The organism is Marinospirillum celere, from assembly GCF_900112235.1.
Lineage (GTDB): Bacteria > Pseudomonadota > Gammaproteobacteria > Pseudomonadales > Halomonadaceae > Marinospirillum > Marinospirillum celere.
Window position 1 is genome coordinate 230,345 of sequence record NZ_FOLH01000004.1, and the last position, 57,053, is coordinate 287,397.

At 50.3% G+C, this 57,053-nt stretch carries 55 protein-coding genes and 1 other RNA gene (1 of these 56 cut by a window edge); 8 read left to right on the forward strand and 48 right to left on the reverse strand.

Annotated elements, in window-relative coordinates; genetic code table 11:
• Both smpB and ssrA read left to right on the forward strand, forming a co-directional pair.
• Nucleotides 1-362 carry the 3' portion of an SsrA-binding protein SmpB gene (gene smpB, locus BM185_RS10700; RefSeq protein ID WP_091963340.1) on the forward strand. Its footprint begins 121 nt before the window's first position, so only the last 362 of its 483 coding nucleotides appear in the window; the start codon falls outside the window, past its left edge; it ends in the stop codon at nt 360-362.
• Nucleotides 363-427: 65 nt separating this feature from the next.
• Nucleotides 428-789: a transfer-messenger RNA gene (gene ssrA / locus BM185_RS10705) on the forward strand.
• Between the two features lie 63 nt (nt 790-852).
• On the opposite strand, the gene BM185_RS10710 is transcribed toward ssrA, so the two are convergent.
• Nucleotides 853-1,320: a response regulator gene (locus BM185_RS10710; protein WP_091963343.1), complete on the reverse strand. Its 468-nt coding sequence runs from the start codon at nt 1,318-1,320 to the stop codon at nt 853-855.
• A gap of 142 nt (nt 1,321-1,462) precedes the next feature.
• Here BM185_RS10710 and BM185_RS10715 point away from each other — a divergent pair, with 142 nt between their 5' ends.
• On the forward strand, nt 1,463-2,275 hold the full coding sequence (locus BM185_RS10715; RefSeq protein ID WP_091963346.1) for a sugar nucleotide-binding protein: 813 nt from the start codon (nt 1,463-1,465) through the stop codon (nt 2,273-2,275).
• The gene (locus BM185_RS10720; RefSeq protein ID WP_091963888.1) at nt 2,268-3,044 is read left to right on the forward strand and encodes a lysophospholipid acyltransferase family protein; all 777 of its coding nucleotides are present in this window, start codon (nt 2,268-2,270) and stop codon (nt 3,042-3,044) included. Before BM185_RS10715 ends, BM185_RS10720 begins: the two co-directional genes overlap by 8 nt.
• Before the next feature lie 3 nt (nt 3,045-3,047).
• Here BM185_RS10720 and fabB read toward each other — a convergent pair whose 3' ends face one another.
• Entirely contained in the window at nt 3,048-4,268 is a 1,221-nt protein-coding gene (fabB, locus tag BM185_RS10725; RefSeq protein WP_091963348.1) for a beta-ketoacyl-ACP synthase I, read from the reverse strand.
• Between the two features lie 14 nt (nt 4,269-4,282).
• Entirely contained in the window at nt 4,283-4,882 is a 600-nt protein-coding gene (gene fabA, locus BM185_RS10730) for a 3-hydroxyacyl-[acyl-carrier-protein] dehydratase FabA (protein WP_091963351.1), read from the reverse strand.
• A 231-nt stretch (nt 4,883-5,113) separates the two neighbouring features.
• Between fabA and BM185_RS10735 the strand changes: the two genes are divergently transcribed.
• Both BM185_RS10735 and BM185_RS10740 read left to right on the forward strand, forming a co-directional pair.
• Nucleotides 5,114-6,679, forward strand: a complete 1,566-nt coding sequence (locus BM185_RS10735; protein ID WP_091963354.1) for a methyl-accepting chemotaxis protein — start codon at nt 5,114-5,116, stop codon at nt 6,677-6,679.
• Between the two features lie 6 nt (nt 6,680-6,685).
• Nucleotides 6,686-8,470 carry a putative bifunctional diguanylate cyclase/phosphodiesterase gene (locus BM185_RS10740; RefSeq protein ID WP_091963357.1) on the forward strand — a complete coding sequence of 595 codons (1,785 nt, stop codon included), beginning with the start codon at nt 6,686-6,688 and terminating at the stop codon, nt 8,468-8,470.
• Here BM185_RS10740 and BM185_RS10745 read toward each other — a convergent pair.
• The 24 genes from BM185_RS10745 to BM185_RS10860 form a co-directional block, all read right to left on the reverse strand.
• Nucleotides 8,453-8,989, reverse strand: a complete 537-nt coding sequence (locus tag BM185_RS10745; RefSeq protein ID WP_091963360.1) for a DUF2878 domain-containing protein — start codon at nt 8,987-8,989, stop codon at nt 8,453-8,455. The genes BM185_RS10740 and BM185_RS10745 overlap by 18 nt on opposite strands.
• Entirely contained in the window at nt 8,986-10,263 is a 1,278-nt protein-coding gene (locus BM185_RS10750; protein WP_091963363.1) for an SAM-dependent methyltransferase, read from the reverse strand. Before BM185_RS10750 ends, BM185_RS10745 begins: the two co-directional genes overlap by 4 nt.
• A complete protein-coding gene (locus tag BM185_RS10755) occupies nt 10,260-11,021 on the reverse strand; it encodes a DUF1365 domain-containing protein (protein ID WP_091963365.1) in 762 nt (253 codons plus the stop codon). Before BM185_RS10755 ends, BM185_RS10750 begins: the two co-directional genes overlap by 4 nt.
• Nucleotides 11,021-12,304, reverse strand: a complete 1,284-nt coding sequence (locus tag BM185_RS10760) for an NAD(P)/FAD-dependent oxidoreductase (RefSeq protein ID WP_091963368.1) — start codon at nt 12,302-12,304, stop codon at nt 11,021-11,023. Before BM185_RS10760 ends, BM185_RS10755 begins: the two co-directional genes overlap by 1 nt.
• On the reverse strand, nt 12,305-13,063 hold the full coding sequence (locus BM185_RS10765; protein ID WP_091963371.1) for an SDR family NAD(P)-dependent oxidoreductase: 759 nt from the start codon (nt 13,061-13,063) through the stop codon (nt 12,305-12,307). It abuts the gene before it with no gap.
• 27 nt (nt 13,064-13,090) lie between these two features.
• Nucleotides 13,091-13,522 (reverse strand): nuclear transport factor 2 family protein, encoded by a 432-nt coding sequence (locus BM185_RS10770; RefSeq protein ID WP_091963374.1) that lies wholly within the window; start codon nt 13,520-13,522, stop codon nt 13,091-13,093.
• Between the two features lie 87 nt (nt 13,523-13,609).
• Nucleotides 13,610-15,130: a SpoVR family protein gene (locus BM185_RS10775; protein WP_091963377.1), complete on the reverse strand. Its 1,521-nt coding sequence runs from the start codon at nt 15,128-15,130 to the stop codon at nt 13,610-13,612.
• Entirely contained in the window at nt 15,127-16,410 is a 1,284-nt protein-coding gene (locus BM185_RS10780; protein ID WP_091963380.1) for a YeaH/YhbH family protein, read from the reverse strand. Before BM185_RS10780 ends, BM185_RS10775 begins: the two co-directional genes overlap by 4 nt.
• Nucleotides 16,411-16,482: 72 nt before the next feature.
• Nucleotides 16,483-18,405 carry a PrkA family serine protein kinase gene (locus tag BM185_RS10785; protein ID WP_091963383.1) on the reverse strand — a complete coding sequence of 641 codons (1,923 nt, stop codon included), beginning with the start codon at nt 18,403-18,405 and terminating at the stop codon, nt 16,483-16,485.
• 125 nt (nt 18,406-18,530) lie between these two features.
• Nucleotides 18,531-19,988 carry a methyl-accepting chemotaxis protein gene (locus BM185_RS10790; protein WP_091963386.1) on the reverse strand — a complete coding sequence of 486 codons (1,458 nt, stop codon included), beginning with the start codon at nt 19,986-19,988 and terminating at the stop codon, nt 18,531-18,533.
• Nucleotides 19,989-19,991: 3 nt separating this feature from the next.
• The gene (locus tag BM185_RS10795; protein ID WP_091963389.1) at nt 19,992-20,516 is read right to left on the reverse strand and encodes a PAS domain-containing protein; all 525 of its coding nucleotides are present in this window, start codon (nt 20,514-20,516) and stop codon (nt 19,992-19,994) included.
• A 198-nt stretch (nt 20,517-20,714) separates the two neighbouring features.
• Nucleotides 20,715-21,791, reverse strand: a complete 1,077-nt coding sequence (locus BM185_RS10800) for a nickel/cobalt transporter (protein ID WP_091963392.1) — start codon at nt 21,789-21,791, stop codon at nt 20,715-20,717.
• The gene (locus BM185_RS10805) at nt 21,782-22,417 is read right to left on the reverse strand and encodes a DUF1007 family protein (protein ID WP_091963395.1); all 636 of its coding nucleotides are present in this window, start codon (nt 22,415-22,417) and stop codon (nt 21,782-21,784) included. Before BM185_RS10805 ends, BM185_RS10800 begins: the two co-directional genes overlap by 10 nt.
• Before the next feature lie 65 nt (nt 22,418-22,482).
• Nucleotides 22,483-23,541, reverse strand: a complete 1,059-nt coding sequence (locus BM185_RS10810) for a metal ABC transporter solute-binding protein, Zn/Mn family (protein WP_091963398.1) — start codon at nt 23,539-23,541, stop codon at nt 22,483-22,485.
• A gap of 24 nt (nt 23,542-23,565) precedes the next feature.
• Entirely contained in the window at nt 23,566-24,444 is an 879-nt protein-coding gene (locus tag BM185_RS10815; RefSeq protein WP_091963401.1) for a metal ABC transporter permease, read from the reverse strand.
• Complete coding sequence (locus BM185_RS10820) at nt 24,444-25,202, reverse strand: metal ABC transporter ATP-binding protein (protein ID WP_091963405.1); 759 nt, start codon at nt 25,200-25,202, stop codon at nt 24,444-24,446. The genes BM185_RS10815 and BM185_RS10820 overlap by 1 nt, the downstream gene beginning before the upstream one ends.
• A gap of 190 nt (nt 25,203-25,392) precedes the next feature.
• Nucleotides 25,393-26,478: an AI-2E family transporter gene (locus BM185_RS10825; RefSeq protein ID WP_091963408.1), complete on the reverse strand. Its 1,086-nt coding sequence runs from the start codon at nt 26,476-26,478 to the stop codon at nt 25,393-25,395.
• Between the two features lie 51 nt (nt 26,479-26,529).
• The gene (locus BM185_RS10830; RefSeq protein ID WP_091963411.1) at nt 26,530-26,829 is read right to left on the reverse strand and encodes a hypothetical protein; all 300 of its coding nucleotides are present in this window, start codon (nt 26,827-26,829) and stop codon (nt 26,530-26,532) included.
• Complete coding sequence (locus tag BM185_RS10835) at nt 26,826-28,643, reverse strand: Na/Pi cotransporter family protein (protein ID WP_091963414.1); 1,818 nt, start codon at nt 28,641-28,643, stop codon at nt 26,826-26,828. The genes BM185_RS10830 and BM185_RS10835 overlap by 4 nt, the downstream gene beginning before the upstream one ends.
• Nucleotides 28,644-28,682: 39 nt before the next feature.
• On the reverse strand, nt 28,683-29,519 hold the full coding sequence (locus BM185_RS10840; protein WP_091963417.1) for a peptidoglycan DD-metalloendopeptidase family protein: 837 nt from the start codon (nt 29,517-29,519) through the stop codon (nt 28,683-28,685).
• Nucleotides 29,520-29,591: 72 nt separating this feature from the next.
• Entirely contained in the window at nt 29,592-30,956 is a 1,365-nt protein-coding gene (gene xseA / locus BM185_RS10845) for an exodeoxyribonuclease VII large subunit (RefSeq protein WP_091963423.1), read from the reverse strand.
• A gap of 6 nt (nt 30,957-30,962) precedes the next feature.
• Nucleotides 30,963-31,529 (reverse strand): YggT family protein, encoded by a 567-nt coding sequence (locus tag BM185_RS10850; RefSeq protein WP_245751750.1) that lies wholly within the window; start codon nt 31,527-31,529, stop codon nt 30,963-30,965.
• A 69-nt stretch (nt 31,530-31,598) separates the two neighbouring features.
• Nucleotides 31,599-32,432 carry a pyrroline-5-carboxylate reductase gene (gene proC / locus BM185_RS10855; RefSeq protein WP_091963428.1) on the reverse strand — a complete coding sequence of 278 codons (834 nt, stop codon included), beginning with the start codon at nt 32,430-32,432 and terminating at the stop codon, nt 31,599-31,601.
• A gap of 26 nt (nt 32,433-32,458) precedes the next feature.
• Nucleotides 32,459-33,154, reverse strand: a complete 696-nt coding sequence (locus BM185_RS10860; RefSeq protein ID WP_091963431.1) for a YggS family pyridoxal phosphate-dependent enzyme — start codon at nt 33,152-33,154, stop codon at nt 32,459-32,461.
• A 64-nt stretch (nt 33,155-33,218) separates the two neighbouring features.
• On the opposite strand from BM185_RS10860, the gene BM185_RS10865 reads away from it, so the two are divergent.
• Together BM185_RS10865 and BM185_RS10870 are read left to right on the forward strand one after the other, a co-directional pair.
• Nucleotides 33,219-34,253 (forward strand): type IV pilus twitching motility protein PilT, encoded by a 1,035-nt coding sequence (locus BM185_RS10865; protein ID WP_091963434.1) that lies wholly within the window; start codon nt 33,219-33,221, stop codon nt 34,251-34,253.
• Between the two features lie 3 nt (nt 34,254-34,256).
• Complete coding sequence (locus tag BM185_RS10870) at nt 34,257-35,384, forward strand: PilT/PilU family type 4a pilus ATPase (protein ID WP_091963437.1); 1,128 nt, start codon at nt 34,257-34,259, stop codon at nt 35,382-35,384.
• A gap of 18 nt (nt 35,385-35,402) precedes the next feature.
• On the opposite strand, the gene BM185_RS10875 is transcribed toward BM185_RS10870, so the two are convergent.
• From BM185_RS10875 to mnmG, 21 genes are all read right to left on the reverse strand, one after another.
• Complete coding sequence (locus BM185_RS10875; RefSeq protein ID WP_091963440.1) at nt 35,403-36,638, reverse strand: heme biosynthesis HemY N-terminal domain-containing protein; 1,236 nt, start codon at nt 36,636-36,638, stop codon at nt 35,403-35,405.
• Entirely contained in the window at nt 36,635-37,828 is a 1,194-nt protein-coding gene (locus BM185_RS10880) for a uroporphyrinogen-III C-methyltransferase (RefSeq protein ID WP_091963443.1), read from the reverse strand. Before BM185_RS10880 ends, BM185_RS10875 begins: the two co-directional genes overlap by 4 nt.
• 9 nt (nt 37,829-37,837) lie before the next feature.
• Complete coding sequence (locus BM185_RS10885; RefSeq protein WP_091963446.1) at nt 37,838-38,605, reverse strand: uroporphyrinogen-III synthase; 768 nt, start codon at nt 38,603-38,605, stop codon at nt 37,838-37,840.
• Nucleotides 38,606-38,617: 12 nt separating this feature from the next.
• Nucleotides 38,618-39,550 (reverse strand): hydroxymethylbilane synthase, encoded by a 933-nt coding sequence (hemC, locus tag BM185_RS10890; RefSeq protein WP_091963448.1) that lies wholly within the window; start codon nt 39,548-39,550, stop codon nt 38,618-38,620.
• 14 nt (nt 39,551-39,564) lie between these two features.
• Nucleotides 39,565-41,409: a glutamine--fructose-6-phosphate transaminase (isomerizing) gene (glmS, locus tag BM185_RS10895; protein ID WP_091963451.1), complete on the reverse strand. Its 1,845-nt coding sequence runs from the start codon at nt 41,407-41,409 to the stop codon at nt 39,565-39,567.
• A gap of 15 nt (nt 41,410-41,424) precedes the next feature.
• Complete coding sequence (glmU, locus tag BM185_RS10900; protein ID WP_091963454.1) at nt 41,425-42,795, reverse strand: bifunctional UDP-N-acetylglucosamine diphosphorylase/glucosamine-1-phosphate N-acetyltransferase GlmU; 1,371 nt, start codon at nt 42,793-42,795, stop codon at nt 41,425-41,427.
• A gap of 96 nt (nt 42,796-42,891) precedes the next feature.
• Complete coding sequence (gene mgtE, locus BM185_RS10905; RefSeq protein ID WP_091963457.1) at nt 42,892-44,244, reverse strand: magnesium transporter; 1,353 nt, start codon at nt 44,242-44,244, stop codon at nt 42,892-42,894.
• A gap of 24 nt (nt 44,245-44,268) precedes the next feature.
• Entirely contained in the window at nt 44,269-45,327 is a 1,059-nt protein-coding gene (locus BM185_RS10910) for an FAD:protein FMN transferase (protein ID WP_245751751.1), read from the reverse strand.
• A gap of 107 nt (nt 45,328-45,434) precedes the next feature.
• Entirely contained in the window at nt 45,435-45,860 is a 426-nt protein-coding gene (locus BM185_RS10915) for a F0F1 ATP synthase subunit epsilon (protein WP_091963460.1), read from the reverse strand.
• A 29-nt stretch (nt 45,861-45,889) separates the two neighbouring features.
• The gene (gene atpD, locus BM185_RS10920) at nt 45,890-47,269 is read right to left on the reverse strand and encodes a F0F1 ATP synthase subunit beta (RefSeq protein ID WP_091963463.1); all 1,380 of its coding nucleotides are present in this window, start codon (nt 47,267-47,269) and stop codon (nt 45,890-45,892) included.
• Between the two features lie 42 nt (nt 47,270-47,311).
• Nucleotides 47,312-48,181, reverse strand: coding sequence for a F0F1 ATP synthase subunit gamma (atpG, locus tag BM185_RS10925; protein ID WP_091963466.1), 870 nt, complete (start codon nt 48,179-48,181; stop codon nt 47,312-47,314).
• A gap of 68 nt (nt 48,182-48,249) precedes the next feature.
• Complete coding sequence (gene atpA / locus BM185_RS10930; RefSeq protein ID WP_091963469.1) at nt 48,250-49,797, reverse strand: F0F1 ATP synthase subunit alpha; 1,548 nt, start codon at nt 49,795-49,797, stop codon at nt 48,250-48,252.
• A 16-nt stretch (nt 49,798-49,813) separates the two neighbouring features.
• On the reverse strand, nt 49,814-50,350 hold the full coding sequence (locus BM185_RS10935; protein WP_091963471.1) for a F0F1 ATP synthase subunit delta: 537 nt from the start codon (nt 50,348-50,350) through the stop codon (nt 49,814-49,816).
• Between the two features lie 12 nt (nt 50,351-50,362).
• Nucleotides 50,363-50,833: a F0F1 ATP synthase subunit B gene (locus tag BM185_RS10940; RefSeq protein WP_091963474.1), complete on the reverse strand. Its 471-nt coding sequence runs from the start codon at nt 50,831-50,833 to the stop codon at nt 50,363-50,365.
• Nucleotides 50,834-50,909: 76 nt separating this feature from the next.
• The gene (atpE, locus tag BM185_RS10945) at nt 50,910-51,137 is read right to left on the reverse strand and encodes a F0F1 ATP synthase subunit C (RefSeq protein ID WP_091963478.1); all 228 of its coding nucleotides are present in this window, start codon (nt 51,135-51,137) and stop codon (nt 50,910-50,912) included.
• Nucleotides 51,138-51,243: 106 nt separating this feature from the next.
• Nucleotides 51,244-52,080: a F0F1 ATP synthase subunit A gene (gene atpB, locus BM185_RS10950; protein WP_091963481.1), complete on the reverse strand. Its 837-nt coding sequence runs from the start codon at nt 52,078-52,080 to the stop codon at nt 51,244-51,246.
• 24 nt (nt 52,081-52,104) lie between these two features.
• Entirely contained in the window at nt 52,105-52,479 is a 375-nt protein-coding gene (locus BM185_RS15020; protein ID WP_091963484.1) for an ATP synthase subunit I, read from the reverse strand.
• A gap of 130 nt (nt 52,480-52,609) precedes the next feature.
• The gene (locus BM185_RS10960; RefSeq protein WP_091963894.1) at nt 52,610-53,518 is read right to left on the reverse strand and encodes a ParB/RepB/Spo0J family partition protein; all 909 of its coding nucleotides are present in this window, start codon (nt 53,516-53,518) and stop codon (nt 52,610-52,612) included.
• 28 nt (nt 53,519-53,546) lie between these two features.
• Nucleotides 53,547-54,311: a ParA family protein gene (locus tag BM185_RS10965; RefSeq protein ID WP_091963487.1), complete on the reverse strand. Its 765-nt coding sequence runs from the start codon at nt 54,309-54,311 to the stop codon at nt 53,547-53,549.
• A gap of 13 nt (nt 54,312-54,324) precedes the next feature.
• Nucleotides 54,325-54,963 (reverse strand): 16S rRNA (guanine(527)-N(7))-methyltransferase RsmG, encoded by a 639-nt coding sequence (rsmG, locus tag BM185_RS10970; protein ID WP_177203536.1) that lies wholly within the window; start codon nt 54,961-54,963, stop codon nt 54,325-54,327.
• Entirely contained in the window at nt 54,960-56,846 is a 1,887-nt protein-coding gene (gene mnmG, locus BM185_RS10975) for a tRNA uridine-5-carboxymethylaminomethyl(34) synthesis enzyme MnmG (protein ID WP_091963490.1), read from the reverse strand. Before mnmG ends, rsmG begins: the two co-directional genes overlap by 4 nt.
• Nucleotides 56,847-57,053 lie beyond the last annotated feature (207 nt).

The following is a 57,053-nucleotide window of genomic DNA, read 5'->3' on the forward strand; positions in this document are numbered from 1 at the left end:
TCAAAAGCTTGCGCGCGGGCAAATGCCAGCTGACGGATACCTATATTCTTATTAAAGATGAAGAAGCCTGGCTGCTGGGTTCACATATTACACCGCTGAATACCGCTTCCACGCATGTCATTGCAGACCCAACACGAACCCGTAAGCTGTTGCTTCACAAAAAAGAAATTGCTCGCCTACTGGGTAAGATCAATCAAAAAGGCTTTACCTGTGTGCCTCTTTCCCTTTACTGGAAGGGCAACAAGGTCAAGTGCAAATTGGCACTGGTTAAGGGTAAGCAACTGCATGACAAGCGTGCAGCCGACAAGGATAAGGATTGGCAACGCCAGAAAAGCCGTATTCTGCGCGAACAGAATAAATAACGGAACTTTCAGGCACACCTGTGGTTTAATGAATTGGCTGTGTTAAACTACAGCCGTAGCTTTACGGGGACGTCCTGGCTTCGACGCCGGTAGCGAAACCTGAGGTGCATGCCGAGAGTGAAGTGGCTCTCGTAAATCAATCGCTTCAACGTTATAGTCGCAAACGACGACTCTTACGCTCTAGCCGCTTGAGGCTACTCATGAAACCATGTTGCCTATCGCAGGCGGATTGAGATTATTGAGCGCAGCCAGATAGGATCGCAGCAAAGATAGCCCACGTTGGCGCTGCTAAAACTAAACTGTGGGATCGCTGTCAACTATCCTGTTCGTTGGAGAGTTGCCGGTTAAAACAAATAGCGAAACTAAGCATGTAGATCTGATGGCAGAGTGCCGGCGGACGCGGGTTCAACTCCCGCCGTCTCCACCAAATTAAACAAAAAAGCCCTGATTTTTCAGGGCTTTTTTGTTTCTGCTGTACTTAGAACAACCGCTAAGCCTTTCCTGGCACCTTGAGTATATTGCTCCAATAGTCACCCAGGCTTTTGATAACCTGAATAAATTGGTCAATATCGATGGGTTTGGTAATAAAGCCGGAAGCGCCCATCTCATAGCAGTAGTCAATATCCTGCTCAGCATTTGAGGTGGTGAGAATTACAACCGGCAAGCGCTTGAGTTGTGGGTCGGTTTTGGCAGCGGCCAGAAATTCTTTGCCGCCCATCCGGGGCATGTTCAAATCCAGCAGTATCAGGCTGGGGGTAAAAGCATTTTCAAAAGGGGGCTTTTTGTTCAGAAAGTCCAAGGCTTGCTGACCATCAACAACCTGGTTAATCTCGATATCAAGACGGCTTTCGCGAAATGCGAGGCGAACCAGATGGGCGTCCGCTGGCTCGTCTTCAACCAGAAGTACTTTTAAGCTGGCTTCAGGTAATTTTAGTGCTTGGGCAAGGCTTCCACTCATTGCGTCAATTCATCCCTAAAAATTGGTTGATCTGCTAAACCATGCTAGTCCTCAACGCGACAAAAGCAAGTTTTACTTGTCCAGATCTGGACTTATCCTGTGATACACTAGCTTTTTATTAGTTCCGGGTAGATGGATAAAAATGCGTCTTCTTTTTCTTTCAGACTACCAGGCCTTCTTCCAGGCTCTGGAGGAAGAGGCAAAACGTTATGCCAGCCTGGAAATAGTCTGCTGTGATTCTCAAACACAACCTCTTGCTCTCCCTGACTTTGATTTCTTATTGGTAGCACCTTTAGGACAAAGTTGTGAAGTAGGCTTGGCAGCCGATCTTGAGCAACTGGAGTTCTGGCAAAACAAGCTACCCCAGCTTGTTGAGCTGTGTACTTCTCGTCAGGCCAGGCTGGTTCTTTGGTCATCTGATTTGGTTTTCAATCCTGGCCAGCAGGCGGTTAGCGAACTGGATATTCCAGAAAATACCAGCCCTTTAAGCCAGCTGTTAACTAGTCTTGAGAAGCAAGCCGTTAGCTGTGGGCAAAGCATTATTTTGCGCACACCACCCTCGTTAAGCAGCGACCCTAAAGGCGGGCTTGCGCAACTGGTTAGTAAGTGCAAAGCGCACAAGGCCCCTGACAATATCGACTACCGTGGCCTTCAGCCCTTGGATGATGTTGCGCGGGTTTTGCTGGGCATTCTCTTGCAGATAGATGCAGGAGCCCAGGCTTCGGGTATTTATCATTACGCAGGCAGTGAACCTGTTAGCCAAACTGAACTCTTGCATACCCTGGCCCGCTACCTGAAGACACCCGCTTACCCTGCCGATCCTTCGGGTACCAACAGACAAGGAATGAACAGTCGCCATCTCTTGGAAAACTTCGGTGTTCATCCCCGCGCTTGGCGTTCCTGTCTGCCAACCTTGCTGGAACAACTTAATGAAATCAGCAGCACCCATGAATAAAACAACCTCTCAAAATACACAAGAACGCAAAGCAAGGCCCATCGGCAGCCTTATATTTTATATTGGCTATTTTTTTGCTCTAGGCTTTATCGGGGCGCCTCTCGCTCTCATTGCCTGGCCACTACCCATGCGCTGGCGCTTTCAATTACTCAACCTGCACAGCCGCTTTATCATTTTCTGGCTGGGCATTACCTGTGGTATCCGCTATCGCTTTGAGGGTCTGGATAATCTTCCTGACCAACCCTTTGTGTTGGTTGCCAACCACCAAAGCGAATGGGAAACCCTGTTTTTACAAACGCTTAAGCCACCGACCTGTACGGTTTTAAAAAAAGAACTGCTAAAGCTGCCCATATTTGGTTGGGGCCTACGTTTACTGAAACCCATTCCTTTGGATCGCACCCAGCCAGCAAAAATGATTCGCATCGTACTTAAGGTAGGTGCCGAGCGGATTCAAGAGGGTATCTCAGTACTGATTTTTCCAGAAGGTACCCGAGTTGCACCCGGCAGCTATAAAGCCTTCAGTAAAAGTGCAGCCATGATTGCCTGCCGCTCAGGCACGCCCTTGATTCCTGTTGCCCATAATGCAGGCGAGCACTGGCACTCTAAAAGTTGGATTAAATATTCAGGTGAACTCAGTGTGCGGGTGGGCAAACCCCTAACCACTGAAGGCCGTAGAGCCGATGAAGTCACCCAAGAGGCTCAAGCCTGGATAGAAACGCAACTGGCCGAGATATCAGCAATACCTCGGCCAGCTAGAGAAGAGGGCTAACAGCTAGCCCTGGTAACGCTGGAAAACCAAGCAGGCGTTGGTGCCACCAAAGCCGAAACTGTTGGACAGGATTCGGTTTAACTGCACACCTTCACGCACCTGGCCCGTGACGATATCAAAACCTTCAGCGGCTTCATCCAGGTCTTCAACATTGGCAGAAGCAGCAATAAAGTCATTTTCCATCATTAGCAAGGAATAGATGGCTTCTTGCACACCCGTTGCACCCAGAGAGTGACCGGTCAGCGATTTGGTTGAACTCATCGCTGGCGTTTTATCACCAAAGACTTCACGAATCGCCTTCAGCTCAGCAACATCACCCACAGGCGTCGAGGTGCCATGGGTATTGATGTAGTCAATGCTACCATCGAGACCCTGCATCGCCTGCTGCATACAACGTGCCGCGCCTTCGCCTGAAGGTGCCACCATGTCATAGCCGTCAGAAGTGGCACCATAGCCAACTAGCTCACCATAAATTTTAGCGCCACGAGCCTTGGCATGTTCCAGCTCTTCCAGAACCAACATACCGCCGCCGCCAGCAATGACGAAACCATCCCGGCTCTTGTCATAAGGGCGTGATGCCTTATCTGCCGTGTCGTTATAGCTGGTTGTCAAAGCACCCATAGCATCGAACAGACAGGACAGGGTCCAGTGCTCTTCTTCACCGCCACCAGCAAAAACCACATCCTGCTTGCCTAATTGAATCATTTCCATGGCATTGCCAATACAGTGTGCGGAGGTAGCACAGGCGGAAGAAATGGAGTAGTTAACACCCTTGATTTTGAAAGGTGTCGCTAAGCAGGCTGAAACCGTGCTGCCCATGGTACGGGTCACTCGATAGGGGCCTACACGACGCAAACCCTTTTCGCGCAGGACATCAGCCGCTTCCACCTGGTTAGCAGAAGAGGCTCCACCGGAGCCAGCAATCAAACCGGTGCGAACATTGGACACCTGATCTTCGGAAAGACCTGAATCAGCGATGGCCTGCTGCATGGATAGATACGCAAAGGCCGCCGCATCACCCATAAAACGCTTGAGTTTACGGTCAACCAGTTCATCCAGGTTCAGGTCGATGCTGCCAGCAACCTGGCTACGAAAACCCTTGTCGGCATAGTCCTGCTTGAATTTGATTCCGGAACGACCCGTTTTCAGAGCATCCAGAACACTTTGCTGATCGGCACCCAGGCAGGAAATGATGCCCATGCCAGTTACTACAACTCGTCTCATTACTTGACCCTCATTCAGAATCCACTGGTGCTGGTAAACAGCCCGACACGCAGATCCTTGGCCTCGTAGATTTTGCGTCCATCCACTTCCACAATACCGTCAGCAATGCCCAGTACCAGTTTACGGTTCATCGTACGTTTAATATCAATCTTGTAGGTGACCACCTTGGCATCCGGCAGTACCTGTCCGGTGAATTTAACTTCACCACTGCCCAGTGCGCGGCCACGCCCTGGGTTACCTTGCCAACCCAGATAGAAACCTACCAGCTGCCACATGGCATCCAGGCCCAGGCAACCGGGCATTACGGGATCACCAGGGAAGTGGCATGCAAAAAACCAGAGGTCAGGATGAATATCCAATTCGGCAACTATTTGCCCTTTACCGTAGGCCCCACCTTCAGAGGAAATATGGGTAATACGGTCGAGCATCAACATGTTGGGAACAGGGAGCTGTGCATTGCCTGGTCCGAAAAGCTTGCCATGGCCGCAATCGAGGAGTTCTTCGTAGGTATAGGAGTTTTTAGGAGTCACTGAGTCTTTCCACTGTTGAGAAATAAAGTCATGTTTATAGTTATCATCCCTGCTTAGTTTACTGCCTGAATCCCAAATTTGCATCTATCCCTTACCTATGGCGGCTTGCGATAGATCAAAAAGACATAAAAAGTCTTCTGTAAATCAGCAAACTCAGCTCAAAAAGGCTTTCCTGATAAGATCCAACATCTTCTGTTGCAAGACTTAACCGACAGAAAAGCCAAGACACTGATATAATCATGTCTTATTAATTCCACTTGCTCACATCCCTGCTGCCAGGAAACGACAGCAGCTTGTCTACAGTAGCCAGCAATTATGAAAACAAATTTACCTGTAACGGACAAAGAAGTTTCCCTGTCAGCAGGAGACCGACTGGTATCAACAACGGACCTCAAGGGCATAACCCAATATGCCAATGAAGATTTCCAGCGCATCAGTGGTTTTAGCGCTGAAGAGTTGGTCGGCAAAAACCACAATAAGGTTCGCCACCCGGAAATGCCGCCCCTGGCCTTTGCCGACCTCTGGGCACGCCTGAAAAAAGGTGAGTCCTGGATGGGGGTGGTTAAAAATCGCTGTAAAAATGGCGACTTTTACTGGGTCGATGCCTATGTTTCCCCGATTTTTGACGGTGAAAAGCATGTTGGCTATCAATCCGTGCGCGTTAAAGCGGGTAACAAGCTGGTTGAACGGGCTCAAGAAACCTATGCAGCCATCAATTCCGGCAAGCAAAAAGCACCCAAACCCCGGTGGTCGGTCTATGGTGTCCTGCTCGGACTGATGCTGGCTCAAATTCTTTCCACCTTACTGATTCTTTACCTGGTTGATAGCCGCACCTTCGCTGGCTTTCTGGTTGGTTCTGCTGGCTTGGCCTTACTGGGTGCTGCTGCCTGGTTCTTGAACCCACTCAAGAATGTTTATGGTAAGGCACTGAATATTATTGATAACTCGGTCGCCCAGCAGGTCTACAGCGGCAATATGAGCGAATTTGGTGCCCTGGATTTGGCCCTGCGTATGCAGGAAGCCCAATTGAGGACCGTCATAGGCCGGGTTGAAGATGCGACCCTGACCCTTAATGAAGTCGCTTCCTCAACCGATGCAGCCATGCATGATGCCGAACAAGGAGTTCGCGAACAGGAAAATCATATTGACCACTTGGCCGGAATGGCAGAGCAGCTAGCCGGCAGCATTCATGAACTGGAAACCAACATGCAGGGCATTAAGACGGCCAGTGATGAAATGCACCAACAAACTCAGCGCGGGCAGACCAGTGTTGAAGAAAGTGTCGGCAGTGTACGCCGCATGGCCAACCGTTTTGAACTGGCAGTAGACAGTATTGAAACCCTGCGCGATGACGCTGAAGCTATCAGCAAAAGTATTGGCGCCATTACCGATATTGCTGACCAAACCAACCTTTTGGCCCTAAATGCTGCCATAGAAGCCGCAAGAGCCGGTGAATCCGGCCGGGGTTTTGCGGTAGTTGCCGATGCCGTGCGCCAACTTGCATCCAGTACTCAGGAAGTTACTGAAACCATTACCGGACGAATAGAAGCCATTCGCAAAAATATCAGTATCGCTGTTGAACAGGTTCTGGCCAGCCGTGAGGACAGCCAGATGACAGTTGATCAGATAGAAACTGCCGGCAGCGTACTAAGCAGCCTGACTCAGGCGGCCGACGAGGTGCTTGCTGCCAGTCAAAGAGTTGCCGCAGCTCTTGAGCAGCAGGTTACCGCCAGCGATAGTGTGGTTTCCAGCCTGGCGCAGGTCAGAGACCTGGCCCACAAAACCCGCGATAAAGCTGAAGACACTTCCAAAAGTGCGGACAACCTGACCCTGCAGGTCCATCAAATGCACTCACTCGCCAGAGCGTTCGGACGCAGGTAGATCATTATGGATTTAAGTTTCCTGCTAGCCATTAGCCTGGCCACTTTAATGGCCCTCTTGATCGGCCTCATGGCCGGCTATGCCTACAGGAAACATAAAGAAAAAAACCGTAAGGTCATCTTCCGGCTGTTAAAGCAGGTATTTGATCATACCCATGATGCGGTAACCATTACCGATCCTGCTGGTAGCATTATTGCCGTCAATCGAACCTTTACCCAGGTTACTGGCTATAGTGAAGCTGAAGTTCTTGGTGAAAACCCCAGAATTCTTAGTTCGGGCTATCACGATAGTGACTTCTATGAGGATTACTGGCAAACCCTACTCAAAGAGGGCATCTGGCAAGGTGAAATCTGGAATCGCCGCAAGGATGGTGAAATCTATCTGGAATGGCTGACAGCTACGGCGGTTAAGGATGCCGATGGCGAAATCACCCACTTTGTCGCGGTTTTCACTGATATTACTGAGCATCGACGCCAAGAAGCCCGCCTGGAACATGCCACTGAGCATGACCGTTTAACCGGCTTACCCACCACGGCCAACACCCTGCGGGAGCTTTCTCATCAGCTTCCCAATCTACAAAAACGCTGGTGCTTGGCACTGGTGGATATCGATAACTTCCGCCTGGTCAATGCCAGCTACGGCTTTGCTGTAGGTGATCAATTACTAACCAGTCTGGCTCGCCGCCTTAAGGAGTGCAGTAAAGGACTGGTTGCACGCCATGCTTCCGATGTCTTTATCTGCGCCCTGCCCCTGACTTCAGGAGATGATGAGGGCGATCGCCTTGCTTTGATCAACAATATAAGAGAGGGCATCAGCAAACCCTTTGCAATCAAAGGCAAGTTGATGGAATTCAGCTTTTCGATCGGCACCAGCAACTGGCAGGATGCGACCAAAACAGTCAATGAGTTATTGCAGGAAGCAGAGCTGGCATTGCATGCAGCAAAAGCCAAGGGTGCAGGCCAAAACCGCCACTTCACCCAGGAACTACGTGAGGACAAAAACCCCTTAATCATGCTTCAGGGGCTTAGGGATGCTTTGGCAAACAATGAACTCAGTCTAAACTTCCAGCCTCTGGTCAATGCAGCCACTCATCAAATCCACACCCTGGAAGTTCTCTTGCGCTGGGATCATCCGACTCTGGGTCGCATTCCACCCGACAAGTTTATCCCCATGGCCGAACGTCATGGTTTGATGGAAGCACTGGGCCAGTGGATTCTGGACCAGTCTTTGCGCCACTATGCCTATTGGCAACATTTGGAGATTGCTCCCAGCCGCTTGGCAGTAAATGTCTCACCACTGGAATTTCAAGCTGAGAACTTTGTTGATAACCTGCTATCGCTACTTAACAAGTATCAGCTACCTCCCGACATTTTGGAGCTTGAATTGACCGAAGGTGTTTTTGTTGAGCAGGACGAAGATACCCTTAAGCGCCTGGATGCCCTTTCTTCAGCAGGGGTTCACCTGGCCATTGATGACTTTGGCACGGGTTATTCATCGCTGGCTTATTTAAAACACCTACCCGTTAATCAGTTGAAACTTGACCGCGCCTTTATTCGCGGCCTGCCTGCCAACGAAGCCGACCGGGCCATCGTTGAGTCTACTCTGGCTCTTTGTCGGGGCTTGAAAATGACCGTGGTTGCCGAAGGTGTTGAAGACGAAAACCAAGCTGACTATTTGAAGCGTAAGGGCTGCGACCTGCTACAGGGCTATTACTTTGGTAGACCCTGTGATGCTGAGGCAACACAGAAACTGCTGGTTCAACAGCGCGTCCAATCAGCTAATTTCTCCTGATTCAGAAGGCCAGCGTTTGGCAATCCACATAAGCAGCGGAAATAGCAGCGCCCAGGTCAGAGCGAAGGCCAAAAAAGTCATCCACCGCCCCTGTGGTAGTTCCGCAGCACCCAGTTCAGCGCCAGCCAGATAACTACTACTGCCACCCAAAGCACCCAAAACAGTCGCCAAAATCCAGCGGTCCTGCAACCAACTCAGGGCATGGCGCAGTAAGGTGCCGAACAGCATCCATAGAAGTATCAACCAGGGTGGAATCCAGGCCGCTTCCCAACCTGGGAAAACCATCCAGCCGGCCTGCATCCAGAGGCTATCAACCAGAGTACCCAGAGCAGCAACCAAAAGCAGAAAACGAGCCTCATTGCGGTCGGCCAAAAATAAAAGGTGAAATGCTAAAAGGCCCATCACAACAATCAGCCAGGGCGTAGTACCACCCAGCACACAAGCAAACCAGCCTATCTGGAAAACCAGCGCGTTAATAATCAGCTGCTGAATACGTCCGGGTAGAATTTTCGCAGTCATAATGGCCGGCCTGTGAAGTGGCCCAATAAATTCTGACGCCGGTTTTCCGGTCTTGCCAAAAGCAGCTGGCTGGTGCCTATAGCCCTTTCCATAAATCCACCCTCACAGTAACAAAGATAATAGTCCCACATACGGATGAAGCGCTGGTCATAGCCCAGTTTTTTGACGGCATCCAGTTGGGCCAAAAAACGCTCCCGCCAAACATTTAAAGTGCGTGCGTAATGAAACCCTATTTCTTCAAGGTGCAAAAGGTTCATGTCCGTATGCTCAGCCATTTCACGCATTAAGCTGCTGTGGCTGGGTAAAAAACCACCCGGGAAAATGTGCTTCTTAATAAAATCCACTTTTTTGACTGCTTCCTGATAGCGCTGGTCAGGAATGGTAATCGCTTGAATCAATCCCAGTCCATTCGGTTTCAAACGCTCTTGCAGGGTTTTCAGGTAGGTTGGCAAATACTGATGGCCGACGGCTTCGATCATTTCAATGGATACCAGCTTGTCGTACTGACCGGTTAAATCCCGATAGTCTTCAAAGAGTAGCGTCACCTTCTCTTCAAGACCTTCCTCAGCCACTCTTTTCCTGGCATGTTCCAGCTGCTCACGGGAGATGGTGGTGGTGGTCACTCGGCAGCCATAGTGCTTGGCTGCGTAGATTGCCATGCCACCCCAGCCAGTCCCTATCTCCAACAAATGATCTTCAGGTTTAAGTTCCAGTTTCTGGCAAATACGCTCCAGCTTATAAGCCGAAGCTTCTTCCAGGCTGGCTTCCATATAGGGGTAGATAGCACTGGAATACATCTTGTGATCCCGATCCAGAAACAGACGAAAGAAGTCATTACCCAGGTCATAGTGGGCACTGATATTGCGTCTGGAGCCTGTTTTGGTATTGCGGTTCAGGAAATGGGCCAAGCGGTTCAGGGGTGCACCCAAACGCTTTAAGGGGTTATCCAACTGCTTACGTAGTTTTTCCAGGTTACGACCCATAATCCGGGTTAGCATAACCAGGTCACTGCACGTCCAGCGCCCATCCATATAAGCCTCAGCAGCCGTCATGGTGCCACCCAAGGCCAGATCCCGCCACATCTGGCAATCATGAAAAACGACCGTCACGCTATCCTTGGCATCAGGCTGACCCAGCATCCAAACGCCCTCTTGGTCCTGGATATGGATACACACCTGATCCAGTTCATTCAACAAGCGCAGGGCCAGTTTCCGAAATAGACGCAGCGACCAACCCGATTTTTGTTCAGATGTAATCAGTTTTTCAGCTTTCATCGCTCTGACTCCTTTTTTTCAGGATGAGCATAAACAGGGTTTTTTTTCAGCCACAGACGCAGGGCTTCAAAGTGAATAGCTGCCACCACCTTGAGCGACATCCAGGGGTGGCGAAATAAAAGCTTGAGTGGAGAAGCACCCAAATCATCACGGCGCTTAAGAACCAGGGTTGCATCAAAAGGAATCGAACCATCCGGGTCTAAGTTTTCCATATGCATGACCAATTGCTCAGCCGGTGTCGTAAATTGCCAAGCATATTCTTGGTTCATGGGATTGAAAGGTGAGACATGCATCTGCTTATCAAAGCGAGCCTGATGCTTTTGCTGATGCGGCTGGCAGGCAACGGCGTAAGGCCTACGCTCTTGCCAAGGAAAATTAGAGACATCACCCAAAACGGCCTGCAAGTCACCCTGGTGATCAAAACAGTAATAAAGGCTGATCGGGTTAAAACAAAGGCCGCCATAACGCAGGTGAGTCAATGCAAAGACTTTACCTTCCGGTCTGAAACCCAACTGGCGTTCAACTTCCTCTAAAACGGCCTGCTTGAGCGGTAAGTTATGAGGAGTGAGATAGTCTTCACGCTTAAAACGCATCCAGTGCCAGCCTTTACGCTGGCGGGTAAATGACAACTGATCCAGCTCATCCAGGTTCAGCCAGCACATAAACAAACGGTAGGTAAAGGCATGGCGTGCAGGGTAAAAGCGCCTGTGCCTTAGGGTGCCGGTATAAAAACGGCTGGTTAGTGCCTGGCCAGTCATCACAGACTTACACCCAGTTTTTCGGTGACCGCCAGGGCACTGGCCACACCATCTTCATGAAAGCCATTACGACACCAGGCACCACAGAACCAGGTATGCTGATGGCCATTAACCTTTCTTAATTCCTGCTGAGCGGCCATACCTTCCAGAGTAAACACGGGATGATCAAAACGGTAACGCCCCAGCACCTTGTCAGGATCTATGGCCGGACTGTCATTGAGGGTGACGCTGATGGGTGTCCTCACATCCAAACCCTGTAAACGGTTCATATAGTAGGTCAAGCTGACCAGGGTGGAATCATCCTGTCCTGGCTGCAGGCGCGCTGGATCACGACGGCGGTAGTTCCAGCTCGCCCAGGCTCGCTGATTGCGAGGTAAAAGGCTGGAGTCAGTATGTAAAATGACATCATTGGCCTGATAAGGAATCGCCTGCAGCAGCCTGGCTTCTGTTGTGGTGGCATCTTTCAGGAGTTGCAAAGCCTGGTCACTGTGACAAGCCAAAACTACCTCATCAAAATATTCGTCACCCCAGCGGGACACCAGCTTGACCCGATCACCTTCACGGTAGATCGCCTCGACGGGGCTGGCGAGACGTAGCTGTTCTGCAAAGGGTTTGACCAGGGGCTCGATATAAGAGCGGCTGCCGCCCTGAAGCACCCGCCATTGAGGGCGGTTTTTAACGCTTAGCAGGCCATGGTTCTTGAAAAAGCGAACAAAAAACAGCACGGGAAACTCGCGCATGGCGGTTAGCCCGGATGACCAGATAGCCGCCCCCATGGGCACCAGATAGTCCTGCATAAAGGCCTGGCTATAACCCTTACGATCCAGGTAAGCACCCAGGGTTTCACTGGTTCCCAAAAAGCCCGCTTCCAGTTCTTGGGGGGCCTCCTTATTAAAACGCAAGATATCCCGAATCATACCCAAAAAGCGTGGACTGATCAGATTACGGCGCTGAGCAAAGAGGGTGTTCAGATTGTGGCCGTTATATTCCAGCCCCGAAAGTTCACAGCTCACCGAAAAGCTCATTTCAGTCGGCTGGGAAGGCACGCCGAGCTGATCCAGCAAGCGAATAAAGTTGGGGTAGGTCCAGTCATTGAAGACAATAAAACCGGTATCGACAGCCAGTTGACGCCCTTCAACCTGCACATCGCGAGTTGCCGTATGCCCACCGAGCCTTTCTTCAGCTTCAAACAGGGTCACTTGATAGCGCCTGGACAGCAGATGGGCCGCTGTCATTCCAGCAATGCCCGAACCAATTACGGCAATCGTCTTTTGATTGTCCATTTAGCGCACCATCCTCTGAGTCAAGCGTGTACGAATAAAAAAGGGCAGGCGTCCCAGCCTGCGAAGCATCGCTACAAACAAGCGGGGTACACGAATTTCAGGCTGGCCTTTTTTCAAGCCTGCAACTATGTCAGCTGCTGCTTGTTCAGCACTGATGCGCATGGGCATGGGGAAGTCATTCCGGTCGGTCAGGGGTGTTTTGACAAAACCAGGATAGACAACACTGACTCCAACACCTTTTGCCGCCAGGTCCACTCTTAGGCTTTCCATGAAATAGCTGACCGCTGCCTTAGAGGCACCATAGGCCTCGGCACGGGGCAGAGGGGAATAGGCAGCCGCGCTGGAAATGGCGACCAGGTAAGGATGTGCTGAGTTTTTTAGCAGGGGCTGAGCCACTTCCAGGGTATTCACCAGGCCCATAAAGTTGGTTTCCATAACCCGACGAACCAGGGCTGCATCGACCTGCCCATCATCAAGGTATTCACAGGTTCCGGCATTAAGGATAACCATATCCAGGCCGCCCAAGTGTTCTTCCACCTTCTTGGCAACTTCTTGTAATTCACTCAATTGGGTTACATCGGCCGGTGCAGCCAGAATCCGCTCCTCACTCAACTGCGCCAAATCTTCCAGGCTAGCTGAGGTACGTGCGGTAATAACCAGCTGATGACCTTCAGCAGCCAGACGCTCAACCAGTGCTTTACCTATGCCTGATCCAGCACCGGTGATCCAAATACGACTTTCAGGTTTCAGCTGCTGCATTTAGTAACTCCTGCGCAGCAGATTCAATCAACCTGTTGCGCGCTTTTTCAGGAGGGCCAGTATTGAGCCCAAAAGTGGAAGCTGTTCCCAAAGCATCTGCCCGGCATCAAAAAAATCACGGTGGCAAACAACCTTGTCTTGCTTCCAATCCAAACGACTTGCTCCTTCAACTTTTACCGGTTGACCTCGGTTGATCTTTGGGTGGCGATAAGTCATCACCCAAGTACACCAAACGCGATCACCACTGGTATCTGGCTCAGCAAACTCAAAATCTATCTCACTTACCCGAGCATAAAGCCGATCAAAATAGGCAATCAGCGCAGGGAGACCCTCAACCCGATGTAGGGGGTCGATAAACACAATCGCTTCATCGTAGAAGCTTGCCAAATCACTAGTAGAATTCTTGTCTAACTTTTGATAAAAGTCAAAGAATTCTTTAACCCTTGTTGTACAGGGCATAGACACCTCGTCGAAAATGGAGTTCATCCAGCCAATTTAAGAAAGACTCTAGCCAGTTTTTGAAAACAAACAAGTGTTTTAATTCAGTCAGGCTTGTTCTTTTTCTTCAGCCAGCGGCCAGTGGAGTTCACTGATTTTTTCATTCCCGTCCCAGCTTTCCAATTTGACTGGAAAGCCCCAGAGGGTATGCAAATGGCGCAAGACCTCCAGCGTGGGTTCAGCAAGGTTACGCCGGTTTTGGCGAACATGGCGTAAAGTCAGGCTGCGATCACCCCGCAGATGGGCTTCCCAAACCTGGATATTGGGGTCTCTCAGGCTGAGGTTATATTGCTCGGAAAGCGTTTGGCGTACTTCACGGTAGCCGCTGTCATCATGAATCGCCGAGATTTCATATTGGCTCTCACGATCATCATCAACCACGGCAAAGAGGTGCAGGTCACGTATCACCTTGGGGGAGAGAAACTGTTGGATAAAGGATTCATCCTTAAAATCACGCATAGCCCAATGCAGCGTATCTAACCAGTCAGCTCCGGCAAGATCAGGAAACCAGCGCTTATCCTCTTCGGTGGGATTTTGGCAAATACGCTTAATATCTGTGTAGATGGCAAAGCCCAAAGCATAGGGGTTAATCCCGGAATAAAAGGGACTGTCATAATCCGGCTGCATCACTACACTGGTGTGGGACTGCAGAAACTCCAGAATAAAGCCTTCATCAACCAAGCCTTCATCATAGAGATCATTCATCAGGGTGTAGTGCCAAAAGGTTGCCCAGCCTTCATTCATGACTTGGGTTTGACGTTGTGGATAAAAGTATTGCGCTATCTTGCGAACAATACGCACCAGCTCTCTCTGCCAGGGTTCCAGTAAGGGCGCATGTTTTTCCACAAAATAAAGTAGATTTTCCTGGGGTTCACTGGGAAAGCGTTGATGCCGATTGGCTTCCAGTTCCTTTTCTGGATTCATATTCGGCAGCGTCCGCCAGAGATCATTGACCTGCTGCTGCAAAATGGCTTCTCTTTCCTGTTGGCGCTCTCTTTCTTCCTGGGCAGACAGAGGGCGTGGACGCTTATAGCGATCCACTCCATGCGTTTGCAGCGCATGACAAGCATCCAAAAGGGTTTCTACCGCATCGATTCCATAGCGTTCTTCGCACTCACTGACGTATTGGCGGGCAAATACCAGATAGTCGATGATGCCTTCAGCATCCGTCCAGGTACGGAAGAGGTAGTTATTTTTAAAGAAAGAATTATGCCCATAGCTGGCATGAGCCATCACCAGCACCTGCATCATCAGGGTGTTTTCTTCCATCAAATAAGCAATACAGGGGTTGGAGTTGATGACCAATTCATAGGCCAAGCCCATCTGACCCCGCTTGTAGGCCTGCTGTACCTTGAGAAAATGCTTGCCGTAGGACCAGTGGTGATAACCCACGGGCATACCGGTAGCGGCATAAGCATCCATCATCTGCTCACTGGAGATGACTTCAATTTGGTTGGGGTAGGTATCCAGTCGGTACTTTTCAGCCAGGCGGGCAATTTCCCGCTCATAGTCTTGAAGTAGTTCAAAGTTCCACTCACTGCCTCTGGCCAGGGGTTCACGTTTGCTCATGATGACCTCTCTTTCTGAAAGAGCTCACGGAATACAGGATAGATTTCACTGGGCTCATAGAATTGGCGCATGGCAAAGTTATCCGGGAAGGCCGTTTGAATTTCTGTATAGGCCTCCCAAAGCGCCTGGTGTGCATGGGGCGTGATTTCCACATAGGCAAAATAGCTGACCCTTGGCATGAGCTTTTTGGTCATCCATTCCGCACAGATATCCGAGTCATCATCCCAGTTGTCCCCATCTGAAGCCTGGGCAATGTAAGCATTCCAGCGACTTGCCGGATAACGGGCTTCAAGAATGCTTGAGGCCAGTTTAAGTGCACTGGATACGATAGTGCCCCCGGTTTCCCGCGAGTAAAAGAATTCCTCTTCGCCGACTTCTCGGGCGGTAGTATGGTGGCGTATAAAAACCAGCTCGACTTTTTTATAGCTGCGTTCAAGAAACAAATACAGCAGTAAGAAAAAGCGCTTGGCCAACTCCTTGTGCCTTTCAGTCATGGAACCGGAAACATCCATAATGCACAGCATTACCGCTTGGGTTGCCGGGACCGGCTGCTGCTTCATATGTCGATAGCGCAGATCTTCATCATCCAGATAGGGAATGGCCGCCAAACGCTTTTGTAGCTGTTCGATCGCTTCTTCCAGCTCACGAATACGCAAAGGATTACGCAGAGCGGTCTCTTTGGCTTCTTCTTCAGCCAGGGCCGCCTCACACTCCTTAAGCTCCCGCTTGATTCCCGAGCCCATGGCCAGCCGGCGTGCATAGGCCGAACGCATGGAACGCACCACATGCAAGCGGGAAGGCGTACCCTGACGCACGATGCCGCCATGGACGGGGCGGGTTTCATCCGTTTCGGTCAGCTCTTTACGGACCAGGTTGGGCAATTCCAGATCATCAAACAGAAAGTCCATGAATTCGTCACGCGTCAGCGTAAAGGCAAATTCATCTTCACCACTGCCATCCTGACTGGCTCCTGAACCTGAGCCACCTCCGCCGCCGCCCGCATTGGGTGGACGGTCAACCCGGTCACCCTGGTTAAATTTTTTGTTGCCTGGATGCACAACATTTTTGCGACCCGCTTTGCCTTGCTGAAAAACGGGCTCACTGATATCCCTGTCAGGGATACTGACTTCTTCACCCCTTTCCATATCGGTAATTGAACGCTTTTTGACGGCTTCATTCACCGCCTTGCGGATATGCTTGCGATAACGCCGCAAAAACCGCTGACGGTTGACCGTACTCTTGTTCTTGCCGTTGGGGCGTCGGTCGATGAAATAACCCATGCTCACCTCACTTGGTGGCCAGAAAATGACCTTAATCACTTAGACAAGGCATCCCTGCCTTAGAGTCACCGATTACTGAGATTTTCTGACTCTCAAGTACCATTCAGACAGCAGGCGCACCTGTTTTTCGGTGTAGCCGCGGTCTTTCATGCGAGCAACAAAGTCTTCGTGTTTTTTCTGATCGGCGGTTGACGCCTTGGCATTGAAAGAAATAACTGGCAGCAGCTCTTCGGTATTGGCAAACATCTTGTGCTCGATGACACTGCGCAGTTTTTCATAACTCTGCCAACTGGGGTTGTTGCCATTGTTTTGTGCTCTGGCCCGCAACACAAAGTTGACCACCTCGTGGCGGAAATCCTTGGGATTGGAAATGCCCGCCGGTTTCTCAATTTTTTCCAGCTCTTCATTAAGGGCTTGGCGATCCAGCATTTCACCGGTTTCAGGGTCACGGAATTCTTGATCCTGAATCCAGAAATCAGCATAGGTGACATAGCGGTCAAAGATGTTTTGGCCATATTCGCTATAGGATTCCAAATAGGCGGTCTGAATTTCCTTGCCAATGAATTCCACATAGCGGGGTGCCAGCCATTCTTTAATAAAACGCAGATAGCGATCATGCACGTCATCTGAGAATTGTTGCTGCTCGATCTGCTGCTCAAGTACATACATCAGATGCACCGGGTTGGCGGCTGTTTCCGTGGAATCAAAGTTGAACACCCGCGACAGAATTTTGAACGCAAAGCGGGTAGACAAGCCATCCATGCCTTCATTAACCCCGGCATCATCCCGATACTCCTGAATGGATTTGGCTTTGGGATCGGTGTCTTTCAGATTTTCACCGTCATAGACCCGCATTTTCGAGAAGATATTTGAGTTTTCTGGTTCTTTTAGGCGTGAAAGCACAGAAAACTGGGCCAGCATCTTCAGAGTATCGGGTGCGCAGGGCGCTTCTGAAAGCGAGGAGTTTTCCAGCAGCTTCTTGTAGATGTTAATTTCTTCCGAAACCCTCAGACAGTAGGGCACCTTGACAATATAAATACGATCAAGAAAAGCTTCATTGTTGCGGTTATTCCGGAAAGTTTGCCATTCGGACTCATTGGAGTGAGCCAGCACCATGCCTTCAAAGGGAATCGCGCCCATGCCTTCAGTGGGGTTGTAGTTACCTTCTTGAGTAGCTGTCAGCAGTGGATGCAATACCTTGATGGGCGCCTTGAACATCTCGACAAATTCCAACAGGCCTTGGTTGGCATGGCAAAGACCTCCTGAGAAGCTATAAGCATCAGGGTCATCTTGTGCGTAATGCTCCAGCTTGCGAATATCCACCTTACCCACCAAAGAAGAAATATCCTGGTTGTTTTCATCGCCTGGTTCGGTTTTGGCAATTGCAACCTGGTTTAAGCGCGAAGGATAGAGGCGAACCACTTCAAATTTACTAATATCACCGCCAAATTCCTTCAAGCGCTTGGCCGCCCAGGGTGAAGGAATGGATTTCAGATAACGGCGGGGGATACCGTATTCTTCTTCCAGAAGCTGGCCATCTTCTTCAGGATCAAACAGGCCCAGTGGCGACTCATAAACCGGGGAGCCCTTGAGAGCATAGAAGGGTTGATGCTCCATCAACAGCTTGAGACGCTCAGCCAGAGAGGATTTACCACCACCGACAGGGCCCAGCAGGTAAAGTATTTGCTTACGCTCTTCCAGCCCTTGAGCAGCATGGCGGAAGTAAGAAACGATCTGCTCTATGGCTTCTTCCATACCAAAAAACTCAGGGAAAGCCGGATACCGCTTAATCACCTTGTTCATGAAAATGCGTGATAAACGAGGATCACGAGCAGTATCGATGACTTCAGGTTCGCCTATCGCCAAGAGCATGCGTTCTGCGGCTGTGGCATAGGCGCTGGGTTCCTTTCGACACAGTTGTAAGTAATCCTGCAAGCTCATGCTTTCCTGCTGAACTCGCTCATAACGGCTTTGTACACGATCAAAAATGCTCATGGTGTCACCCCCTTCGCAAAACCTGTCCCTGCACTTGGCAGGAATGCCTTATTTCTCAGCATAGACAAAAGTCAGGAAAAAGAGTGCCTTTCGTTTACAAATAGCTGCAAATGACCAGAAAGCAATTATTGGTGTCGACTAGCTACCAGCGCATCTATCGCCTGCATGAGTTCACGGCTACTGTCTTCAGCAGCCTGCATCTGGGTAACAATTTCTTCGCGTGCATCCAGGCCCTGATTAACATAGTCTGACCAGGCCTGCTGAATGGCTTGCTGAACGCTTAAATGCTCATCACGAATGCGCTCAAAAGCAGGCAGGCGTCCCATATCTGTGGTTTCGGTTCGCGCCAGCCAACGCTCCAGACGATCCGGTAAATCCTGCTGATAAGCCTCGCGGTCAACATTGGCATTGAGCCCTGCATAACCCAGCTGCTTACCCAAAATATGATCAATTTTTAACAGGGACGCAAAGCTTTGATCCTTGATAAATTCAACCTCGGCCAGGGTCAGTTCAGCATCTTCTGCCACCTCGGCAAAACGCTGCTGAAAGCCTTCGACCTCCCTGGAGACTTGTCCGGCAATTTCTTCACTGGCACGGGTTCCTTGCAAGGAAATCTCGACCTGTTGACTGAAATTATTCAGGATGGCACTAATGCTCTGGGCCGCATTTTTGGTTTTCGTCGATAGCTGTTTGACTTCATCAGCAACCACTGCAAAACCGCGCCCCTGCTCACCAGCGCGGGCCGCTTCTATGGATGCATTCAGGGCCAGCAAACTGGTCTGATCGGAGATATCCGCAATGGATTGCAAGGCTTCGGAAACAGCTCCGGTATGCTGATTCAGGTTTTCAACCGTGCTACTCACCCGGCCCACACTGGCAACAATTTGCTCCAGCAAACCACCCAGCTCACGAGCAGTCCTCTGACTGCTACGGGCATTGGCGGCATTTTTATCAGAGCTTTCTGCAATCTTTGCCATGCGCTTACTGATTTGTTGCATATCCTGTTGGCTCAATTGCAAATTAGCGCGCAGGTTACCGGTATTAAGTTCATGCAGCTGCGAAGCCATACGGTTTTGTTCAGTAAAAGAGCGATTGGCTTGCATAGCATCAATGGATTGGTTGATGCTATCCAAAGAGAGGGCAAATTCTCCTGGCATCCCCTTGGAAAGGGCTTTACGGCTATAGTCCTGCTTGGAAACTGCATTAAAAGCCGCATTCACTTCCTTAAAGTAGCTTTCAATCAAATCCAAAAAATCATTCAAATCCCAACTGACCTTGCCAACCTCACCCAGGCCTGCAGTATGGGTAATGCGGTGATGCATTTCACCGACTCGTGCTTTTTGTAAGGCCGCATCAATCAGTGACAGAGTAATGAGCGGCTTACGTGAATAACGCCAGGCATAAAGCGTAAATACCAATGCCAGCAAAGAAGGCAGCCAGATCCACAGCCAATGAGTGGTTAACAAGACCAAAAGGGCCGTCGCCATGATCAAGAAGTTAAAGACGATACAGGCAATCAGAAATTTACTGCTCAAAAAAGGTGAGCCCTTGGACAGATGCTGGTCCAGTTTTGCTTTGTACATAACTTACTCCGGCAAGTCTTCGAGCTGATCGATCAATTGCTTGTAGCTGACGCCCTGCTGACGCACCTGTTCCAGCAGCCATTGCATGGAGGCCTCGGGAGCTTTGCTGGGGGTTTCTTCAGCTTCAATGGCCCGCATTTGGCGGTACCAATCACTGACTTGAATGAGGGCGGAACGATTGGGACGACGCCGAACTGAAAAATAGCCTGCCAGTTGAGCGCCCGCAGTGTAGTCAGGGGTGATATTGGCAAAAACCCAGTAGTAGCCTCCAGAAGCCGTTCGGTTTTTGACATAACCGAAAAACTCCTCATTCTTTTGCAGGGTTTGCCACAGGAAACGAAAAACCCCTCGGGGCATGTCAGCATGACGAATCAGATTATGGGGTTTACCAAGAAGTTGCGGCTCCGAATAGCCTGCGATTTCCATAAAACGACGGTTAGCGTAGGTAATGCGTCCCTTAGGATCTGTCTTGCTTACGATCAGATCATCATCATCCAGCTTAATTTCCATAGCAGCTGCAGAGGTCATTACAAGACTCCATAAACAGTAGATTACTGACATTAATGGAGTCTAACCCTGTACTTCTATCCCTGCTCTACTGAATAGCGTTCAAATTTTAACCCAGATCAAAAGAATGTCATTTAGTCTACAAAAGGCGGCTTCCAAGGGATTATTCACAAGTCACCACAGGTTTTATCCCCTTCCCTCCACAAACTTATCCACAATCTAAACAATGCCTAAAGGGTGGCGGGTAGCAGTCACTCCTAACATGAGGGTGACTCCAAGGAAAAGAATAAAAAGACCTCCCAAGGCACCTAAAGTAATTGAAACCCAAGCTAAGCTTGTACCTTGTAAACCCAATAGATGGTAGGCCAGATCACGGGTTTTAACGGCTAAAACGGCCAGGGTCATGACTGTAATGGAAGTACCCAAAGCCATCACCATTACCGAACCCACACCGATCCACCAAAGGCCCAGGAGATTGGCAACCACCAGAACCAACACAGCACCTGAACAGGGGCGTAACCCAATGGATAAGAGCAGGCCCAGTGTTTGCAGTCGGCTTTTACCTTCTGCTTGCTCAGGGGCAACATGATGAACCTTGCCACAGGAAGGGCAGGCGCCTGGGGAAGACCCCAGGGGTGCTAAGCCTGATGAAGTCGCTGCCATTACCGGTTGAAAAGACAGCTGGGAAGTAGCCTCTTGACGATGTTGATAAGTCTGCTTGAGCTGCCTGAACAAACGGCGCAGAGCAGTAAGCAACAAACCCAGACCCAGTAAAGCAACCACTGCAAAGCTAAGCATTTCAACATAGAGAACACTTGAGAAGGCTTCCCTGGCTAAACGACCCAGTAGGTGAACCAAAAGGGTCACCAGCAAAATGGCTGTTAACCCCTGGAGTAACGAAGCCAGGAAAGATAACACTAGGCCCCTTCGAAGTTTTTCGGGCTGGGTCACCAGATAGGCGGTGAGTACAGCCTTACCATGGCCTGGGCCTGCAGCATGAAAAACCCCATACCCGAAACTAATCAACAGCAAGGCACCTGCTGTCTGCCAGGAAGCTTGCTCCTGGATAGCTTCGATGCTGCTGGTGAGCTGACGATGAAAGTCTCTTTGCTTTTGTAAAACCCAATGATTGAACTGCTGCCAGTAACTGGCTTTTTTAACTTGCTGTTCACCCTGCTGACTCAGTTGTTGCTCCTGTCGCGATTCAGTACCTGTGGAGCCAGGCAAAGGGGTTGCCTGAGCAGCCGTACTGAATAGCAAAAAGAACAGCAGGAGAAGGGTCTTGATCAGAGGCATTTCAGATAAACCGTTTCAGCAAAATACTCACCTAGGAGAGGGTCCTCCGGAACTTCATTTTCATCCAGTGCCAGAGCCTTTTCAATGAGATCACTGGAAGGGTTGGGGGCTTCCACCTGAAACTGACAAGCAGCAGGCAGCCATTCAGGCGCTGGTTCCTGATCCGTGGCATGCAGAATTTCAATATAGTAAGAGGGATCATAGACCTGATACTGCATAGACACCTGCTCTAACTGCACAGGCTCTGCCAGGGGTAGAACGAAGCTAAATTCTATGCGGCGGCCTATTTGCATTAAGTTAAACTCCTGTACTTCAGCAAACCTCTGACGTCGGCCTTCGACACGCAAACGGGTGAAAAAATCAAAATTTTCCAGATTGCGCACCACTTCCAAAGCCAGTTGATCAATTCGCTCTTCCAGCTCTTCTGCTGGCCCCCCTTTTTCCAGCTCCTCAATCAATAGAAGGCTGTAAAATGGATCAAAACGCCAAGATTGCTGAAGAGCAATCAGCTGGCCTTCAGCATCAAACTTGGGGTTGACCCTAAGATCTATCCAAACATGTGGATGGGCCTGGAGCTGACCCATTAAAGCCAAACATAAAACAAGTGTTAACCAGAAGTAACGCATAAAGGGTCAGTATCCTACAATTTCCAGAGCCTGCTAAACTGCCAGAATCTGACCCCTTTGACCAGTTATTGTTCCAAGGCTGAAATCACGGTTTGCAGGTTGTGCTCCATCATCTGCAAATAGGTTGCTGCTGGCTCATCTTCGGCAGAAAGGGCATCCGAATAAAGCACGCCACCCATGCCGGCACCCGTTTCTCTTTGCAACTGCTCAACCAAACGTGTGTCACCAATATTTTCCATAAACAAGGCCTTAACCTGCTGATCACGAATTTGGCGAACCAAAGAAGCCATTTCTGATGCTGAGGGCTCAGATGCCGTGCTGATGCCCTGAGGTGCCACCACCTTGAGACCATAGGTTGCCGCCAGATAACCAAAAGCATCATGGGGTGTCATAAAGGTGCGGCGTTCTTCGCTCAAGGCATCAAAACGCTGCTTGTAGTTTTCATGCAGATCCTGCATTTGCTGCTGGTAAGCTTGGGCTCTTTCTGTGTAATACTCCTCACCTTCGGGATCAGCTTCAATCAGGCCCTTAAGAATATTATCGACATAGACTTGGGCTTGAACCAGGCTTTGCCAAGCGTGCGGATCATAGTCACCATGATCATGATGATCATGGCCGTGGCCGTGGCCGTGGTTATGATCATCCTTTTTAGAATCGTGGTCATGCTTGTGTTTGTGGCCATGGTCATCATGCTTATGGCCATGGTCACTATGTCCGTGTCCGTGTCCGTGTCCGTGTCCGTGTCCGTGTCCGTGATCATCATGGTCAGCCATTTCCAAACGCTCAATGCCCTGAGTCGCTTTTACCAGGGGGCCACGGTAGCCGCTGGCATCCAGCAGCCTTTCCATCCAGCCTTTAAAGTCCAGGCCATTCTGGATAACCAGGTCAGCCTGTACCAGGGTTCTTGAATCAGAAGGTCTGGGTTGATAAATATGGGCATCTTCATTGGCCCCGACCAGACTGGTAACACTCACTCGGTCACCACCCACAACCTGGGTCATATCCTGCAAAATACTAAAGGTAGTGACAACTTTTAAAGGTTCTTCACGATCTGCCACCACTTGGCCTGCTGCAATAAACAAGCTAGCCCCCACCAATAAAGCCACTGCTTTTTTTATGACCATGCCTTAACCTCGCAGAGTTTAGAATCAAGATTTAAGATGCTTACCGGGATGAACCCAACGCTTGAGCAAGCCATCCTGGCCCAAAAAGAGTGAAACCAGATGCAAAAAGCCCAGCATTAAAATAATCGCTGGGCCAGTGGGCACATCCCAATGCCAGGACATCAGCAAACCGCCCCAGCTACCCAAGAGCGCCAGAGCCACCGCCGTGAATAACAATTGATCCAGCTGTCTGGCCCAAAAGCGCGCGGCGGTTGCTGGCAGAATCATAATGCCCACTGCCATTAAAGTACCCAACGCCTGGAAGCCTGCGACCAGGTTCAACACCACCAGGGCCAAAAAAATCAGGTGAGTGGGCGTACCTATACTGCTTTGCCGTTTTAAAAACCCCGGGTCCAGGCACTCCAGCACCAAAGGCCTTAAAAATACGGCCAGGGCTATCAAGGTTACGGTGGCAATGCCCGCCAAAAGGAGCACGGCTTCATTATTCAACGCCAGTACACTGCCGAAAAGCAGGTGCAAAAGATCCACATTGCGGCTTTGGGTTGAAACCAGGAGTACCCCCAATGCCAAAGATAAGAGGTAAAAAACTGCCAGGTTGGCATCTTCTTTAAGCACCGTAATCCTGGCCAGACCACCGGCAAGCAAAGCCACTATCCAGCCAGCGACCAAGCCACCCAAAGTCATGGCTCCCAGCGACAGGCCAGCAACCATATAACCCAAAGCCGCCCCTGGAAGAATCGCATGGGCCACTGCATCGCCGGTTAAGCTCATGCGCCTAAGCATTAGAAAAACACCCACAGGGGTGGCACTAATACTCAAGGCAATACACCCAATTAAGGCCCGGCGCATAAAGCCATATTCAAAAAAAGGCTCAAAAAGCAGTTGATAAACAAATTCCAGCATTACCTGGCTTCCTCAAGGTCGGCTTCACAAACCGGCGCCAGAGGGTCAAAGGGAGCCTGCATATTTCTTGCCTTCGCCAAATTATCGTCGGTGAGCACTTCAGGTGTTGGTCCCAAGGCCACAGCATCCCTAGCCAGCAGTAAACACTTGGGGAAATGCTGACGCACCTGGCGCAAGTCATGTAAAACCGTAAGGATGGTGCGCCCCTCTTGGTTCCATTGGTGGATCAACTTTAATAAATCAGCTGTGGTTTGCTCATCAACCGCTGAAAAGGGTTCATCCAGCAGCAACAGCTGCGCATCTTCCAGTAGCAGGCGGGCAAATAAAATACGCTGTAGCTGCCCGCCGGAAAGAGAATCCAGGGATCGCTTTTCAAAACCCTGCATGCCTACCTGGGCCAGGGCATGACCTACCGCTTGGCGCTGCTTGCGACCCACGGAAGCAAAAGCACCCAAACGCGGCCAGTGACCCAGGCTGACAAAATCAGAAACACGCAAAGGAAAGTCCAAATTCAGGCCAGACCTTTGCGGTAAATAGGCCAAAGAGGGCCGCTTTTCAACCCAACGAATTTTGCCGCCCAAGGGGCGAAGCTCATTCATCAAACCCTTCAAAAGCGTCGATTTGCCTGCACCATTGGGGCCAACGACTGCCATCAGATCACCCTTGAACAGAGTTCCTTGTAAATGGTGCACCGCCGGGTGGCGTTCATAGCCCAGAGTTAAATTTTCAAAACTCAGCAGGGCCTGAGGGGTTTGCATAATCATTACCTAACGAATTGCCCAGAGAACTAGTAACCAGAGCACTGCAAGCACCGGGGCCAACGCCAGCAGGCGAACAAGGATACCCTGCTGTAGCAGGGAAACATAGACAGGTTTCATGACGCCTCACAAATGTTATAACATAACAAATATAACAGCGGACCTACCCGACTTCAACCACTGAAACCGGTCAGGCGGTTTTCTTTTCATCTTCCTCATTATCTGACTCTTCGGGCTCTTCACTGCCTAGTGCATCACCCAGCATGACGGCCAGCCACTGGGTGGAAGCAGACTGCTCCAGAGCAATCTTGACGATCATTGTCAAGGGAATGGATAAAAACATCCCTACAGCACCAAACAGCCAACCCCAAAGAATCAAGGACAAAAATACCACCAGCGGTGAAAGACCCAGCCCTCGTCCCATAAAGCGGGGTTCGATCAAATTGCCCATTAGCACATTGACCAACAGATAGCCGCCAGCAATCACTGCCGCTTCAGGCAGACTCAATTGCACAATTGCCAGAAGAACCGCAGGAATGGCTGCCAAAATGGAACCCACATTGGGTATAAAGTTCATCAACAGGGCGATTAATCCCCAAAGCAAAGGAAAATCCAGACCCATAAACCAGGTCCAGCAAGCAATCAATACACCCGTGGCCAAACTGATCGTCGACTTGATAACCAGGTATTTGTTGACCTGACGAATGAAGTCCTGAGCATTACGTAGGGATCTTTCAGCATCGGGCAGGGCTTGGCGCAATTTTTTGGGAAAAGTGGCTTCTTCCAAAAGCAGGAAAACCAAAATAAACACCATCAGCATCAGATTCGTCAGCAGGGCACCGAGATTGGATAGTGCCTTACCAACCCAGTCCATCATCTGTGAAGGGTTAAAATGCTCAAGCAGCTGTTCACGGTTTACCGGGGCTCCCAGGCCTTCGAGTAGAGGCAGCAAACCCACCATTTCAGCTTCCAGGCGCTTTTGATATTCCGGCAAACGCCCGACAAAGGTATCTATCGCACTACCAACAAAAAGGCCCAGGAGGCCACCAAAAATCACCAGGAAAATGATAATAATCAGAATGGCTGCTATTACTGGCACCTTGCGGGCCGTCATAAAATGCAGGGGAGGAGTGGCAATGATGCCGATAAAAAGTGCCAGCAGCAAAGGCAGAACAATGGTTTCTGCAGCCTTGAGCCCGGCCAGGATGATCACCAGTGCAGCCAGACCTAGCAACCAGTTAAGGCCAGAGGTTGGAAAATCCATATTTTTCGGCATAGCTGGGCCTCAAATCTTAAAACGCCCAGTTTAACTGATTCCCCCAATCAGCTACAGCTCACTGGCTCGTTGTAGCTTTATTCTTTTTTTCTCTTGCAGCAGCTTTTTCAGTTCCTTAACCCGATCCAGGCCTTTTTTACGCTGGGCATAGATGACATCCAGCTTGATTTGTAGCTCTTCTTTGTCTTCAGTATTTTTAGCTGGAACTTGGGCTATTTTGTCTTTCAGGTCCCTTTCCTTGCTTTTCAGCTCTTTTAATACCTTGCGGATCGACTTGATTTCTTCTAGCTGGGTTTTGCTGTCAGCATCCAAAAAATCGCTCACACGTGCCATCAGTTTTTTCAGCTTCATGACTCGGCTCCATTATCCCTGGCTTCTTCATCAACCAATTGTTTGATTTCCTGCTTGTCCAGTGTCAGTTGATCAGACTGATTTTCCAAACGGGGTAACAGCAGGGTATGAACAGCATCAATCAAATTGTTACAAATATCACTGACATAGCTTTCATCATTCATCACTGAAGTGGCAATAGAAGCCGCCAAACGCCGGTGACGAATCATTTCATCGAGATCATCCAGGAGTTTACGACTGGATTTCTCTAAGGAAACTCTAAGCGCATCTAATGACAAAGAGCTGACATCTTCAGGGTCAGCATCCAAAAGTAGCCGCAAATCTCTTAGCAGGCGTGCTAACTGCAAGCGAATTAGATCATAGCGTTCACGTATGGCCGGATTAGTCGATAGACCATAGCGACTTAGATTGTTGTGCAGATGCTTCATACCCTTGACCGCTTCCACAAGATCGCGGCTAGCCTGCCTCAGGGTATAGAGGGCTTCACTGGCACTTTGATTCGATTCTCGCGCCTGGGCTTCGGCAATAAAGGCCACGATTTCACTGTGCAGGCTTTTTATTTTTTCTTCGTAGGCATTTTCCACATCAATGGGGAAAATTTTACGAGTATATTTAACCGCCTCACTCAGGGACTCTTCGGAATCAATTGTTGCCCGCTTGAGACTGACTCCATGGGCCAGTAAGCCATAGGCATTATCAAACAAATGATGAACTTCCTTGCGTACCGCATCGACTGCTGTTTCCGGTGTTTCCAAGGCTTCCGGAAAAAGATAGAGAGGCGTTTCGGCTGCCTGTTTTTGATAGGAGATGCGTTTTACCAACTGGCTGGCCAAAGGGTTCACAAAGGGAGCCAGCAAAATCACCCCCAGGACATTAAACAGAGTATGGAAAAGTGCCAGCTTGAGCAGGTAGTCCTCATCCCCTATGCCTAATAGGAAAGCACCTTGATCAACAGCCCAGGCCAATTGATTAATCAGCAGAATACCGACCAGAGCGGTGATCACATTAAAAACGACATGAGCTGCCGCCAGGCGACGCCCACCCAGGTTGGCGGCCAACCCGCCCAAGGCAGTGGTAATAGCGCTTCCCAGGTTGGCACCTATCGCCAAAGCCAGGGCATTTTCATAGCTGACCTGACCAGTAGCCAAGGCCGTAATGATGATCAGCAGGGTGGCATGGCTGGACTGCATCACGACCGTTACCAGCATACCGATCAGGGTAAACAGCAAAACACCCTGCATACCGGTCATGCTATAGGCTGAGAGATCAAAGGCACTTTGGAAGGCATCAAAGCCCTCTTTCATATAGTGGATGCCAAAGAATAAAAAGCCAGCACCCATCAACAGATAACCCAAGCCCTTCATGGCCTTGCTTTTCTGCATCAGGAAGACCACACCAAACACCAGCATGGGCATGGCATAGGCAGCAATATTGACCCTAAGCCCCAAACCAGCAATCAGCCAGGCACCAGTGGTGGTGCCGATATTGGCTCCCATGATCACACCGATACCAGCGGCCAGGGTGATCATCTCAGCACTTACAAAAGAAATGGTTATCAGAGAAACCAGGGTGCTGGACTGCATCAACGTTGTGCTGACCATACCAAAGGAAAGGCTTTTCCACAGGCGGTTGGTTGACTTGCGCAGCAGGGTTTCCAGGGTCCCTCCGGTGAAGGTTTTAAAGCCTTCCTCCAAACAGAGCATTCCAAACATGAACAAAGCCACGCCTGCCGCTATTTCCATAAAATCGGCACTGGCCCAGAGGGCATAGGCCAGAACCAATAAAACGACGGGCAGGGTAAACTTTTTCAGCATGCTGGCTTCCTTGTTTTTTTATTCTTGCGCTGACAAAACTTAGTTTTCGGGCAAAAAGAGTTCGGGATCAACCCGGGCGCCATTAAGGCTCATCGTCCAGTGTAGGTGAGGGCCAGTGGACCGACCCGTAGTACCCACCTTGCCAATCAGCTGGCCAGCTTCAACTTCATCACCAATTTTTAAATCGGCAAAAGCATTCATGTGGCAGTACATGCTGGTCATACCCATACCATGATCTATAACCAGAGTTTTGCCATTAAAGAAATAATGGTTCTTAGCGACTACCCGGCCTGGAAAAGCAGCAACGATAGGCGAATCCATGGGTGCTGCGATATCCAACCCACTATGTGGGTTGCGGGGTTCACCATTAAATACACGGCGTAAACCAAAAGGGCTGGAATGACGGCCTTCCAAGGGCTTGGTAACCTCTCCCGGCAGACGCACTCTAACCGGACGAAATTCATCCATAGCCCCCCTTAATTCCGGGGTTTCCCGGCGCACCCTGGCTAGATCTTCTTCTGAGAGTTCAACGTAACGAAAATCCACATCCAAATGCTGCTCTTCATAAGGGTAGTCACCCACTTCAAAAGCCAGGGGCAGATCACCATCACGGGTGCGCCAAAGGGCCTGGGTTTGACCGGCTTTTTGATTCAAGGGAATGCCTACCCAAGCGTACCAGCGGCCTTCTTTTTGTGCGGTATAAACACGCCGATCATTAAAATAGACATGGGGTGGTGCTTCACTGCGTTGGGGTACTTCCAGAACCGCTATGCCACCGGGCACCAAGGCTTGCCTGGGCCAGAAGCCTTCAGCCAGCAAGCCAGTCGAAATCAGTAGCAATAGAGTAAATAGGGGGGCACGGGCAAGAGACAACATCAACTTCTCCACAAATCTTGGGCTTTGCCCTCTATATAAGCGGATACCCAAGGTTTTGCAAGCAGTGAATGTCTAGGTTTTGGTTTGTTCAACCCGGCAAAGAAGTGCGCCCTTTGCCAGCTTAATTTCGACAGCAGCACCCACCTTCACCTGATCACTGGAGCCAATAACCTGGCCCTCAGTATTTTTAACCAGCGCATAGCCCCTGGCCAGAGTTTGCAGCGGACTCATGGCATGCAGTCGGGCTGCTAGCTGTTCCAGTCTTTGCTGATGGTTAGTCAGCAAGCGCTGATTGGCCTGGCTCAAGCGTGCTTGCAGCTCTTTCAGCCTGGGTTGACCCAGTCGCGTGACCTTAAGCGGCGAAGCGGCATGCAAACGCTGCTCCAGTTGTTGCAACAAGTGCCGCTGTTGCTCCAGGCGCCGCTGGGGGTGCTGGGCCAGTAATCGCTGATAAACTCTGCCCAGAAGCTGTTTGTGGCCTTCCAATAAAGGCTGGGGATTGGCTGCTCTGAGTGCCAGGCTATCCAATTGCTGTTGCCAGCGCCGTAAGCTACTGGCTTGGGCATGGGTAAGTCGCCCCTGATAAGAATGCAAAAGATCCAAGAACGCATCCTTATCCGGGGTGACGGCTTCTGCTGCAGCTGAGGGCGTAGGAGCTCGCAAATCACTGACAAAATCAACCAGGGTAAAATCAGTTTCATGACCAACACCCGTAACCACTGGCATCGCACTGGCAGTGACCATTCTCGCCAGGGTTTCATCATTAAAGGCCTGCAGATCTTCAAGGCTCCCACCGCCGCGCGCCAGCACAAGGACCTCTGGCTGACCATGATACTGCGCCTGCGCCAAAGCGCGTCGCAAGGAAGCAGGTGCTTCAGCACCCTGAACCTGAGCCGGGTAAATCAGAATTTCGGCAAGTGGCCAGCGCCGGTTAAGGACATGCAAAAGATCACGCAGAGCGGCGCCCTGTAACGAAGTAATCAAGCCGATACATTGGGGAAAGGTGGGCAGGGGGCGTTTGCGCTCGGCACTGAAAAGTCCTTCAGCTTGCAGCTTTTTTTTCAGCTGCTCCAAACGCGCTAAAAAATCGCCTTCACCGCTGAGCCGAAGCTCCTCTGCCAGCAGTTGATACTGGCCGCGCCCTTCGTAAAGGCTCACCTGACCGCGCAGCTGAACCTGATCACCATTTTTGGGCCGATGCAGGCTCAGCTGATTACGACCGGAAAACATTACACAACTGAGTTGAGCCCGGGCATCCTTGAGCGTGAAGTACCAATGCCCTGCCGCTGAGGCAACAAAATTGGAAATTTCACCTTCGACCCAAACCTGAGCCAAGCCTTGTTCCAGTAGTTGCCGGGCACGAGCATTCAGTTGACGGACACTTAACCGCTGCTGCAAATCCCTGGCCTGTGGAGCCTGGAAGAAGGATCGACTCATCAGGCTTTACATACCTATGAAGCGAGCAACAGGCATACCCGCCGCCTGGGCCAGAATACCGACCAGTACATTGGATACCAGGTTAATCCCCAAGAAGACAAAGATAGGTGATAAATCCAAACCTCCCAGGCTGGGAATAAATTTGCGTACCGGTTCCAGCAAGGGTTCAATAACTTGATGAACCAGCAAGGCCCCTGGATGACTGGCTTGCGGAGCAACCCAACTTAAGATGATCGAAATGATCAAGGCAAAAAAGTAAATATCCAGAATCGTTTTGACGACACCGGCCAGGCCACCAATGAAAATGCTCCCGATTCCCGCCAACTGCCCGGTCATCTGCAGAGCTAGGAAAATCCCCAGAGTCTTCAGCAGTATCGCCAACAACAAGCTGGCAGGATCAAGACGTCCCATAGGCCGCAATACGGCCTGCATGGGTAAAATAATCGGATTGGTCGCTTTAACAATACCCTGCGTAATCGGGTTGAAATAATCCGCCTTACTCAGGTGCAGCATAAAGCGTAAAACCACAATAAAGGTTGCCAAGTGAAACAGCAGTTGAATGAAGGACGCCATTCCCGTACCCATAAATCTCTCCGCTCTGTAAAAATGCTGGGGTTATTCTACGTTAGCCAGATCAAGAGATCAGCCTTTAAGCTCTTCAGCTAACTCTCTGGCTCTTTTTGCAGCTGCCTGAGCCGCTTCATCAACCAGTTTATGCAAACCCTGCTCTTCAAAAATTCGAATTGCCTCTGCGGTTGTTCCTCCTGGCGAGGTCACTCGAGCACGCAACTCAGCAGGAGTTTCTGGCGTTTCACTCAGCATGCGTCCAGCACCCAGGGCTGTGTGTTCAGCCAGTTTCAAAGCCAGTTCTGCTGGCAGTCCTAATTTCTCACCCGCTGCCGCCAAGGCTTCGGTGAACAAAAAGTAATAGGCAGGACCCGAGCCAGAAACAGCTGTTACTGCTTCCAGCTGGCTTTCTTCACTGACCCAAACAGCTTCGCCCACGGCCTGACTGATGGCCTCCACCCAGCTTTTTTGTTGGTCACTGACCTCCGCTGTGGCATAGAGCCCAGCCACGCCAGCACCCAGCAAAGAAGGCGTATTGGGCATCGAGCGTACCAAAGGCAAGGCTTCACCCAGCCAACCCTGCAGCGTCGCGCAGGTGAGGCCAGCAGCAATGCTCACTACCAAAGGCCGCTGCTGCTGAAAAGCTGTCTGCAGGGGCTGTAAAACTTGCTGCATCCTTTGTGGTTTTACAGCCAAAACCACCAAGTCCACGGCCATCACCGCTTCTGCATTATCCGTGGTGACCTGAATACCGGTTTCCTTGGCCAGGGCATCCAGCTTGTCTTGCCCGGGATCGGCAGCCCAAATATGATCTGCCGGAAACCCCTGTTGAATCAGCCCACGGAGGATCGCTCCAGCCATATTGCCCGCACCGATAAATGCAACCCGGGGTGTTGAATTCTTTTGCATGGATAAAACCTTTTAACAATTAACGATCAGTCCCTGGCACCAAAGATTGCAGTGCCAATACGTACCAGTGTTGAGCCCTCGGCAATCGCTGCCTCCAAATCGCCGCTCATGCCCATCGACAGAGTATCCAAACGCGCTTCAGGAAAAGCATCTTGCAGGCGTTGATGCAAAGCCGCAAGCTGAGCAAAGGCAAGACGCTGCTGCGCAAAGTCGTCAGTGGCTGCCGGAATACACATTAACCCCCTCAGCTCCAACTGGGGTAGCTCCTGTATTTCTTCTGCCAAAGCCAGAAGATCACTGGGTGCGACACCTGATTTATTTGGCTCTGAGCTGATATTTACCTGTATCAGCACCTGGAGCTTTCCCTTGGCTTCCGGTCTTTGCTCATTAAGCCTGCGGGCAATCTTGTAGCGATCCAAAGTATGCACCCAGGCAAAGTGAACAGCCAGGTCGCGGGTCTTATTGGATTGAATAGGCCCGATAAAATGCCATTCCAAATCCAAGTCAGCCAGTTCCGTTTGCTTCTGTAAGGCTTCCTGAAGGTAGTTTTCGCCAAAGGCCAACTGCCCAACAGCAGCGGCTTCACGGATAGCAGCTGCCGGTTGTTTTTTACTGACCGCCAAAATTTTGACCTGTATCGGGTTTCTTGCAAACTTATGGCAAGCTTGCTCTACCTGTTGGCGAACCTTTGCGATATGCTGGGCAATTACAGACTGCAACATCTTTTGTACCTTATGTGATTCACCTGTAACCCCCTGTCAAGGGAGTCTAGTCAGAGGTCAGTTAATGGATATTACCGAATTGCTCGCCTTCTGCGCAAAGCAGAAGGCCTCAGATCTGCATCTTTCTGCAGACCTGCCTCCGATGATAAGGGTTGATGGCGATATTCGCCGTGTTAATGTCCCTCCCATGGACCACAAAGAAGTTCACGCACTGGTCTATGACATCATGAATGACAAGCAAAGGCGTGACTATGAAGAATTCCTGGAAGTGGATTTTTCATTTGAACTGCCAGGGCTGGCGCGTTTTCGCGTTAATGCCTTCAACCACAACCGCGGGGCAGGTGCCGTCTTTCGTCTGATTCCTTCCAAGGTGCTCACTCTGGATGAACTGGGCATGGGGGATATCTTCCGCAACCTATCAATGCTGCCTCGCGGACTGGTGCTGGTCACTGGCCCTACCGGTTCGGGTAAATCCACCACTCTGGCTGCGATGATGGACTTCGTTAATGAGCGCAAAAATGCGCATATTCTGACCATTGAAGACCCCATTGAATTCGTACATGAATCCAAAAAATGTCTGATCAACCAGCGTGAAGTTCACCGGGATACTATGGGATTCTCCGAAGCGCTGCGCTCAGCCTTACGTGAAGACCCGGATATTATTCTGGTCGGTGAAATGCGTGACCTGGAAACCATCCGCCTGGCTCTTACTGCTGCCGAAACCGGCCACTTGGTTTTCGGTACTCTGCATACCACCAGTGCTGCCAAAACCATTGACCGGATCGTGGATGTATTTCCAGCCGAAGAAAAATCCATGGTGCGTTCAATGCTCTCTGAATCTTTGCAAGGCGTGATTTCACAAATGCTGTTAAAAAAAGAGGGTGGCGGGCGGGTTGCCGCGCACGAAATCATGATAGGCACGCCTGCCATTCGTAACCAAATACGCGAAGACAAGATTGCCCAGATGTACTCCGCCATTCAGACCGGGGCTTCGCATGGCATGCAAACCATGGATCAGTCGCTTAAACAGCTTCTCTCAAAAGGGCTGATTTCCCGAGAAGTAGCCCGCGAAAAAGCCAAACAACCGGAAAGCTTCTAAACGATGAAATTTACTGACTTCCTTAAACAAATGGCCGAACGCAAGGCTTCTGACCTTTTTATCACCACCGGGATGATGCCCTCCATGAAGGTGGATGGGCAGCTGACTGCGCTGACTGAACAAAAACTTTCACCCGATCAAGCCAGAGAGCTGGTATTCGGGGTGATGAATGAAGAGCAGCGTAGTGAGTTTCGCAAAAACAAGGAATGCAATTTTGCGATCAGTGCACCCGGTATAGGCCGCTTTCGTGTTAGTGCCTTCTACCAGCGCAACCAGGTCGGCATGGTACTGCGCCGCATTGAGTTTGATATTCCACAGTTGGATATACTGAGACTGCCGGAAGTGATCAAGGATCTGGCCATGACCAAACGAGGCCTGATTCTTTTTGTTGGGGCGACAGGAACGGGTAAATCCACTTCTCTGGCATCCATGATTCAATACCGCAATGAAAATGCCCGTGGCCATATCATCAGCATTGAAGATCCCATTGAATTTATCCACCCCCACAAGAAAAGCATCGTCACCCAAAGGGAAGTCGGCATTGATACCGAAAGCTTTGAAGTCGCTCTGAAAAACACCCTGCGCCAGGCACCCGATGTCATCATGATTGGTGAAGTACGCAACCAGCAAACCATGGAATATGCCATGGCTTTTGCTGAAACCGGCCACCTGTGTCTGGCCACCCTGCATGCCAATAATGCCGATCAGGCGCTGGAAAGGGTGATCAATTTCTTCCCCCAGGAAAGACACAATCAGATTTTTATGGATCTGTCCCTGAACCTGAAGGGAATCGTTGCCCAACAGCTGTTACCCACAGTGGATGGTAAGGGACGCCGGGCAGCTATAGAAGTACTGCTCAATACGCCCTTGGTGCGTGATCTTATTCGTAAGGGCGAAGTGCACCAGTTGAAGTCCTTGATGAAAAAATCGCGGGAAGCCGGTATGCAAACCTTTGATCAGGCTTTGTTCGACCTTTACCAAGCTGGTGAAGTCAGTGAGGAAGATGCGCTGCAACATGCAGATTCTCCCAATGACCTGCGCCTGATGATCAAACTGGGTTCAGCTGAAGCCGGCAACAGCTCGGCAGCCTTTGACAAGGCCGCCAGCAAGTTCAGTCTGGAAGATGATTGAAGCCCAGGGGGCTGTTGATTATTTTTGCGGAAGGGGCAGTTCAGGCAACTGGCGGTGCACACCCTGCATAGCCAGCTGATTATAAAAGTTGCCTTTGGGCTCATCACCCAAGGCTGCATAGAGGCGACTGATTTCTGCATACACTTGTTCTTTCGCTTCCAGGCGTAAGCTGGCCTGGTAGTATTCTAAGGCCTTGCCCCAGAGACCCAGCTGTTGGCTAATTCGCGCTAGGCTATGCAGCAGGACAGCATCATTGGGTCTTTCTTGCAGCCAGTTTTCTGCCTCCAGTAGACGCCTTTTAGGTTCTGCCTGTTCGGGAAGCAGTCCGTACTCTTCAACCAGGCTGGGGGACCAATGATGGCGCAGGGTTCGCTTTAAAAGCTGTTCAGCATCACTGGCTTTTTGATGTTTAACCAAAACCCGACTGTAAGCCAGCACCAGTTCATCTTCAGTTTTCAAGCGCGCAGGCAGAGTATCCCAAAGTTCACGAATGGCTTTGAAAGCAGCTTCTTTGGGTGCTGAGCGCAGCAATTCATCAAAGCGGCGCAGGTAAACCTGCCGTTCCAAAAGATCCAGTTCACGATCGGAAAAAATTCGATATTTACGAAACTCCGGCAAGAGCTGCATCAAGGGTTTCCAGTCAGCCAGGGCAAAGTGAACTTCTTTTAGCTGCCTGAGTACCAAGGGATGATTGGGTACCTTTTGATGAAGGCGAACCAGAGTTGCCAGTGCCTGCTCGTAGTGACCATGATCCAGTTGAATGCGTGCTTGGCTAAAATCAACGGCCAAGTTGGCTTCTGGAGTGGTTTCTGCTGCTGCGCGCAGAAGTTTTTCAGCTTCTTCTGCCCGGCCTTCATAGTGAGCAGCCTGAGCAGCGGCTAGATAATTGATCAGTTGGGCCCCAGAATGCTTGGCTGATTTGACCAGTAGTTTTCGGGCTTTACGCCAATGCCCCTCTGCCAACTCTTTTAAGCCTTTTACCGTCAGCTTTAGGGCTTTTTGACCCTGATAGCGCTCACGCTTTTGCTTAAGGCCGGCCAAAGGGTGACTCAGCCAGCCCAGCAAATTGAAAATCCAGGCGGCCAAAAACCAACTGACAATAAGCAGAATCAAGCCCGTCCAAAAGGACATTTCAATACTGGTGCTACCATCAGGTAATACCAGCAGCAGATAGCCACTGCCCTTGAGTAGCTGCTGGCCCGCCAGAACAGCCAAGGCAAGAATCAGTAAGATAAACAGCCCTTTGCGGATCATGATTCATCCTCCAGAGCTTCTTCCATAACCGGCAACAAGCGTCCATAACGCTCAGCAATAAAGCTTTGCAGGCGATCCAGGCTGGTTTCTACCTGCGGCAGTTCCTGATGCACTGACAAGGTTTTAAAGTGGCTTAGCTGTTCGGCAAAGTCTCTGTTGACGCTGGCTTGCTGATCAAAGGCCGCAAAGCGCTCCTGGGTTCTCTGCAGGCTGTGGCGATAAAGGTTTTCTTTGCCCCGCAAACCGGCCCAGGCGGCTTGTTGCAGAAGACTGCTGATTTGGTGTTTTAAAGCCAGTTCATCGGCCGCAAGGGGTAGGGGTTCCAGGGGGAAGTCTCTTTGGCGAATGACAACTAGACTTTTGATTTCTTCCCAAAGGAGCTGATACCAGGCTTGGTGTCCGTTACCAGCAGCAGACATATCCAGTTCCAAAGCGGGAGCTTCAGCCAGCGGCTGAATTTCCAAGCGCAGAGCCTTGTCTGCCAAGGACTGTAAATCCATGGCCAGAGAGACCCGATCCAGAATCTCCAGGCTTTCCAGCTCTTCAATATCCTCTGCCAAAGCCTGACGTATCGCCAGGGTACCAGGAACTTCCGCCGCTTTCAGGCGTTGTTGGGCTGTTTTAAAGAGAGTAAGCGACCCTTGAACATCCTCTTCCAAGCGCAGGCGTTGGTTGGCTAGACGCAAGAGGTATTCAATTTCAGCTAGTTGCCAATCCCGGGGTTTGGGTTCGCTGGCTTTCAGTAAATCCGCATGCAGGGCTTCCAGTTGCTCCTGGTGTTGTCTGACATCCTGCTGATAGCTTTCCAGCCGCTCTTCCTGTCGCTCTTGGGCTGTTCCGAGGGCATCCAGGTTTTCCAGGCTGCTACGCAATTGCTCGACTTGTTCCTGATCAGGCTTGTTGGCCAGGGTTCGATTGACTTCCGTGAGTTTAGCCTCCAACTCCTGTGAGCGTTCATAGCCCAGCCAACCCACGCCAGCAACGCCGCCAAGAGCTATCAGCGCCAGCAAAAAAACCAGTATCCAGGGTAAAGCTGAGAGGCGATGGGGTTGTTCCTCTGTCAGCTCTGGCTCTGTTGGTTCACCTGCTTGATCTTGTGTCTGGGTCTCCTGCTCCGCTGCTTGCTGAGAACTTTCTTCTTCTGTCCGGGTTTCTTCACCGGTTTCGTTTGGGTTCTTCTGGTCAGACATGCAAATTCCTCATGATGGATGGCAGCCAGGATCAAGACTCTTTAATCCTGCCAGGATGGCATCAGCACCTGCCCCCCCAGTGTTGATAGCCCGGGTAAAACCCAGTTCACGAGCCTGCTTCTCTAATCGGTAGCTGGGCAACAACAAGGGACGCTTTTTATCCACTTCTTCAGTAAACTCTATATATTGTTGCAGAGCTTCGCCACTGGTTATCACGACGGCCTGATAAACATCTGAGTTAAGCGCCTGCAGTTGTTGTTGATTCAACCTGGGACGAACTCGGGTATAAAGCTCCAAAACCCGAACCTGGGCTCCACGTGAAACCAGAGTTGCTTCCAACAAGGGCCGTCCACCCTGGCCTTTGACCAGCAGCAGCTTTTCACCGCTCAGCTCCTGAAGTGCAGGAAGCTGTAAAAGATCTTCGCTCTTATCTCCAGAAGCTGGAAACTGAACACTTAAACCTGCCTGCTCCAAAAGACTTGCCGTCCCTGCGCCCACGGTAAACCAATCTACTCCCACCGGCCACTGAGGCCAGTAGTCATCCAGTTTTTCCAAAAGCAACTGGGCTGCACTGGGACTAATCACCACGACCTTTTGAAAGTGATCCAGATCCAGTAGCCCTTGACGCTCCTGGGGTGTCAGCGTCAGGGGTTGAATCGCCAACAGAGGAATATTGGTCACCTCTATCCCGGCCTTTTGTAAAGGCGCAACCAAGCGGGTAGCCTGTTGTTCAGGACGGGTTGTCAGTACTTGGAGTCCTTCGAGAAAATGGCTCATCTTTTATCAGGTTCAATCAACCTTAAAACCATAGACTTTTTCCAGAATTTTGCCCGCTCCTTGTTTGAGAAGCTCTTCAGCAACCTCTACACCCAGGGCCTGAGGATCACTCGCCGGGCCGCGGGCTTCTGCTGTCAAAACCGTCCCACCTTCAGGCTCACCCACCAGCGCGCGCAGCCATAGCTGATCACCTTCCAAAACAGCATAACCCCCTATAGGAACCTGGCAGCCACCCTTAAGACGAGTATTCATGGCTCTTTCAGCCAATACACAGGTTGTCGATTCAGCATGAATCAAAGGCTCAACCAAGCGGGCAGCTTTGGAATCATCACTGCGTAATTCAATTCCCAAGGCACCCTGACCACAGGCTGGCAGGCTGACTTCGGGAGGTAGCTCCTGACGGATGCGGTCTGCCAACTGCATCCGCTGTAGACCAGAAGTCGCCAAAATAATCGCATCATATTCACCGGCATCCAGTTTACCCAGACGCGTCTGCAGGTTGCCACGCAGCCAGTTAACCGTTAGATCCGGGCGATTTGCCAAAATCTGACAACTGCGCCGTAAACTGGAAGTACCTATCACCTTGCCAGCTGGAACTTCGTCAAGGTTGGCATAGTTGTTACTGACAAAGGCATCCGTTGGTGCGTGTCTTTCCAGAATAGGACCCAGGTAAAGACCTTCTGGAAACTCCATAGGCACATCTTTCATTGAATGCACGGCTATGTCAGCTTCACCCGAAAGCATGCAGGCTTCCAGTTCTTTAACAAAAAGCCCCTTACCGCCAATTTTAGCCAGGGGGGTGTCCAGAATTTTATCGCCCTGAGTCTTGATAGGAACCAGCTCCACAGTTAATTCAGGGTGAAGGGCTTCAAGACGTGCCTTGACGTGTTCAGCCTGCCAAAGAGCAAGCGGGCTGCGGCGGGTGGCGATGCGGATGCGTGACATGAATTCTCCTGGTTTTATTCCACAGTAACGGATTTGGCCAGGTTTCTGGGCTGGTCAACATCCGTGCCCTTGATCAAGGCAACATGGTAAGACAATAACTGTAAAGGTAGGGTGTAAATAATCGGTGCCAGTACTTCATTGACCTCAGGCAAGTGAATCACTTTCATGCCTTCTTCGGGTTCCAGCAGGGTGTAGGGGTCGGCAAAGACATAGAGTTCTCCCCCTCTTGCTCTCACTTCCTGAAGGTTGGATTTAAGCTTATCCACCAGGTCATCCTTGGGCGCTACGGCAATAACGGGCATTTCCTTATCAACCAAGGCCAGGGGACCATGCTTTAACTCACCAGCTGGGTAAGCCTCAGCATGGATATAAGAAATTTCCTTGAGCTTTAATGCACCTTCAAGGGCAATTGGGAAGTGGCTTCCACGACCTAAAAAGAGGGCATGGTGCTTTTCAGCAAAGTCTTCTGAAAGCTCCTGAATGGCTTCATCCAGCTTCAGGGTTTGTTCAGCAATCCGGGGCAGGCCGCGCAGGGCTTGAACTAGCTCAGCTTCCAGGGGATCTTCCTGGTCGGGCTGTTGATGACCAGCCCGGCGCAAGGCTAGGGTGAAGAGTAATAGGGCTGTTAGCTGAGTGGTAAAGGCTTTGGTTGAAGCCACACCTATTTCTGGGCCTGCTTGGGTCATCAGGCTGAGATCTGATTCGCGGACCAAAGAGGAACCTGGCACATTACAGATGGCCAGACTGGCTAGATAACCGGCGGTTTTAGCAAAACGCAAGGCAGCCAGGGTATCGGCTGTTTCACCGGATTGAGAGAGGGTGACAAAAAGTGTTTGCTCAGTGACCACAACCTCCCGGTAACGGTATTCACTAGCCACTTCCACCTGACAGGGAATACCAGCCAAACGCTCAATCCAATAGCGGGCTACCATTCCAGCATGATAACTGGTTCCGCAGGCAATAATTTGCACTTGTCGAACCTGTGGCAACAGTTCCATGGCCGCAGTACCCAGAGCCTGGGGTAAAACCCGGGTTGCTGATAACCGCCCTTCCAGAGTGGCGGCAAGCACTGCTGGCTGCTCATAAATCTCCTTGAGCATAAAGTGTTTGTAGTCACCTTTTTCAGCCGCCTGATGACCATGTTGCCATTGGCTGATTGGGCGTTCTACTGGCTGGCCACTGGCATCAAGAATTTGATGGTTTTGCAGCGTCAGAGTTGCCAGATCGCCTTCTTCCAAATAAATAAAGCGGTCAGTGACCTGAAGTAATGCCAGTGGGTCGGAAGCACAAAAATACTCGCCCATGCCGACACCTATCACCAAAGGGCTGCCTTTGCGCGCACATACCAGCCGATCAGGGGTTTGCTGGTGAATCACCGCTAAGGCATAGGCGCCTTCCAGGCGTTCAAGACACTGATGAACCGCCTGGGTTAAGTCAGCTGTCTGTTGATACTGCTGGTGAATGAGGTGGGCAACCACCTCGGTATCGGTTTCCGAGGTAAAGAGGTAACCCGCTGCCTGCAGGCTCTTCTTGAGTTCCTGGTAGTTTTCAATAATGCCATTATGAACCAAGGCCAATTCATCACTGGATAAGTGTGGATGAGCATTAGCTTCACTGGGAACACCATGGGTTGCCCAGCGGGTATGAGCAACACCCAGAAAACCCTTCATTGGCTGATCTACCAAACGTTGCTCAACTTCAGCAACCTTACCTTGAGCACGACGGCGTTGCAGAAGCCCCTGCTCATTGATAACCGCCAATCCAGCTGAATCGTAACCCCGGTATTCAAGACGTTTTAGCCCTTCCAGAATAATGCCGGTCACATTACGTTCAGCAACTGCTCCTACGATGCCACACATGGTTTAGCCTTCTCGTTATTCAGACACTTTTTTAGCCGGGCGCGGCCAGTTGGCTTTCTGTATTTGTTTAGCCCGAGTCACCGCCAGAGATTGTTCGGGAACATCACCAGCAATGGTTGAACCAGCACCTATGGTTGCTCCAGCGCCGATATGTACAGGAGCAACCAGGCTACTATTGGAACCTACAAAAGCCCCTGCACCGATATGGGTTGAATGCTTGTTGACCCCATCATAATTACAGGTAATGGTTCCTGCGCCAATGTTTGCTCTAGCTCCTACCCAAGCATCGCCTACATAGCTTAAATGATTAATTTTGGCGCCCTGACCAACGTGGGCTTGCTTGGTTTCCACGAAATTACCTACCTTGGCCTGAACTTCCAAATGAGTTCCTGGGCGTAGACGGGCAAAAGGACCTACCTGGTTGTCACCTTCCAGCTCACAGTCTTCCAAAACCGAGTGGGAGGCAATTTTAACCCCTGGTCCTATCCGAGCATTTTTCAAAACACAGTAGGGGCCAATTTCAGCCCCTTCCGATATTTCTACCTGGCCTTCAAACACACAGCCCACATCAATAAAAACATCTCTTGCTGTTTGCAGCTGGCCGCGAATATCTATCCGCGCAGGATCAGCCAGAGTCACCCCTGCCATCATTAACTCTTCGGCTTGCCAAGACTGGTAGGCTCTTTCCAGAGCCGCTAGCTGCAAGCGATTATTAACGCCTTCAACCTCTTCAGGACAGCTGGGTTGAACACTGGCAATGCGGACCCCTTCCTGATAAGCCAGACCAATAATATCGGTTAGATAGTATTCGCCCTGTGCATTGTTATTGGAGAGTTTAGGGAGCCAACGTCTGAGCTGGCTGGAAGTCACCGCCAGAATTCCTGTGTTGACCTCTTGAATATCCAACTGCTCAGGCGTGGCATCCTTTTGTTCAACGATGGCTGCGACTTCACCTGAAGGGTCACGCAGAATACGGCCATAACCCTGGGGATCAGCAAGCATTACCGTCAGTAAGCCCATTTGTTGTTCACTGACCTGGCTTAACAGCTGTTCTAGGGTTGCCTGGCGGATTAAAGGCACATCGCCATAAAGAATTAAAACCACACTGTCAGGTGCCAAGGCAGGCACGGCATGATCAACCGCATGACCAGTGCCCAGCTGCTCGGACTGGACGACAAAATGCACATCTTCGGCGGCCAAGGCTGCTTTAACCTTCTCTCCACCATGACCTATAACCAAGTGTATTTTTTCAGCTTCCAATGCCCTTGCTGTGTCGACGACATGACCGGCCAAGGGTTTGCCTGCCAGCGGGTGCAAAACCTTCGGCAAAGACGAACGCATACGGGTGCCTTGACCCGCCGCAAGCACAACAACTTCCAATGACATAGTGACCTCTTGAATGCCAGAACTAAAAAGGGCAGTAGAAAGGGTTCATTCTACTGCCCCTTAACCAGCCAAACCAGTTGTATGCTTGTACAGACGCTAAGCCATACCGATATTCAGAATGGAGGTGGCTATAGCAAAATAAATCAACACCCCTACAATATCCGCAATGGAGGTTACCAGAGGTGCACTGGCTGTGGCCGGGTCCCAACCTAGTTTGTTTAAAACAAATGGCAAACTCATTCCTATCATGCTGCCGACAATAACTATGGCAAGCATGCTGTAGGCCACTACCTGAGCTATATCCCAGCCACCCCGCCAAAAACCGATGCCTGCAATGGTAGCAGCCATAGTTAAGCCAAGAGAAACTGAAACCAGCAATTCACGGCCCAAAAGCTTGCCCCAGTCTCGTGCACCAACATCACCTGTTGCCAAGCCCCGAATCATCAAGGTTGAAGCCTGAGAACCTGCATTGCCACCACTGGCCACCAACAGAGGCAAGAAAAACACCAAAACCACATAGGTTTCAATGGTTTCTTCATAAAAGGCGATGCCAGCACCGGACAAGATATTGGCAAACACCAGGAGAACCAGCCAATTGACCCGGCGCTTATAAAGATTAAAAATACTGGCTTTACCAAAGCTTTCATCCAGAGGCCCAACCGAGGCCCCCTTGTGCATATCTTCAGTGGCTTCCTGCTCGGCAACATCCATCGCATCATCGTAGGTCACTATACCCACCAAGCGCTCATGATCATCCAGAACAGGCAAAGCAAGGATGTCATAACGACTGATTTTACGGGCAGCTTCTTCCTGAGCTTCATGAACATTAATCGTGACCAAATCAGTTGTCATTAACTGGTCAAGGTCAGCTCCTGGTTTGGCAAGAATAAGCTGACGCAAAGACACAGTTCCAACCAGCCTTTGTTCACTGTCCTGAATGTAAATCTGGTAGATGGTTTCGGCATTGGGTGCCGTTTGACGAACGATTTCAAGTGCTTTACTAACCGTCACCTCAGCAGGAACCGTGACATAATCACTGGTCATGATGGCACCCGTGGTGCCTTCTTCATAGCTAGCCAAACGCCTTAGATCTTCCCTTTCTTCTTTGGCCAAACGTCTAAGTACACTTTGTTGACGATCTTCATTGAGCAGGTTAAAGAGGTCAGCCCGCTCATCCGAATTCATGCGGGTAAAAAGCTGTGTCAGGCCAACCTCGGACATCTGCTCGGCTATTTCAGCCTGCTTGCTGTGTTCCAAATAAGCAAAAGCTTCTGCTCTTTGCTCCAAGGGCAGGTGCGTTAATAACTTAAGTGTGGCTTCCGAGGTTTCATGTAATAAAAATTCAGCCAGATCAGCAAGTTGGAGCTCAGCGATCAGGTTTTCAATCAGCAGGGTATCATCCTTGCTGATGGCATCATGTAGAGCTACCGTTACTTCCTCGTAAGTCATTCAACTCCCCCCTGATCTTTTATTTTACTTAAGAAGCTTCTGAGACTGTTCTTCGCCCAGCTTTTCTCGGTAGGGTTCAGAAATCCAGGTTTTCCAGCTTTCCTCCTCGCGGCTGATCATCAGCAGCTTGATACCTTCGCGATTGGCCGCTTCCAAACTTTTTTCGACTCCCAGAACCATAAAGGCTGTTGCCCAGGCATCAGCAACAGCATTACTGGGATGATCAACAGTCACTGATGCCAGGTTATGATCGATCGGCCAGCCAGTTTGTGGATTGATGGTATGGGACATCCGGCGTCCCTCTACTTCATAGTAGTTTCTGTAGTCACCTGAGGTGGCAATAGATGAATCCACCAAAGGCAGTATATGATGCGCCTGCTGGATAGTCCCATCTGGAACTTCGACACCGATACGCCAGGGCTGACCGGGTTTGCGTTCACCACCAACGATCAAGTCACCACCAATATTGATTAAATAGTTTTCAACACCCTGGCTCTGTAACCAGCGTCCGACTTGATCAACGGCATAACCTTTAGCCACCCCGGAAAGATCAATATAAAAATCTCTAAGCTTTCTGACTCGCTGGTTCTCAGAGTCTAGCTCCAAATAAGCATAGCCGGTTTCAGCCAAGCTGGCTTCCAGTTCAGCCGTTTCAGGTATTTGCTCAGCTCGGGCTTCAGGGCCAAAACTCCAAAGATTGACCAGGCCGCCAATAGTTACATCAAAAGCACCTTCACTGGCCTCAGCCACCTCTTGGCTGATTGCCAAGACTTTAAATAAGGCATCTGAAGCTTCAAACCATTCGCCTGGCTCGGTTTGATTGAGCTGATTCAGCTCAGAATCTTCAATATAGGTGGACATGGACTGATTGACAGCTTCCAGTTCACCAATAATTCCTGCTTCCAACTGCTGGGCTTGATCTTCGCTCCAGTCATCCGGGAAGGTCGCCAGCCAGAAGGTGCCAAAAATTTGGCCCTGTAAGCGTAAGGGCTGCTTTTCAGGCTCACCACTACAACCCACCAGCCCAAGAGTTAAAATAAGGCCTAAAAATAAGAAGGCAAAAAACTTTAAAGGTGACTGCATAAACTAACACCATCCTTATCAGGAGTTGAAACGGCAAAAAGGCGGCCGAGGCCGCCTTTTTGCTTGCAGGAAAGCCTGCAGAGAACAAGTCGTTTTCGCTGGGAAAATTACTTGCCCAATTTTTTGCGCAGTTGCTGAATTGTTTGGAGCTGAGCTGCAGCCTGAGCCAGCATCGCAGCTGCCTGAGCGTATTCCATCTCAGCAGTCTGGTCTTGCATGGCACGCTGAGCGGCTTCCATAGCTTCCTTGGCGGCAGCTTCGTCGATATTGTCTGCACGTTCTGCCGAATCGGCCAAAACAGTTACAGTATCGGGCTGCACTTCCAGAAAGCCACTGGAAACATAAATCAGCTCTTCTTCACCACCCTGTTTTTTGACCTTGATTGTACCCGGTTTGAGTTCAGTCAAGAGCGGGGTGTGGCCAGGCAAAATGCCCAGCTCACCCTGCACGCCGGAAGCAACAACAATTTCCGCGCGGCCATCAAACAGTTTCTTCTCAGCACTGACGATATTGCAATGCAATGTCATAGCCATGGGTATCCCCCTGGGTTATCCCGTCAGACTTACTTCATGTCCTTGGCTTTTTCGACCGCTTCTTCGATGGAGCCAACCATGTAGAAAGCCTGCTCTGGCAGGTGGTCGTAATCACCATTAAGGATACCCTGGAAACCACGAATGGTGTCTTTCAGGGAAACATATTTACCGGGTGCACCGGTGAATACTTCCGCTACGAAGAAAGGCTGAGACAGGAAGCGCTGAACTTTACGTGCACGTGCAACGGCCTGTTTGTCTTCTTCGGAAAGCTCATCCATACCCAGAATGGCAATGATGTCTTTCAGTTCTTTATAACGCTGCAGAACCATCTGAACACCACGAGCTGTTTCATAGTGCTCAGTACCGACAACCAAAGGATCCAGCTGACGTGACGTGGAATCCAGAGGGTCTACTGCAGGGTAGATACCCAAAGAAGCGATATCACGCGACAGTACCACGGTCGCATCCAAGTGCGAGAAGGTGGTTGCTGGTGAAGGGTCGGTCAAGTCATCCGCGGGAACATAAACAGCCTGTACGGAAGTGATCGAACCTGTTTTGGTCGAGGTAATACGCTCTTGAAGAACACCCATCTCTTCGGCCAGAGTTGGCTGATAACCTACCGCAGAAGGCATACGACCCAAGAGGGCAGATACTTCCGTACCGGCCAGGGTGTAACGATAGATGTTATCCACGAAGAAAAGAACGTCACGACCTTCGTCACGGAACTTCTCAGCCATGGTCAGACCGGTCAGGGCCACACGCAAACGGTTGCCGGGAGGCTCATTCATCTGACCGTAAACCAGGGAGACCTTGTCCAGTACGTTGGAGTCCTTCATCTCGTGATAGAAGTCATTACCTTCACGAGTACGCTCACCAACACCGGCGAATACGGAGAAACCGCTGTGCTCGATGGCGATGTTACGAATCAGCTCCATCATGTTAACGGTTTTACCAACACCAGCACCTCCGAAGAGGCCAACCTTACCACCCTTAGCGAAAGGGCAGACAAGGTCGATTACCTTGATGCCTGTTTCCAGCAGTTCAACAGCACTGGATTGCTCATCATAGGTCGGTGCTTTGCGGTGGATGGCCCAACGCTCTTCTTCACCGATAGGACCGGCTTCGTCAATAGGGCGACCCAGCACGTCCATGATGCGACCCAGAGTTTGGGTGCCCACAGGAACAGAAATGGGTGCCTTGGTGTTATTGGCCACCAGGCCACGCTTGAGGCCCTCAGTGGAGCCCATCGCGATGCAGCGTACGGTGCCATCACCGAGCTGCTGCTGTACTTCAAGAATCATTTCGCTGCCATCGACGGTCAGGGCGTCATAAACGTTAGGTACGTCTGCCCGGTCAAATTCTACGTCGATAACGGCACCGATGATCTGTACGATACGTCCGCTACTCATCTTGGTTCCTCTCAAACCTGCAAATGAAACCTGCTACCCTCATCAGATGGCTGCAGCCCCGCCGACGATCTCGGCGATTTCCTGAGTGATTGCTGCCTGACGCGCTTTGTTATACACAAGCTGCAACTCATCAATAAAGTTGCCCGCATTGTCGGTTGCACTTTTCATTGCAACCATACGCGCCGACTGTTCACAGGCAATGTTTTCAACTACAGCCTGGTAAACTTGGGATTCGATATACCTGATCAACAAGTTATCCAACAGATACTTGGCATCAGGTTCATAAAGATAATCCCAACCGGTTACCTTGCTCTGGTCTTCTTCAGCTGCTTCAGCTTCCAGGGGTAACAGCTGCTGGACGAGCGGCTTTTGAGTCATGGTGTTGATAAATTCGTTATACACCACGAAAAGCCGATCGATTTTGCCTTCTTCATAGGCATCCAGCATGACCTTGACACTCCCGACCAGATCACTGGCCTTGGGAGAATCACCCAGCCCGCTCTTGGCTGCCACCAGATTGCCGCCATAACGACGGAAAAAAGCGCCTGCCTTGCTGCCGATGGCGCAGACATCAATTTCTGCACCCTTGCCCTGCCAGTCCATGATGTCTTTCAGAGCTGCTTTGAACAGGTTAATGTTCAAGCCGCCACAAAGACCACGGTCTGAGGACACAATAATGTAACCAACCCTTTTTACATCCCTTTCTTCCATATAGGTGTGGGTGTATTCAGGAGTGGCACCGGCAATATGACTAACAACTTTTCTTATCTGGCTGGCATAAGGGTGGCTGGCGGCCATGCGATCCTGAGCTCTACGCATTTTCGATGCAGCAACCATTTGCATGGCACTGGTTATCTTCTGCGTATTCTTGATACTCCCGATCTGGGAGCGGATCTCTTTTCCGACTGCCATACGCTTTCGCCTTCTTAGCCAACAAGTGGCGGAGTCAGTAATGAGTTGCTAAAACTGACTCCCACCACTTACCAGGACTGGGTGGCCTTGAACTGCTCGAGAGCAGATTTCAGTGCCGCTTCGATTTCTTTGTTGAAATCACCCGATTCATTAATCTGTTTCATCAGATCAGCATGTTCACTGTTCATATAAGCATGCAGAGACTTCTCGAAAGGCAGGATTTCACTGACTTTCAGGTCATCAAGGAAGTTGTTCTCTGCTGCGAACAGGGAAACACCCATATCAGCAATGCTCATGGGGCTGTACTGATTTTGCTTCATCAGTTCAGTAACCCGCTGACCATGTTCCAGCTGCTTACGCGTGGCTTCGTCCAGATCAGAAGCAAACTGAGAGAAGGCCGCCAGCTCACGATACTGAGCCAGAGCCAGACGGATACCACCGCCCAGTTTCTTGATGATCTTGGTCTGAGCTGCACCACCAACACGTGAAACCGAGATACCGGCGTTCATCGCAGGGCGAATGCCCGAGTTGAACAGACTGGTTTCTACAAAGATCTGGCCATCGGTGATCGAGATAACGTTGGTCGGTACGAAAGCCGATACGTCACCACCTTGGGTTTCAATGATCGGCAGGGCCGTCAGAGAACCGGTTTGGCCTTTCACTTTGCCGTCGGTGAACTTCTCAACAAACTCAGCGTTAACACGTGAAGCACGCTCCAGCAAACGTGAGTGGAGATAGAAAACATCACCTGGATAGGCTTCACGACCGGGAGGACGCTTGAGCAGCAGGGAAATCTGACGATAAGCCCAGGCCTGCTTGGTCAGGTCATCATAAACAATCAATGCATCCTGACCGCGATCCCGGAAGTATTCACCCATAGTACAACCAGCATAGGGCGCAATGAACTGCAGGGCAGCTGCTTCAGAGGCAGAGGCAACCACAACAATGGTGTGGGCCAGAGCACCGTGCTCTTCCAGTTTGCGTACTACGTTAGCAATGGTCGATTGCTTCTGACCAACGGCAACGTAGACACATTTTACGCCGGAGTTTTTCTGGTTGATGATGGCATCAACAGCAATCGCTGTTTTACCGATCTGACGGTCACCGATAATCAGCTCGCGCTGACCACGGCCGATGGGAACCATGGCATCAACGGCCTTGTAACCGGTCTGCATGGGTTGGTCAACGCCCTGACGCCAGATAACGCCGGGTGCAACCTTTTCCACTGCATCGGTTTCTTTAGCTTCGATTGGACCCTTACCGTCGATAGGGTTACCCAGAGCGTCAACAACGCGTCCCAGGAGTTCCTCACCAACAGGTACTTCCAAAATGCGGCCAGTACAACGGGCAGACTGACCTTCGGCCAGGTTCAAATAATCGCCCAGTACAACCACACCTACGGAGTCCCGCTCCAGGTTCAGGGCCATGCCGAAGGCGCTGCCCTGTTCAAATTCAATCATTTCGCCATACATGACGTCGCCGAGACCGTGAACCTTCACGATACCGTCAGCGACACTCACGATGGTGCCCTCGTTTTGGGCTTTCGAAGTGACATCCAAGTTACCGATGCGCTTCTTGATAATGTCACTGATCTCGGATGGATTCAGTTGCTGCATGCCTTGTCCCTCAAAATCAGGATTTCAATGACTCGGCCAGTTTCGCGAGCTTGCCGCGAATCGAGCCATCGATCACCAGGTCACCGGTGCGAATAATTACACCGCCTATGAGACGCTTGTCGATCACTACCTTGAGGGTTACCTCACGGTTGAGTCGCTTGCGCAGTGCATCTACCAACAGCTTTTGCTGTTCGGCATTCAGATCAAAGGCAGAAGTCACTTCAGCTTCAATGGACTTTTGTTCTTCTGCTTTGAATGCCTCGTAGATTTCGGCAATTACCGGAATCAGGGGTAAACGGTCTTTCTCACTGAGCAACAAAATAAAGTTGCGACCCTTGTCATCGATCTTTGCTTTGCAAATCTCGAGCAGGATTTCTGCTTTATCCTGACTGCCAAGTGAAGGGTTTGAGAGCAGCTGGGCAACTTCTTCATTTCCAGCCGCTTCCGCGACCAGACCCAGCATTGCTGACCAATCAGCCAGCTTGCCTTCACTTAACGCATACTCAAAGGCGGCCTTCGCATAAGGCCTGGCGAGTGTGTTCTTGTCAGCCATCGGACACCTCGCTTAAAGTTGTTTGGCGAGTTTGTCGACCAGCTCGCTGTGTGCCTTTTCGTCTACTGAGCTTTCGAGGATTTTTTCAGCACCCTCGATGATCAGACCAGACATCTGATCGCGCAGCTCGTCCTTGGCACGGTTAATCTCCTGAGTGATTTCTGCTTTGGCCGCTTCAACTAGGCGTTCGCCTTCAGTCTTAGCCTGCTCTTTAGCTTCTTCGATCAGCAGATTTGCGCGCTTGTTAGCCTGCTCAAGAATCTGGGCAGACTGGTCTTTCGCTTCACGTAGGGTCTGGCTAGCTTTTTCTTGTGCCAATTCCAGATCACGCTGAGCACGGCTGGCTGAATCCAGACCTTCAGCAATTTTCTTCTGGCGGTCACGCATGGCCGTTGCAATGGGTGGCCATACATACTTCATGCAAAACCAGACAAAGAGAGCGAAGGCAATCGACTGACCCAGAATGGTCAAATTCATATTCATAGCGCTGTACCTTTTGCCTTTTCGTTGCGGTTGTTGTAAAGCAAAGGCCGGTTAAACCGACCTTAACGAAACAACCTTAACCGGCGACTACGAAAATCAGGTACATCGCAATACCAACACCGATCATGGGAACGGCGTCCAGCAGGCCTGCCATGATGAAGGTTTTGGTTTGCAGCTGCGCACCCAGCTCAGGCTGGCGAGCTGTGGATTCCAGCAGCTTACCACCCAGCAGGGCAAAGCCAATGCCAGTAGCCAGAGCGCCCATGCCAATGATGATTGCAGCAGCGATGTATACGAGTTCCATGAGTTACTCCTAAATTACAAGGTTGGTTGAAGGTGAGTTGAGGTTAAGTTACTGCTTAAAATTCACCCTTCTGCAAACCTCTGTCTGCAGAAGGGCAGATTAACACTTAGTGATCTTCGTGAGCTGCACTCAGGTAAACAATGGTCAGCACCATGAAGATAAAGGCCTGCAAAGGGATAACCAGCAGGTGGAATACAGCCCAGATCCACTGCATGCCCAGGCCGAGAATACCCATAATCCAGCCTGCACCAAAGGTCAGGGCAATCAGGATAAAGACCACTTCACCGGCATACATGTTCCCGAACAAACGCAAGGCCAGACTGATAGGTTTAGTCAACAGGCCGAGAATTTCCAAGAAAAGATTGAAGGGAATAAAAATCCAGTGATTAAAGGGAGTGAAAGAAAGCTCTTTAATAAAGCCCAGACCGCCCTTAACTTTGATGCTGTAAAAGATGATCAGGAAGAAAACGCCGATCGCCAGACCAAAGGTGGCATTGGGATCTGTGGTCGGAACAATTTTAAAATAATTGACCAAACCGGTTGCCATGGCCAGCTCAGGAATCCAGTCAACGGGTACCCACTTGAGGGCGTTCATCAGGAAAATCCAGACAAAAATAGTCAAGGCCAGAGGTGCGATAACTGGGTTTTTGCCGTGGAAGGTTTGTTTGACCATGTCATCAACAAATTCAAACAGCATTTCTACAAAGTTTTGCAGACCACCAGGCACACCCGTGGTTACGCTTTTTGCTGCTTTACGGAAAATAAAGAGGAAGAAAACGCCAGCGATAATCGACCAGAGAAGCGTATCAACGTGAATAGCCAAAAAACCCATTTCAGCAGCTTGACTGCTTTTCTCGGCCAGGATCCAGCCCTCTTCAGGGTGTTTACCGAAGGTCAGGTTGGAGAGGTGGTGCTGTATATACTCTACAGGTGTATCTGCCATGATCAGCCTCGATCTGTTGGGCGGTCAAGCTTTCTTCTGCAGTAACCAGGGTGCCAGCCAATGCACAGAAAGTACCGCTATGTAAGCACATAAAAGGGAAATTGGGTTTGAAGGTTGCACTCCGATGAAAACCAATGCGAAGAGAACAACGGTCAAACCAAACTTCAGAGTTGCTCCTACCAGCAGTAACTGGACGCTGGCTCCGATTTTTCTGGCACCTCGGTACCTAAACGTCAGGCTACTGAAGACCAGTTGCGGTATAAGAGCAATCAAACCTCCCAGCAAGGCATCCAGTGCGCTTGAGGGATTGATTAAACCTGCTATCAGAGCAGCAAGCAGGCTAACCAGCAGCTGGGCCAACAGAAGTCTTTTCACGGGCGGTAAGGGAACTGCTGCCATCGCGTCAGTCTTCCTGCTGGTGTTTTGTAATTTTCAGCTGCCAACTTTAAAAAGCCACCGGATTATAGAGACTAAGCCGCTTGGCTTCAAGAAGAACCCGGGTGACTAATGGGTTCTTAAGACCAAGGTACTATTTGATGTGCCTCAAAATGCCATCCAATTCAGCCAGGCTGGAGTAGCGAATTTCCAATTTACCCTTACCTTTATTGGAATGCTGGATTTTCACCACAGCACCCAGACTGGCCTGTAATTGTTCTTCCAGGCGACTGATATCCGGATCTTTTGCTCGTGCTGGCTCTTTAGCCTCGTGGCTTTCCACGAGCTTTCTGACCAACGCTTCTGTTTGCCTTACCGACATGCCTTTGGCCACCACTTGACGGGCCGCTTCCAGTTGGCGTTTCTCGTCCAGACTCAGCAGGGCCCGGGCATGACCCATTTCCAAATCACCATGTTCCAGGAGACGTCTTACATCTTTATGAAGATTTAGCAGTCGCAAAAGATTGGTAATTGAGCTGCGTGATTTACCAACCGCATCAGCAACTTCTTGTTGGGTCAGTTCAAATTCTTTTTGTAAACGCTGCAGCGCCAGGGCTTCTTCGAGCGGATTTAGGTCTTCACGTTGAAGGTTCTCAATCAGTGCCAGGGCAACAACATCCCGGTCTTCCACATCACGAATCAACGCTGGAATAAACTCCAAACCAGCGATTTGAGCGGCTCTCCAGCGTCTTTCACCAGCAATGATTTCATATTCACCGGCTATTAAGGGGCGCACCACAACAGGTTGCATGATGCCTTGTTGACGAATCGAGGCAGCCAAGTCTTCAAGGGCTTCAGGCTGCATATCACGTCTGGGCTGATAACGCCCAGGGCGCAGCTTTTCAATCGGCAGTTTTTTTAATTCGCCTGTGGAAGAAGGCTCTTCAGCAACTGATTTGGAAGGACTTTTTGGAGTGTTATCTAGGGCTGCTGGTTCTGGGTTTGCTGCTCCCAGCAAAGCATCCAAGCCTCTTCCCAAACCTCTTTTTTTTGCAGGACTCATAGTTTCTTTAATTGAATTATCCATGGGCTTAAGACGAGCGGCGGAGTATTTCACCAGCCAAGGCCAAATAGGCAAGACTGCCCTTGGACTTGGCATCATAGCTAATCACTGGCATACCATAACTGGGCGCTTCAGCCAGACGCACATTTCTGGGAATCACTGTACCCAGCACCTGCTGACCAAAATAATCGGTTAGTTGTGTGGAGACATCTCTGGTCAAACTATTCCGAGGATCGTACATGGTTCTCAGGATACCGGTCACTTCTAGTCCTGGGTTAACCGACCCAGCTACTCTTTCCAGAGTTTCCAGAAGCGAGGTCAGACCTTCAAGTGCATAGTATTCACATTGTACTGGCACCAGCACGCCGCGGGCAGCAGTTAGGGCATTGATGGTCAAAAGGTTCAGTGAAGGCGGGCAGTCGATGAGTATAAAGTCATAGTCCTTTTTAACTACTTCCAAGGCTTCAGCCAGTTTTCTTTCCCGCCTGGGTTGGTCTATCAGGTTAACTTCAGCCCCGGCAAGATCTACATTGGCCGGTAAAATATCATAGCCACCAGGATCTGTTTTTAAACGGGCTTCAGCTATTCCTGTGTCACCCATCAGAACATCATAAATGGATAGCTGAAGGTCTTTTTTGCTGAGACCACTACCTAGAGTTGCATGACCTTGGGGGTCCATATCAACCAGCAAAACCTTGCGCTTGGTGGCTACCAGTGAAGCCGCAAGATTAACACAAGTCGTTGTTTTTCCGACCCCACCTTTTTGGTTGGTCACTGCATAAATCTTGGTCACAGCCCTATCCTTTTCATAGTTGTCTTTGCAATATTAGTAGGTGACGCTGCCCTTCCTGTCCGGGTACCTCCAGCTTATGACTGGCAGTCAGTTCAAAGCCGGCTGGTAAATCTTCTAATTCTTCACTTGGATACTGACCTTTCATAGCCAACCAACGTGCATCCTGGGTCGCTAGATGTTGAGTCCAAGACAGAAAGTCTCTCAGACTAGCAAAAGCCCGACTGACCAACTGTTGGCTTCTTGTAGTCGGTTGAAAATTTTCAACCCTAGCTTGGTGTACTGAGAAATTGCTTAATCCCAGTGCTGTTTTGACTTGAAACTGAAAGCGGGTTTTCTTGCCATTGGAATCCAGCGAGTGAACGTCCAAATCAGGGCGCAGGATAGCCAGAGGAATACCTGGAAGGCCAGCACCTGAACCTATATCCAAAAGTTCACCCTGGCTAACATAAGGCAGCAGGCTAAGACTGTCCAGCAGATGACGGCTGACCATTTCTGCCGGATCACGAATTGCCGTCAGGTTATAGGCCTGATTCCATTTATCGAGCAGCAGCAGGTAATCCAACAATTGGCGCTCTTGCCGCTCACTAACATCTCGCTCAAGTTGCTTTAACCCTTGTTCCAACAGGTTAACCAGCTTTTGATTCACCATCATGCCTGCCGCGCCACCTTTTCACGTTTTTTGAGATGTATCATCAGCATGGAAATGGCTGCTGGAGTTACCCCGGGAATTCGTCGAGCCTGGCCCAGAGTTGTTGGCTGAATATGGCTGAGCTTGTTGATAATTTCATTGGAAAGCCCATCAACCTTCGTATAGTCCAGGTGTTCAGGCAAGGGCACCGCCTCCTGCTTACGAAGCTTTTCAATTTCACCGGCTTGGCGATCGATATAACCAGCATATTTGACCTGAATCTGCACCTGCTCACGGACCTGCTGATCTTCAGGCAAATCGCCTGGAGCCAAGGAAGCGAGGTCGTCATAATCCAACTCAGGGCGCTTGAGCAAATCCAAAAGCGCTGCTTCACGCGTTAAAGGCTGGCTGAGGCTGGCACTAAGCTGTTCACTGGCCGGAGTACCCGGATGGATCCAGGTGTCCTTAAGACGTTGTTTTTCAAGTTCGATGGCTTCACGCTTGGCACAAAAATGCTGCCAACGCTCATCATCGACCAAACCCAATTCCCGCCCTTTTTCGGTCAAACGCAGATCGGCATTATCTTCCCGCAGCAATAACCGGTATTCCGCACGCGAAGTAAACATGCGGTAGGGCTCCGAAGTCCCCAGGGTGATCAAATCATCAACCAGAACACCCAGATAGGCTTCATCCCGGCGCGGGCACCAGCTGTCTTTTTCCTGACAACGCAAGGCAGCATTGGTCCCGGCCAGGAGCCCCTGAGCAGCAGCCTCTTCATAACCGGTGGTACCATTAATTTGGCCAGCAAAGAAGAGGTTGTTGATAACTTTAGTTTCCAGGCTGGGATACAGCCCCTGTGGATTAAAATAATCATATTCAATGGCATAGCCAGGACGGGTAATATGCGCTTTTTCCATGCCCTTAATCGAGCGGACCAGTTCCAGCTGAACATCAAAAGGCAGGGAGGTTGAAATACCATTGGGGTAAATTTCGTGCGTATTCAAGCCTTCAGGCTCAACAAACACCTGATGGCTGTTTTTATCTGCAAAACGATGAATTTTATCTTCAATTGAGGGGCAGTAGCGTGGCCCTATCCCTTCAATGACCCCTGAATACATCGGCGAACGATCCAAATTATTGCGAATGATTTCATGGGTGCGGTCATTGGTGTAGGTGATATAACAACTAACTTGCTCGGGATGCTGCTCTGCGCGCCCCAAAAAGGACATCACGGGTAGTGGGGTATCACCCGGCTGGGCTTCCATCACTGACAAATCGATACTCCGTGCATCGATCCGTGGTGGAGTGCCTGTTTTCAGCCGACCTACTGGCAATTGCAGCTCACGCAAGCGGCTAGCCAAGCTCTGTGCGGGAGGATCACCGGCACGCCCACCGGAATAGCTTTGCATGCCGATATGGATCTGGCCACCGAGGAAAGTACCTGTGGTCAACACGACACTGGTGGCATGAAAGCGGATACCTGATTGAGTCACCACGCCAGTCACCTCATCACCAGTCACCAAGAGATCATCAGCAGCTTGCTGGAAAATCTGCAGGTTAGGCTGGTTCTCAAGAAGTTCGCGTATTGCTGCCTTGTAGAGTACTCGATCAGCTTGAGCGCGTGTTGCTCTGACTGCTGGCCCTTTACGGGAATTAAGAACGCGGAACTGAATGCCTCCAAGGTCGGTCGCCTTAGCCATGGCACCGCCTAAAGCATCAACTTCACGGACCAAATGACTTTTACCGATCCCGCCAATGGCTGGGTTACAGGACATTTGTCCCAAGGTTTCTATGTTGTGGGTCAGCAAAAGGGTCTGACAACCCATACGCGCAGCAGCCAGTGCGGCTTCCGTTCCCGCGTGGCCACCGCCAATTACTAACACATCAAAGCGGGTTGGATAGTCCACAGTTACACCTCAAAAGAGCCAGAAGGAGGAAACACACAAGTATAACCTGTATAGCTGGCTAACACAGCTTTCCCCATCAACAATAACAACTAATAGGTTAATAGAACTTCTTTTATTATTGTTATTACTAGTGTGGACAATTTCTGTGGATAAATACCTCTAAGCCATGATTTTAGGAGTTTTCAGCGTTTAACAACTAGGTGTAAA

Excerpts from the sequence above, each read along its gene's own strand:
- BM185_RS10710 (WP_091963343.1), bottom strand. The coding sequence starts at position 1,320 with ATGAGTGGAAGCCTTGCCCAAGCACTAAAATTACCTGAAGCCAGCTTA.
- BM185_RS10715 (WP_091963346.1), top strand. The coding sequence starts at position 1,463 with ATGCGTCTTCTTTTTCTTTCAGACTACCAGGCCTTCTTCCAGGCTCTG.
- BM185_RS10720 (WP_091963888.1), top strand. The coding sequence starts at position 2,268 with ATGAATAAAACAACCTCTCAAAATACACAAGAACGCAAAGCAAGGCCC.
- fabB (WP_091963348.1), bottom strand. The coding sequence starts at position 4,268 with ATGAGACGAGTTGTAGTAACTGGCATGGGCATCATTTCCTGCCTGGGT.
- fabA (WP_091963351.1), bottom strand. The coding sequence starts at position 4,882 with ATGCAAATTTGGGATTCAGGCAGTAAACTAAGCAGGGATGATAACTAT.
- BM185_RS10735 (WP_091963354.1), top strand. The coding sequence starts at position 5,114 with ATGAAAACAAATTTACCTGTAACGGACAAAGAAGTTTCCCTGTCAGCA.
- BM185_RS10740 (WP_091963357.1), top strand. The coding sequence starts at position 6,686 with ATGGATTTAAGTTTCCTGCTAGCCATTAGCCTGGCCACTTTAATGGCC.
- BM185_RS10745 (WP_091963360.1), bottom strand. The coding sequence starts at position 8,989 with ATGACTGCGAAAATTCTACCCGGACGTATTCAGCAGCTGATTATTAAC.
- BM185_RS10750 (WP_091963363.1), bottom strand. The coding sequence starts at position 10,263 with ATGAAAGCTGAAAAACTGATTACATCTGAACAAAAATCGGGTTGGTCG.
- BM185_RS10755 (WP_091963365.1), bottom strand. The coding sequence starts at position 11,021 with ATGACTGGCCAGGCACTAACCAGCCGTTTTTATACCGGCACCCTAAGG.
- BM185_RS10760 (WP_091963368.1), bottom strand. The coding sequence starts at position 12,304 with ATGGACAATCAAAAGACGATTGCCGTAATTGGTTCGGGCATTGCTGGA.
- BM185_RS10765 (WP_091963371.1), bottom strand. The coding sequence starts at position 13,063 with ATGCAGCAGCTGAAACCTGAAAGTCGTATTTGGATCACCGGTGCTGGA.
- BM185_RS10770 (WP_091963374.1), bottom strand. The coding sequence starts at position 13,522 with ATGCCCTGTACAACAAGGGTTAAAGAATTCTTTGACTTTTATCAAAAG.
- BM185_RS10775 (WP_091963377.1), bottom strand. The coding sequence starts at position 15,130 with ATGAGCAAACGTGAACCCCTGGCCAGAGGCAGTGAGTGGAACTTTGAA.
- BM185_RS10780 (WP_091963380.1), bottom strand. The coding sequence starts at position 16,410 with ATGGGTTATTTCATCGACCGACGCCCCAACGGCAAGAACAAGAGTACG.
- BM185_RS10785 (WP_091963383.1), bottom strand. The coding sequence starts at position 18,405 with ATGAGCATTTTTGATCGTGTACAAAGCCGTTATGAGCGAGTTCAGCAG.
- BM185_RS10790 (WP_091963386.1), bottom strand. The coding sequence starts at position 19,988 with ATGTACAAAGCAAAACTGGACCAGCATCTGTCCAAGGGCTCACCTTTT.
- BM185_RS10795 (WP_091963389.1), bottom strand. The coding sequence starts at position 20,516 with ATGACCTCTGCAGCTGCTATGGAAATTAAGCTGGATGATGATGATCTG.
- BM185_RS10800 (WP_091963392.1), bottom strand. The coding sequence starts at position 21,791 with ATGCCTCTGATCAAGACCCTTCTCCTGCTGTTCTTTTTGCTATTCAGT.
- BM185_RS10805 (WP_091963395.1), bottom strand. The coding sequence starts at position 22,417 with ATGCGTTACTTCTGGTTAACACTTGTTTTATGTTTGGCTTTAATGGGT.
- BM185_RS10810 (WP_091963398.1), bottom strand. The coding sequence starts at position 23,541 with ATGGTCATAAAAAAAGCAGTGGCTTTATTGGTGGGGGCTAGCTTGTTT.
- BM185_RS10815 (WP_091963401.1), bottom strand. The coding sequence starts at position 24,444 with ATGCTGGAATTTGTTTATCAACTGCTTTTTGAGCCTTTTTTTGAATAT.
- BM185_RS10820 (WP_091963405.1), bottom strand. The coding sequence starts at position 25,202 with ATGCAAACCCCTCAGGCCCTGCTGAGTTTTGAAAATTTAACTCTGGGC.
- BM185_RS10825 (WP_091963408.1), bottom strand. The coding sequence starts at position 26,478 with ATGCCGAAAAATATGGATTTTCCAACCTCTGGCCTTAACTGGTTGCTA.
- BM185_RS10830 (WP_091963411.1), bottom strand. The coding sequence starts at position 26,829 with ATGAAGCTGAAAAAACTGATGGCACGTGTGAGCGATTTTTTGGATGCT.
- BM185_RS10835 (WP_091963414.1), bottom strand. The coding sequence starts at position 28,643 with ATGCTGAAAAAGTTTACCCTGCCCGTCGTTTTATTGGTTCTGGCCTAT.
- BM185_RS10840 (WP_091963417.1), bottom strand. The coding sequence starts at position 29,519 with ATGTTGTCTCTTGCCCGTGCCCCCCTATTTACTCTATTGCTACTGATT.
- xseA (WP_091963423.1), bottom strand. The coding sequence starts at position 30,956 with ATGAGTCGATCCTTCTTCCAGGCTCCACAGGCCAGGGATTTGCAGCAG.
- BM185_RS10850 (WP_245751750.1), bottom strand. The coding sequence starts at position 31,529 with ATGGCGTCCTTCATTCAACTGCTGTTTCACTTGGCAACCTTTATTGTG.
- proC (WP_091963428.1), bottom strand. The coding sequence starts at position 32,432 with ATGCAAAAGAATTCAACACCCCGGGTTGCATTTATCGGTGCGGGCAAT.
- BM185_RS10860 (WP_091963431.1), bottom strand. The coding sequence starts at position 33,154 with ATGTTGCAGTCTGTAATTGCCCAGCATATCGCAAAGGTTCGCCAACAG.
- BM185_RS10865 (WP_091963434.1), top strand. The coding sequence starts at position 33,219 with ATGGATATTACCGAATTGCTCGCCTTCTGCGCAAAGCAGAAGGCCTCA.
- BM185_RS10870 (WP_091963437.1), top strand. The coding sequence starts at position 34,257 with ATGAAATTTACTGACTTCCTTAAACAAATGGCCGAACGCAAGGCTTCT.
- BM185_RS10875 (WP_091963440.1), bottom strand. The coding sequence starts at position 36,638 with ATGATCCGCAAAGGGCTGTTTATCTTACTGATTCTTGCCTTGGCTGTT.
- BM185_RS10880 (WP_091963443.1), bottom strand. The coding sequence starts at position 37,828 with ATGTCTGACCAGAAGAACCCAAACGAAACCGGTGAAGAAACCCGGACA.
- BM185_RS10885 (WP_091963446.1), bottom strand. The coding sequence starts at position 38,605 with ATGAGCCATTTTCTCGAAGGACTCCAAGTACTGACAACCCGTCCTGAA.
- hemC (WP_091963448.1), bottom strand. The coding sequence starts at position 39,550 with ATGTCACGCATCCGCATCGCCACCCGCCGCAGCCCGCTTGCTCTTTGG.
- glmS (WP_091963451.1), bottom strand. The coding sequence starts at position 41,409 with ATGTGTGGCATCGTAGGAGCAGTTGCTGAACGTAATGTGACCGGCATT.
- glmU (WP_091963454.1), bottom strand. The coding sequence starts at position 42,795 with ATGTCATTGGAAGTTGTTGTGCTTGCGGCGGGTCAAGGCACCCGTATG.
- mgtE (WP_091963457.1), bottom strand. The coding sequence starts at position 44,244 with ATGACTTACGAGGAAGTAACGGTAGCTCTACATGATGCCATCAGCAAG.
- BM185_RS10910 (WP_245751751.1), bottom strand. The coding sequence starts at position 45,327 with ATGCAGTCACCTTTAAAGTTTTTTGCCTTCTTATTTTTAGGCCTTATT.
- BM185_RS10915 (WP_091963460.1), bottom strand. The coding sequence starts at position 45,860 with ATGGCTATGACATTGCATTGCAATATCGTCAGTGCTGAGAAGAAACTG.
- atpD (WP_091963463.1), bottom strand. The coding sequence starts at position 47,269 with ATGAGTAGCGGACGTATCGTACAGATCATCGGTGCCGTTATCGACGTA.
- atpG (WP_091963466.1), bottom strand. The coding sequence starts at position 48,181 with ATGGCAGTCGGAAAAGAGATCCGCTCCCAGATCGGGAGTATCAAGAAT.
- atpA (WP_091963469.1), bottom strand. The coding sequence starts at position 49,797 with ATGCAGCAACTGAATCCATCCGAGATCAGTGACATTATCAAGAAGCGC.
- BM185_RS10935 (WP_091963471.1), bottom strand. The coding sequence starts at position 50,350 with ATGGCTGACAAGAACACACTCGCCAGGCCTTATGCGAAGGCCGCCTTT.
- BM185_RS10940 (WP_091963474.1), bottom strand. The coding sequence starts at position 50,833 with ATGAATATGAATTTGACCATTCTGGGTCAGTCGATTGCCTTCGCTCTC.
- atpE (WP_091963478.1), bottom strand. The coding sequence starts at position 51,137 with ATGGAACTCGTATACATCGCTGCTGCAATCATCATTGGCATGGGCGCT.
- atpB (WP_091963481.1), bottom strand. The coding sequence starts at position 52,080 with ATGGCAGATACACCTGTAGAGTATATACAGCACCACCTCTCCAACCTG.
- BM185_RS15020 (WP_091963484.1), bottom strand. The coding sequence starts at position 52,479 with ATGGCAGCAGTTCCCTTACCGCCCGTGAAAAGACTTCTGTTGGCCCAG.
- BM185_RS10960 (WP_091963894.1), bottom strand. The coding sequence starts at position 53,518 with ATGAGTCCTGCAAAAAAAAGAGGTTTGGGAAGAGGCTTGGATGCTTTG.
- rsmG (WP_177203536.1), bottom strand. The coding sequence starts at position 54,963 with ATGATGGTGAATCAAAAGCTGGTTAACCTGTTGGAACAAGGGTTAAAG.